This is a genomic window from Hominisplanchenecus murintestinalis (assembly GCF_943193015.1).
GTDB classification, from domain to species: domain Bacteria; phylum Bacillota; class Clostridia; order Lachnospirales; family Lachnospiraceae; genus Hominisplanchenecus_A; species Hominisplanchenecus_A murintestinalis.
In genome coordinates this window covers 1-44150 of the sequence record NZ_CALPCM010000024.1, presented here as the reverse complement: position 1 = coordinate 44150, position 44150 = coordinate 1, and the positions used below count along the sequence as shown (strand labels likewise).

Below are 44150 nucleotides of genomic sequence, written 5' to 3'. Positions count from 1 at the left end.
CTTGTCTTCATGAACTTTCAAGGTTGTTTCACTGTTCAATTATCAATGTCCTCTGCTGTCTTGTTTGTTTCGTCCCCTACAGCTTCCTTAGTCTACCAAACCTTTCCGAATATGTCAAGCACTTTTTTTAACTTTTTTATCTTTTTTTATTCATGCAAAAAAGCACAGACCGAAATTCATTGAAAGATTCCCCAGCCTATTCTAAAATCACTGCGCTTCCAGTCGAACAGGCTTTCATATTCTTCTTCGGTAAGTACATTTTCCAGTTGCTGTTTCTGCTTATCAGGAACTACTGCATGAATAGAATCAATAAAGCAGAGATTAGGAAAAAGTACACACCACCAATTCTTCCCTTCGGCCTTTCCGATACACACCCGCAGCGCCTGATAACGTCCTGCCGGAAACGTACAATCCCCGTAGGACTTTCTGGGAAAGTAGCATTCCGTAAGTTCCGTATGGATAGAGTCTTCCCCCCCTGCTTTTTTTAACGCTTGTTCTGCAGTATATTCTATGTCCTCCACATGTTCTTCTATCCTGCGCTTTGTTTCCTCGATATCCTCCGCGCCGTCCAGCAGCGTTTTCATATATTCTACCACTTCATCCCTGACCATTAATTTCCTCGCCTGGTCTTCTTCACTGTCACTGTTTGCAATGACGTGGAAGCGCAGGATTTCTCCGGCAATTCCCTGTTGCACATCAGATGCCCTTCCTTTGAGAACGGCACATGCTCCCAAGATACCTGCAAGCGTCACTACGACGCACATGAACACTATTTGCTTTCTATATAGCCACAAAAGTTCTTGCAGCATTTCTTTTTTCCCTTTCATATCCCCTCTCCTCACTCTTCTTTGATAACCAGAGTGTTTCCAGGAAATAACTTCCTATTCATGATTGTTTTGGTTTTTCCCAAAGATTTCCTCTATTCCTTAAATCCTGTTTTCCTGGGAATCGGCACATTTGATGCAGATGCCGCTTCCTGTGTAAGTTCTATACTGCCTCCCGGCAGAATCTTCCCGTTTTCTGTATAAAGCGCCGGCAGTTTAATAGATGCTTCTCCATTATGCAGATAATTCAGCAAGTCCTTTAACGGCAGCTCCAGCGCTCCGTCCCCAGGCTGATTTTTTGCTAAATCTTCCAGATAAATCCCCGTATCCTCTTCCTTTTTCTTCGCTGTTTCCAGCGTTTCTTCATCTCCTACATATATTAGAATATTCCGCGCAAAAACAGGGTTATTTTCCAAGTAACTCAGGATTTCACGAAGCATTTGCCCGTTTTCTGCCGTTTCCCTCGAAAGAATCACGGCCTTTACATGCCCATAGTCAATATATTTACTGTCCTGCGCCTGACGTTCTTCCTCCTGCGCTTTTATATTTCCCGTCTCCGCCGTCAGCACGGTAGGAAAACGCCTATCCTCCAGCTCTCGCCTGCCGCATCCCCCCAGAAGCGCACACAGCCCCAGCACAATTACTACTCTCTTCATCCCCTCCTCCTTCCTGCACATTCCACAATTGCTAAAGTCAAGGTAAATATCACCAGAATAGGAACACACACATATCCATTTACTACGGTAAACACCCGAAAAGCCGTATCATAAGTGCCGCACCACAAAGCAAACAAGTACACTAGAAACCCTATCCCGATGTTTCTCCCACCACCTCTGTTTTTCCCTTTTCCCATCAATCCTTCCGACAGAAATTTGAGATAATACATCCCTGCACCCACAGCGGGAAAAAGCGTTGCCAGCATCAGACCGGTAAAAACTACATCCCATCGCTGAAAGAAACTTCCCGGAATCACCGCGCTGCTCATTAGCGTAATCGCCGGCCAGGGCAGCGCCCGCATCCCTGACTCTCCAAAGGAACCGATAGATGCCAGACAAAGCGCCAGCACCGACACCCCTGTTACGATTGCAGCCCTCACCAGCGTCCTGCCCGTATTTTCCCTTTTGTTTAAAGAGGAACCCAGAAATAGAAAAATCCCTGTCCCTCCGAATGCAATAAATGTTTGCAAACCATGTTTTGCTGTCTGCATGGAAAACTCTGCTCTCCCAGTCCCCAGATACCCGGATTCCGTAGAAAATGCCGCGCATACCAGCAGAAAAAGAAGGGGATAGAGCAATGCGGAAAAAAGCACCTCGCTGACTCTCGCCCGTACCTCCAGACCACCGGAAATAATATACACCCCTCCCAGGACTACCGCCGCCATCAGCACACTCTGAGACATCTCCGGCAAAACAAACACCTGCGCAACCACGCCAAACAAACGCACTAAAAGAACGCTGTTCATCAGTGCATAGCAGAAATAGAAAAGCATAAGTACTTTCGCGCATCCGCCTCCCAGCCTCTCCGCCGTATATGCATACATCCCCTGTTCCATATGGCGCGCTGTCCAGCCAACCACCCAGGCATAAGCCACAGCCAGGCTCACACCGGCTATCAGGCTCAAAATAAAACTCCTTCCGCTTTCATTTTCAGCAAAGCCGGGCAGGAGAAGCGCCGCCTTTGCCAGCCAGTCCATCACCACCATACGTCCAAACTGGCGTTGGGAAATTTTCTGATTTTCAGAAATCATTCCGCTATTCTCCTTTCATCCGCATTCTTCGCCGATTTTGCCTGCGTGCAAACAACGGACGCTTCCACATTCTGGAAAGCGGCGCCCGCAGGATACTGTCGCGTGCCTCCCCTTCCGGGTTGGCGTCTTTTCCCGCAAATGGCATTAAATATGAAACCCCAAAACTTTTTAGTCCCGCCAGATGTATCAGCACCAGAAGCCATCCAAACATGATTCCCAGGATTCCAAATCCCGCACACAATACAAGCATCAGGTATTTCAGCAGCCGCAATGCTTCAGACAATTCCTCATTTGGAACTGCAAAAGACCCCAGAGCCGTTAGCGCCACAACAACAACTACCACAGGACTTACAATATTCGCGCTCACCGCTGCCTGTCCTATAATTAATCCCCCCACAATGCCAATCGTATTTCCTATGGGTCCCGGCATCCGAAGCCCCGCCTCCCGCAGCAATTCAAAAGACAACTCCAAAAGCAACACTTCCACCAGCGCCGGGAAGGGCACCCCCTCCCTGGCCTCCGCCAGTGAGAAAATCAGATTGGTAGGCAATAGCTGAGTATGGAAATTCACTGCCGCCAGATAAAGCCCTGGCAGCGACACTGCCAGGAATGCCCCCATGTACCGAATAATTCTCAGGAATGACACAATTGCAAAATGCCGATAATAATCATCACTTGTCTGAAACAGAGAATTACAGGTAGCCGGCAGCACCAATGCTTCCGGAGAATTATCACACACCAGCACGACACGTCCTTCCAGCACTGCCATCGCCGCTCTGTCCGGCCGCTCCGTAGCCTGATACTGGGGAAACGGAGAATATTTTAAGTCTGCCGTCAGATGCTCTATCACTCCTCCGTCCAGAACACCGTCAATTTCGAAGTCCTCCAGCCGCTTTTCTAAATTTTCCAGGATAGGCGGATAAACCAGCCCGTCTACATACACCATAGCACACATGGTATTGGAATACTTCCCAAGAGGCGTCTCCTTCACTTTTAACGCTGTATCTCGAACGCGTTTTCGAATCAGCGCCGTATTGACCTTCACCGACTCAGAAAAAGCTTCCTTGCTGCCCCGTAATACTTTTTCCGAATCCGCCTTCATCACACCTGTTCCGGGATATCCTTTACTGCCTATCTTAATTGCTTTGTCAAAATAATCTACAAATAGTACCACATTGCCCGCCAGCATTGCCGCCATAGCTTCGTCCATAGAAACCAGCTCTTTTGTATCTGATACTCCCAGGCTGTTTTCTTCGATCGCCTTCTGTATACCGCTTTCATCCATTTCCCACATGTGATTTAGCATTTTTCCGATCACCGAATCTTCCAGCATCATATTGCCGGCCGCTACTTCAATGTAAATTAAAAAGCAGCTTATCTCCTTATTCTTCCCGAGTTTCATAGGACGAAAAAGAATGTCGTCACATCCTTCTATCATTTCCCGTACTCTCTTTTCATTCTGCTTTAAATCTGTCGATATGTCGCCCATGTCTTACCGCCTTTGCCTTTATTCCCGCAGACTGCCATCCAAACTCCGGACTGCTTCCATTTATGCTAACTTCTGACTTTCATGACCTCTGCATAGGTCAATACAAAAAAGGATAAGATTTCTCTTATCCCTCTTTTCCTAACATGTACAGTTTTTCCGATTCTATTCTTTTTCTTTCAGGCTGTTAATAATTGACTCCTTCTGGTTTTCGATATGGCTGCGTATAGCTTCCCCTGCCTGCTCCGCATCCCGGCTGGCCAGTGCGCTGCAGATAGCTTCATGCTCTCCTAAGAGTACCGGATGCATCTCCCTGTCTTTTAAATATTCCATCCGGTAACGGTACATCTGCTCACGGAGGTTATTCAATATCTGCATCAATCTGCGGTTATCCGTGGCCTTATAGATAATCTCATGAAAATCCATATCTGCCTGCCCGCTAGCCAAAATGTCGTCACCGGACAGCGCTATTTTAAACGCCGCATTTGACCTGCGCAGCTCTTTTAGCTGTTCCTCTGTAATTTTCTCACACGCATCCCGAACTGCCAGTTCCTCTAAGGCAGCGCGCACCTGCAGTACGTCCTCTAAATCCTTAATCGTAATCTCAGCCACCTCCGCACCTTTCCTGGGAATCATCAGCACCAGACCTTCCAGTTCCAGTTTACGGATAGCCTCACGTACCGGGGTACGGCTCACCCCCAGCCGCTGTGCCAGCTGGATTTCCATCAGACGCTCTCCCGGTTTCAGTTCCCCTCGCAGAATTGCCTGGCGCAGAGTATTAAACACCACGTCCCGAAGCGGAAGATATTCGTTCATATCAATCTGAAAATCACCTGTCATTCGCGTCCCCTCCATGATTCATAATACGTGTCAGGTACACCTGCTTCGCCAGAGAGCCGCGGCGCATCTTTTCATAAGCATACCTTGCCTTTTCTTCATCTTCAAATAGTCCAAACACCGTCGGCCCGCTGCCGCTCATCATTGCCCCCAGGGCGCCGTACGCCATCATCTTTTCCTTTATCTTCCCAATCACGGGATATGCAGGAATCGTAACGGTTTCCAGAACATTTCCCATAAGTTCTGCCGCCCGGCGCAAATCCCTTTCCCGGATAGCCGCAATCTGCCCGTCGATATCCGGATGGCTCACCAGCTCGTCCGCTCTAAGATTCGTATACACCATCTTTGTAGAAACATGAATACCTGGCTTTGCAATCAGCACATGGCATTTCGGCATCGCCGGAAGACGTGTCAGCTTCTCTCCGATTCCTTCTGCCAGCGCCGTCCCACGCAAGATGCAGTAAGGAACGTCAGCCCCCAGCTTTACGCTCCTCTCCATCAGCTCCTGCTTCGTAAGTCCCAGCTGAAATATGCGGTTCAGCCCTACCAATACTGCCGCCGCGTCCGAACTGCCGCCCGCCATGCCTGCTGCTATGGGAATCACCTTCCTCAAACGGATAGATACGCCTTTAGGAATCCCAAATTCTTCTATCAAAAGACGTGCTGCCCTGTATGCCAGGTTATTCTCATCCACTGGAAGATACTGTAGGTTCGTTTTCAGACGAATTCCCGGTTTATCCATCTTATGGATATCAATCTGATCATACAGCTTCACTGTCTGCATAATCATCCGCACTTCGTGATATCCGTCCTCTCTTTTTCTCACCACATCCAGACCCAGGTTAATCTTTGCCAAAGCTTTCATCCTGATTTCCTTCATCGATGTTCTCCTTTGCACTTTGTATACAAAATCTTCTTTTCGCTATTGTACCATTTCTTTCCCGAAAGTCAAGTCCCCGCAGACATTCTTAGAGCCTCGCCGGAACAAAAAAAATAAGCGCACCACTATTCTAATGATACGCTTATTTCTACATTATACGATATGAGTCTTCAACCCCAAAATAGTTTTCGCCTATCTTTGTGCGATTGCCGCCTGTGCTGCCGCCAATTTTGCAATTGGAACGCGGAACGGTGAACAGGATACATAGTCCAGCCCAAGCTTATGACAAAACTCTACGGACGTAGGATCGCCGCCGTGCTCGCCACAGATTCCTACATGGAGGTTCGGATTTGCCGACTTGCCAAGCTTCAGCGCCAGTTCCATCAGTTTACCCACGCCTGTCTGATCCAGCCTTGCGAACGGATCATTTTCAAAAATCTTGGTATCATAGTAAGCATTCAGGAACTTCCCGGCGTCATCACGGGAGAATCCAAAGGTCATCTGCGTCAAATCGTTTGTACCGAAACAGAAGAAGTCTGCCTCCGCCCCTATCTCGTCTGCCGTCAGGGCAGCTCTTGGAATTTCTATCATCGTTCCCACTTCATATTTCAGCTTACTGTTTGCCGCTGCGATTTCCCTGTCTGCGATTTCCACTACCAGATTCTTGATAAATTTCAGTTCCTTTGCATCTCCTACCAGCGGAATCATGATTTCCGGGCATACTCTCCAATCAGGATGTACAGCCTTTACATTGATAGCCGCACGGATCACTGCCAGTGTCTGCATCTTCGCGATTTCAGGATACGTCACTGCCAGACGGCATCCGCGGTGTCCAAGCATCGGGTTCATCTCTTTCAGGGCGTCAATGAGTTCTTTGATTCGTTCTACCGTCTTGCCTGTTGTCTCAGCCAGTTTCCTAATATCTTCTTCCTCTGTCGGAACGAACTCATGGAGAGGCGGATCCAGGAACCGAATCGTTACAGGATTCCCCTCTAACGCTTCATAAAGCGCCTCAAAATCTTTCTGCTGTTCCGGCAGAATCTTCTCCAGGGCTTTTTCTCTCTCTTCCACTGTTTCCGCACAAATCATCTCACGGAATGCATCAATCCGATTCCCCTCAAAAAACATATGCTCTGTACGGCAGAGTCCGATACCTTCTGCCCCCAGGGACCGTGCTTTCTTCGCATCTGCCGGGGTATCTGCATTGGTACGCACCTTCATGGTTCTGTATTTGTCTGCCCATCCCATAATTCTGCTAAACTCGCCTGCTATCGTGGCATCAACAGTCGGAATCTGTCCGTCATAAATATTTCCGGTGGAACCATCCAGGGAAATAAAATCTCCTTCACTATACTCTTTCCCTGCAAGGGTAAACTTCTTATTCGCCTCATCCATCGTAATATCACCGCATCCGGATACGCAGCATGTTCCCATGCCGCGGGCTACTACAGCCGCATGGCTGGTCATGCCGCCGCGGACGGTCAGGATACCCTGCGCATTCTTCATTCCCTCAATATCTTCCGGGGATGTCTCCAGACGTACCAGAACCACTTTCTCTCCTCTTGCCGCCCATGCTTTTGCATCCTCTGCTGAAAATACAATTTTACCACATGCAGCTCCCGGAGAAGCTCCCAGCGCCCTTGCCACCGGCTCAGCTGCTTTCAATGCCTCCGCGTCAAACTGCGGATGGAGCAGCGTATCCAGATTCCTCGGATCAATCATGGCAACTGCCTTATCTTCCGTAATCATACCCTCATCTACCAAATCACAGGCGATTTTCAGCGCTGCCTGGGCAGTTCTCTTTCCGTTCCGTGTCTGCAGCATATACAGATGCCTGTCCTCAATCGTAAACTCCATATCCTGCATATCGCGGTAGTGATCTTCCAGTTTATTACAGATATCTACAAACTGGTCATATACCTCCGGCATAACCTCTTTGAGCTGGTCAATCTTCTGCGGCGTACGGACTCCGGCAACCACGTCCTCACCCTGTGCGTTCATCAGGAATTCTCCCATCAGATGCTTCTCCCCTGTAGCAGGGTCGCGCGTGAAGGCAACTCCCGTACCGGAAGTTTCTCCCATATTTCCAAATGCCATCATCTGTACATTCACGGCCGTTCCCCATGAATATGGGATATCGTTATCACGGCGGTATATATTTGCCCGAGGGTTATCCCATGAGCGGAACACTGCCTTAATCGCTTCCATGAGCTGTTCCTTGGGATCTGCCGGGAAATCCCTGCCGATTTTCTCTTTGTATTCAGCCTTAAACTGGTCTGCCAGCTCCTTCAAATCTTCCGCAGACAAATCGACATCCTGAATTACGCCCTTCTCTTTTTTCATCTTATCAATTAATTCTTCAAAATATTTCTTTCCGACTTCCATAACTACATCGGAGAACATCTGAATGAATCTTCTATAACAATCCCATGCCCAGCGCGGATTACCGGACTTCGCTGACAATACTTCAACAACTTCTTCATTCAAACCAAGATTCAGAATCGTGTCCATCATGCCCGGCATCGACGCCCTTGCACCGGAACGAACAGAAACAAGAAGAGGATTCTCTTTGTCTCCGAATTTCTTTCCCGTAATTTCTTCCATTTTGAAAATGGCTGTCATAATCTGATCCATAATTTCATCATTAATCATTCTGCCGTCTTCATAATACTGCGTACATGCTTCCGTTGTAATCGTGAAGCCCTGTGGTACAGGCAGCCCCAGGCTGGTCATCTCCGCAAGATTCGCACCCTTGCCTCCGAGGAGATTCCTCATCCCCGCATTGCCTTCTGTAAACATATAAACCCATTTTGCCATGTTGCACATTCCTCCTACAATCGTTCTCATACCATGCCGCAAAGCGCCAGCTCCAAAGGAGCATGTCTACCCTGTTTAGTATATATACAATTGTAACATATTTCCTGTTTCAGTCAAGAAAATCCTTCCATTATTGTAACTTTTTTAGCCAAACCTTTTTGTTTTCTTGTGAAATATTTATCAAAATATGTCGGTTATGCGCATATCATTTGTTATTTTATCACAATCCCCCCTCAAATATTTCCTTATCTTGCAGGCATCTGAAAATCTACAAGCGCTTTGTTCAAATAGTCATTAAAAGGTTTCATGATTCGGAAAGTCTCCGCTGCCTTTACAAGAAATGTTTCTGTATCATTCAATTCCTCATCCTTTAACGGATATTCCAGATACCAGCTCTTAAATTTCAGGTATTCAGCCTGCGGGTGTTCTTTCCCATACCCCGCCGGGACATTCTTTAACGCCGTCCCCTGTACAGTAAAATATTTTTCAAACTCCGGCTCATGGATTATCGTTTCCCATTCTTCACCATTCCGGACAATAAAATCCCGCACCATCGTTGTCGCCTCTTTGAACATATCCGCAAACAGGCCGCCGCCTAAAAAAGACTGATTGCCGGGTTTTATCATAAGATAATATCCAACAGGTACAGGAAGTTTCCCTTTCGAAGAAATATGGGCGCGGAACGCAGGATTGTAAGGCGATTTATCGTGGCTGAAACGGGTATCCCTTACAATCTTAAAGGTAAGGTCTTTCGGATTGTTATGTAAAATGCTGCTGTCAAATTTTCCTATTTCCATCATCAAAGCCTGTAATACCTCTTCAAACTCAGCATTTGCCTTTTTGTAATCTTCTTTATTTGCATGATACCATTCACGGTTATTATTCATGCTTAGTTCTGATAAGTAATCCATAATTATTTTTATGTTCATGATCTGTCGTCTCCTTTACGAATTTTGTATGATAGAAAACTGCACGGAATCTAAAAATTCCTGTATCAAACGTTTCGTGCGTTCAGGAGATTGGTAAGGCTTACAGAACGAAAAATCCTGTGATAAGTCATCAATATCTTCCATAGCGCTCTTTACATCAAGCATCGTCTGCATGGGAATTTCCGTGGCTGCCGCGTAATCCAGCTGCTGCGGATTTATCCGATGATTTTGTATCGCGTAATTCACTCTCTCTTTACATTTACATCTTCCGGCGCCATATTCTCCGCAATACTGCCCAAGAAAGTCTGCCATTTTTTTGCGTATTCGGGAAAGCCTTTGACGATACGCTTCGGGAGTCATTCCTAAAATATCCCCCGCGATGCGGCTGTCGACCTTAAACATCGTACCTAATATAAAAATACATCTGCTTTCCGTATCAAGACATTGCAGCATCACATTGGTACAAGACATTTTCAGCAGAATGTCCTGTGTGGCGTCCTCCGCATCCGCAAATGTGCCAAGCATCCGCAGGGATAAATTGAATACCATGTCCTGCACACCCGCAACAAGAGTTTCAAGAGCCTTTTTATCCCCTGCTGTGGCTTTGTCAACGAAAGCCTGCAATTCTTCATTTGTTTTTTTGTTCATAGATTTTACCTCCTACTAAATTAGACAATGGCCTCCCGCCCGTGTGACAGAAAAGAGGTATTTTTTTATCATTTTTTAAGCCGCTCCCGCAGCACTCAGCATCTGCTGCCAGGAACGGCCTCTTTTCGTAAATGCTTTCCTGTATGGGTATTTTTGCCCTCAGAGCTTCCTTATCTTGCTTTGTCTGTATCTCTATTTCCATCTAAGTCATCCGCGATATCATCTACGCCCTCGCGTATGCCGTCGCCGATATCATCTACACCCTCACGGATATCATCGCCCGCGCTATTTTCCTTATTCGGCGCTGTCCCCGCATCATTCTGTCCGTCTGAACCCGTTCCTGCGCCTGTGCCTACCGTATCTTCCCCGGTTTCATTCGTCAGCGTTTCCCCGGTTGTACCTGTGGTATTATCCGTAGCTCCATTCGTTTCTGTTGCGGATGTATTCCCAGTAGCGTTTCCGTTTTCTGTAGTGTTTGTAGTATTATCATTACTGTTTGTCCTGCAGGCCGTCAGCCCCAGTGCACAGAGCGCCAGCGTCATGACTAGCATCATTTTCTTCAACTGTTTCATAAGAATTCTCCTTTGCAAAAAATTATTTGTCCTTCCTAATTATCCCCCGATTTTCGGAATTTATTCACCAGACTTTATCCGTTTCCTGAAAATCCTCCGTGCGAGCTGCTTTCCATTAAACGGAATCAAAGGATACAGATAACTTTTCCCGGATATTGTTCGGTTACAGCTGATAGCCAGCAAGGTAAGAAGGATTCCCGCCGCGAAACCATACAAATTAAATGCTGCTGTTAAAACCAACAGTATAATCCGCATAAATTTCAAAGCATACCCCAGCTCATAGCTGGCCTGGGTATAGTTTGCCACCGCCACAAATGCCATATAGAGCATTGTCTCAGAATTAAACCACCCTGATTTCACCGCAAACTCTCCCATCACAATCGCCGCAATAACACTCAAAGGTGTTGTCAGCATATTCGGAGTATTGATAGCCGCGAGCTTCAGCCCGTCAATTCCCAATTCCAGAATCAACAGCTGAAACAGCAACGGGATATGAATGTCCCCTTCCACTTTAATAAAATCAAATGCCGGGGGTATCCACTCAGGGTTCTGCATAAGAAGAATCCAGCCCGGCGTCAGGAGCAGCGTCAGAATTGCGATAAAAAGCCTGTTAAGACGCAGATATGTGCCTGTAATCGGCGGAAAGTAAAAATCATCTGCCTCTTCTACAATATCAAAAATAGAAACCGGAAGAATAATTGCCGCAGGAGAATTATCTACCAATATAGCAATCTTCCCTTCCAGCACGCTGGCTGCTGTCGCGTCCGGGCGCTCGGTATACTTTACTTTCGGAAATGGATTAAACCATTTCCTTCGATAAAGGCACTCTACCAGACTTTCCTGGTTCATAGTCAGAGCCTCCACCTGCAGATTCTGTATACGGTTCCTGATTTCCTCCAGAAATGCCCGGTCTACACGGTCTTCCATATAGCATAGCACAATATCTGTTTTTGAGCAGCTCCCCGCCTGCTGCATCTCCATAACAAGATGTGGATCACGGATACGCCTGCGTATCAGAGCGGTATTAAATACTACCGTCTCTACAAATCCGTCTTTCGAACCGCGCAGCACTTTATCTTTTTCCGGCTCCGCCACACTGCGCATCGGATACGTCCGGCAGTCAATGGCAAAGCACTTGTCATATCCATCAATAAACAGGCACAATACACCGGAAAGGATATTGGCTTCTATTTCCTCACGTCCATCCAGAAGCTCTACCTCTACATATGGCATAGCGTCCCTGGACAGCCCTGCACTATCCTCCGGCAAATCTTCTGGTGTAATAGAATAAAAGAATTCTATCAGCTTTTCCATTAGCTCGTCTTTTACAAACCCGTCAATAAAATAGAAACATGCTTTATGATCCGCCACCATCGTCATTCTGCATATAATATCAAAGCTCTTCTGAATATTAAGCTTTTCCTGGAAATATGCCATATTATCCGCCAGGCATGTCATGATTTTCTGTTCCATCACATTGTCCTCTTTCTGACGCACTTACTGCATCATCTTGGTAGATTTGGAAGCTTGCTTTTAAGCTTCTTCTTTTCACAGATACTTATGGTAAAGTCTTTCCTTATTTTTCTTTTTTATACGCTGTACTATATTTTTCCATTTTTATGTTTCATTTCGTTGCATCTAAGGATATTACTAAATAATATTGTTATACTGATAAAGGTTTACATTTTGATAAATTCTTTTCAAAAGTGCGATAATACAAGCATTTATACTATTTTAAAACACATAGGAGGAAGGAGTTATGAAAAACATAGAGCTCGGACAACGTCTTAAAGATTTACGCGAATACCATCATTATACTCAGGAATATATCAGTTCTAAACTAAATATTGAACGTCCTTCCTACTCAAATTATGAATGCGGCAAACGCACACCGCCTTTGGATCTGATTATTCGGCTCTGCAATTTTTACCAGGTTTCTCTGGATGATTTGCTGTGCAACCCCAAGTTCTCTCCCTGTGCCGCCACTATGGAAGGCATCCCGCCTTCCTCCGGCGAGGACGAAGAAGCGCTGCTCCATTATTACCGTCTGCTTCCCGACGATTCTAAACGCGAAATTCTTCAGTATCTGCAATTCAAATTTCAACAAGCTAAAAAACAATAAAACCCCGGCAAGCTTTTATCACTTGCCGGGGCTGCTTTTACTTCATTTTTATCTTCTTCGTCGTATATGCACTATAAATCTTACGGCTGTCCGACTTCTTATAGCTCCTTAAGCGGAATGTGTATGTCTTGCCCTTCTTCATTCCTTTTTTTGTCATAGACACGACATTCTTTTTCTTAGACGCGATACGCTTAAATTTTCCCTTACTGCCTACTCTCATAGAAATCTCAAAACCGTCCGCCTTTGCTTTCTTGTTCCAGATAAGCTTTACCTTGGACTTTCCCGTCTTTTTCACTTTCAGTTTTGTTTTTACCGGGGAAGTCGCTGTCTTTAAAATGCTGCTGTCTGCACCTGCAATCCTGCTGCCATAATGAGACTTGTATGCCTTCACGCGGAACTGATACTCTGTAGCGCTCTTCAATCCCTTTACCTGATAAGATGTACCGCCCACAAGGCTTACATCCTTCCACGCCTTCGTATTTGTATCATACATGGAAACAATATAGCCATTTGCCTGGGCAACGGAATTCCATGACAGGCTGATAGATGTATTTGCATTCTTCGCCGCTTTCAGGCCGCCTGGGACGCCCGGTGCTGTTGGCTGCGGTACCGGAACAGGCTTTGGTTTGTTATTTCCACCGGGATTTTCTTCTGAAGCAAGCTTCTTCTCCCATACTGCCGTCAGAGTCACATCCGCAGAATCTATTTGATAGGATTCTCCCGGCGCATAAATCTTGCTGCCATCCTTCCATCCCTTGAAGACGTAACCCTCCCTCTCCTTTTCCGGCAAAACAATGGTACTTCCCGATGCATAATACGCGTTCTCTGTCTGGCTTCCTTCACTAATAAAAGAAACTTTTACAGCTTTTTCCCATACTGCGGTTAAGGTCACATCTGTTGTACCCATTTCATAATACGTACCTGCTGCGTAGGTCTTTGTCCCATCACTCCAGCCGCTCAGAATATATCCTTCTTTCTGATAAGTATCCTGCGGCAGAACAATCATCCTCCTATCTGCACAGTATATGCTTTTCGTTTCCGCATCATTTTTAAGATAAATTTCATGTACTTTTTCTCCTGCATTTGAGATAATCTCATAGAGAGTCGGACGTGTTCCTTCCGGCCAGGTTATCGTAAAGGACAAGATATCCTCATCACCTTTTCGGTAAAAAACAGTGTTTCCCCGGTCAAGTCTCCCGATAGTTTCCGTCCTGACGGTATTTCCATCATAAATTTCCGCTTCGACAAGCGCATTTGTAATATCTGCGCCATCCTGGAGGAACGTAACAGAAGTGAGCTTTGTATTCTCCGTCAGTTTATACTTTAAATAATCAGTTCCGTCAGAAAGCTTATCCGACATATATACAGTAGAAACATCCCCATCTATCATATTGTCTAACTTACCTGTAAGGGTTCCTTCGAATACCATGCTTCCTTTTTCTATCGCTTTGATATCAATATCCAGAATCTTTAAATATGCTTCTTTATATTTCGTAATCAGAATCTGTATATATCGAATGGCCTGTCCTTCCATATCCACTTTAATATTTCGATAAATCCCGCCTTCTGTTTCGATATCGCCTACAACATTATCCCCTTCTTCGTGGATTTCCGCAACACGCGTCCAATTATTCTTATCTGACGACACCTTCACTTCTGCATTATAAAGCTTCGGTCTGTCATCTCCGGTTATAATTGTAAATTCAGAAACCGGAATCTCCGCGCCCAAATCTACAATAATCGAATCGCCCGCCGTCTGATTTGAGTTCGTCCATGCATAAGTTGACAGTTTCCCATCGAAAAGATTCTCCCAGCTTCCTTCTTTCAGTCCCAAAGATGTCTCAACGGCAGGATTAAGCCCGGTACTTCCTTCCGCCGCAACAGAAAAATTATTCACCGTGAAACTCACTGCCTGCGACGCCCCATTGTACAAACGCACATATCGCGCCGCTGTACCGCCTGGGGAACTCGGCATATTCTCCCAGATAACCCCGTTTTCTGAGTACTGCAGTACCAGCCCTGCCGGACAGTCTACATTCACGCTCTTTAACTCAGAAAGTTCTTCAAACTTTATTCCCAGGTACTCTCCTGCTTTTAAAGAAACCGTACCATCTGCTGCCAAGCTGTAAGTTCCCTCCTGGTGAGACACTTCTCCTACTGTTGTATCCATATTCGTGCAGACGCCGAACTTTTCCTCTTCCTCATTGCCATTAATGATAATCTCACGAATTGTTGTCCAATGATCCGGCTTGCCCGGTCTCCCCACTGATTCGGCGCGCAAGCGAATATATCTCGCTTCAATCTCAACTTCTTCACTGATATGGCGCTGGAAATCATAGACTCCTCCTATCTGTGTCCAGCTTCCCTCACTCCCATCCTCTGAATATTCCAAAACAGCATGGTGGAAATAGTTATTCACCTGACTTGCATCACCCTCATCATTTGCTGCCTGGAAAATTTCGATACTATATACAGGTACAACTCTGCCCATATCAATTCCAACATAATCATCCACCTGATGCGCAGGCGTCAAAGTACATGAAGTCGCAAGATTCCCGTCAAAAATCTTTGCTGTCTCCGCAGTATCTCCCACTTCCTCTCCCGCTATCTTTCCATAAAAAGAAGTCACTACTGCTGAAGGATTTAAATGCGGCATCACCCACCGCTTTGCAACCGGCACAATCTTATTGATAAACGGAACCAGGCGTCTGCTCCCCGCCTGCGCCATCTTATCAGCGCCAGCATAAGCAGGATACGCAGCCTGTGTTGCCATTGCTTTTCCCGCGGCAGCCACTCCCTGCCAAGCGCCGTCCACATCTGTCTTTTCCATAGCAAAAACAGCCTGCATAGCCGCTTCACCTGCCGTTGCTACATCATAGAGCGAATTCAGCCACGGAGTTATCTCCTCCACTAAAATTTTATTCGTGCATTTACTGCGGAATGTTTCTACTGCCGTTTTTATCTTGGCAAACTCTTCTTTGATTCTCTGTGCCCCGGCATCTTCTGAAACCGGCTCGCCCTTCACAATCTTTGCTTCTACCGCTTCCAAATCTTCTTTCAGGTCTTCCGACTCCGGAAATCCTGATACCCTGGTGGAATCCGGACAGTTCGCCACATGCTTTCCAATCGTCAGATACGCATCATACACCTCCGGCTGAAGATACTTAAAACAATCCCGCCAGATTATATCTGCATTTTCCAGAAAGTTCGTATTGTTCCAAATCAGGCATGCCAGCTGGAATAACCCCACCTTATTCGCTTCCGTATAGCGACATGGATTCGACATCAGTCCATTTAGCCCCGTTACATTGTTCCGCGCATAGTGATTGATATTTCCAAGAAACAGCCCCGATTTCGCATGCTCATTTACCGGATAATTCAGCCAGAAAACCACGTCATGCCCGTCTGTTGCATTTCTCACATAGTCTACAGTTTCCTGCGTAATCGGAGAATTCACATCATCCCCTGTCCAAAACAAATCAATGGAATAATTCAAAGCCTTCAGTGATTCCAGCTCTTCCCCGCTGCCTGACCAGGCTTTGTTATACCCTTTCATACAATAAGTAAGATTTTCACAATCCTCTTTCGCTTTTATAAACTCATTGTCTATCCTATTCAACAGTATGACAATCTGTTCAAGATCCCCGCCGCCAATATCATCATTCAAAATAGCAAATTTCCGTACGCCTACGTCATACAGCTGCTGGAACTTCGCTTTCAAACGTTCTACCTTTGCATTGAAATTTGCTTCATATGCCGCCGTGCCAATTGTCCCTAAATCGCCGAAGAAATATGTAAGGTGAATAGACCATCCATATCTTACCTTCGTCTTTTCCCCTGCCTCCACCAGTTTGCGGATCTTATTAATTTCTAAATCCTCTTCCGACTGGCCTTCATCCGGGGTTGTGGGATAGAGGTCATCGCTCTTATGGTAATGATCGTCTTTTGACGCATAGATGTAGGAATTCATCTTCACGTCCCGCCCTGACCACATCATGCTTTCGCGCCCTTCATAATTCCATGCACCATAAAACCCTTCAATGAATCCCCTTGTCTTCATGGTCGCATAATCTTCAATCTGTACATTCAAAAAACGGCTTCCGGCAAAAGAAGAAAACATCATCTGCAGCGTAGCCAGACCATAATATACTGCATCCGTATCCTGCCCAAGAATCACAATCGTGCCGTCCTTTGCACTCAACAGGTAGGAATCTGTCTGTTCAAAAAGATCTGTTTTGGAAACCGCCACATTAGAACCCACCCAGGTATCCACGGCGCCGCCGCTTCCTTTGATACCCAGAAGAATCTTCTGACCGCTTCCAACTGTACCGCTCTCTGTTTTCGTTCTTCCGTAATCCCCCAGGATTTCCTCCAGAAACGCATTCGTATACTCGTCAATGCCGCTCTCGCTTACCACCTGTACATTTGCTCCCAGCACAAACTCTCCGCCCGGATATACCGTGCTCTGCGGTATTGGATAAATCGCATACTTATCCTGCGTAGATGCATACCCTCCCTTTAATGCCGTCTCGGCATTTTCCGGCTTTTCAAACGCAGTTGCCGGAAAAACGCTTGTGCCCATCAGCACAACCGCTAAAAGAAAGCTGAAAAAATTTTTTGCCACCCTCATAAATGAACCTCCTTTAGTTTACCTGCACAATGTTTTTGTTGTGACTTTCTATTTATTCTAACATTTTTACGTAAGTTTTGCCACTACCAAATTTCATTCATTGTAAAATCGCCCAAATTTTTCTCCTAAATCCTCCTTTTCCCGAGGAAACATGAATATGAAACCATTAAAAAGCAAAATCAGCATCACACTTGACCCGGATATTATCGTGGATTTAAAAGACCTGGCAGAAGAGGACGACCGTTCCCTTTCTCAGTACATCAATTTGATTTTTGTTTAAACTATATTCACGTTTTTTTCACATCAATGCCACATGACTTTCATATTTTCACAATATAGTAATAGCTGTAAAAGCTGATAAAATTTTTATCTTTTTCTTTTTCATAACTTTCAGGGCGCACAAAAAGCATCTGCAGTTTGTGTCGCCCTCTCCTTCTTTTCAGGCATCGGAAGCGCTGCTCCGGATGCCTTTTATTCTTCTTAGGATTGGATAAGCCCCTGCCTCCCCTCCTGGTCTATGTAATAGTTCTCTTTGTAAATCAGGCTTGATACAGGAACAAGACCAAAGCCTTTTTTCTGCAGCCCCAGAATCAGCTGCTCTAATGCCTGCACGGTATACTTTCCGCCGCTGCGGCACAGTATAATTGAACCATTCCCCAGTTCTTTGTTATCTAGTACTGTTTCAAGTATGGAGCGCGTCCCATAATTCTTCCAATCCAAACTGTCTACATTTCCCTGAACAGCATAATACCCACACTCCTTTGCACACGAAAGCACACGATTATCATAATTTCCATAAGGGGAGCGGAACAGAAACATATCATATCCCGTCAAAGCCTTCACTTCCGCATGAAGTTCCAACATCTCTTTTTGGCACTCTTCTTCTGTAAGCCCTTTCATATTTTCATGATTCTGCGTATGATTTCCCAAATCATGCCCTCCTGCAAGAATCCGCTTCACATCTTCCGGGTATCTCTTTACCCACTCCCCGGTAATGAAAAATGTCGCTTTTATCTGATATTTTGCTAAAATATTCAAAATCTCTTGTATATCTCCGTTCCCCCCGACCGTGTCAAACGTTAGTGACACCTGCTTTTTGTCCGTTATAACGCTGCAGACGGGCTGCGCCTTTCCCCCGAATGTACTGCTCACTGGTGCCGTTCCGCCTCCGAATCTCCAGATACCTACTGCAAACAGCAGAACACATAAAGTAAGAACACCAAGCCCCCGATAGTTGTATTCAAGTCTTTCTTCCATAGAAATACTCCCGAATGATGCTTACTATCAATATATGCCTGGTGTTCTCTCTGATATGTTATAGATTCCTGTTATTCCAGTTCAAATGCCCCCGTATAAAGCTGATAATATTTCCCTTTCTCCTCAATCAGCTTGTCATGACTTCCCCGCTCAATGATATGTCCCTGCTCCAGAACCATAATAACATCCGAATTCCGTACAGTAGAAAGCCTGTGGGCAATAACAAATACCGTCCTGCCCTTCATCAACGCATCCATGCCTCTCTGCACAATCGCTTCAGTCCTGGTATCAATAGACGAAGTCGCCTCATCCAAAATCATCACCGGCGGATCTGCCACCGCTGCGCGTGCAATCGCAATCAGCTGGCGCTGTCCCTGGGAAAGATTGGATCCGTTACTTGAAATTCCGGTATTATACCCTTCCGGAAGTCTGGTGATAAAATCATGTGCCCCCGCAAGTTTTGCTGCTTCCATACACTCTTCATCCGTAGCGTCCAGCTTTCCGTAACGTATATTATCCATGACCGTTCCCGAGAAAAGATTCGTATCCTGAAGTACAATTCCAAGAGAACGGCGGAGGTCCGACTTTCGGATTTTATTGATGTTAATGCCGTCATAACGAATTTTCCCGTCCGCAATATCATAAAAGCGGTTAATCAGATTTGTGATTGTGGTTTTTCCTGCCCCGGTAGAGCCTACAAAAGCCACCTTCTGCCCCGGCTCCGCATACAGGGTAATATTATGCAGTACTGTTTTTTCCGGCTCATATCCAAAATCCACGTCAAACATTTTCACTTCACCGGAAAGCTTCGTATATGTCACGCTTCCGTCGGCACTGTGCGGATGTTTCCACGCCCACATCCCGGTACGCTCCTCACACTCTGTCAGCTCCCCATTTTCTTCACGGGCGTTGACCAGCGTGACATAGCCCTCGTCCGCCTCATGTGCCTCGTCGATCAGTGCAAAAATACGCTGCGCCCCTGCCAGTCCCATAATTACCGCATTCAGCTGGTTCGACACTTGGCCGATGTTTCCTGCAAACTGTTTGGTCATATTCAGGAACGGTACGACAATGCTAATACTAAGAGCCAGTCCTGATATGCTCACATTCGGCACTCCTGCCAATAAAAGCAGCCCGCCCGTCAGCGCTACGGCTACGTACAGCACATTTCCAATATTTCCGAGAATCGGCATCAGCATGTTTGCATAACGGTTTGCCCGTTCTGCATCCCGAAACAGCCCGTCATTTATTTTGTCAAAATCCGCCTTGCTCTCTTCTTCATGGCAGAATACCTTGATTACCTTCTGCCCGTTCATCATCTCTTCCACAAATCCTTCCGTCCTGCCCAGAGCCGCCTGCTGACGGATAAAATATTTTGCGGAATTCCCCCCCACTTTTTTCGTCACTGTTACCATGAATACTACCCCCACGACAACAACCAGCGCCATCCAGAGGCTGTAGTAAACCATAAGCCCAAAAACGGTCATGACCATGATAAGCGAAATCATAAGCTGCGGAAAGCTCTGGGAAATCATCTGCCGCAGGGTATCAATATCATTTGTATAATAGCTCATAATGTCCCCATGATTGTGGGTATCAAAATATTTTATCGGAAAATCCTGCATCCCATTAAACATTTTCTCCCTCAGCTTTTTCAAAGTCCCCTGGGAAACAACCGCCATCATTTGAGTAAAAGCGACCCCAGCCGCCAGGGAAACTGCATAAAGCGTTACCAAAATTCCTACAAATTTCCCAATTTCCCCGGAAACTGCCGCCCAGTCGCCGCTCTGCCAGCTCTGCTCTACCAGAGCAATGATATTCTGCATAAATATAGCAGGTATAGAACTCACCACCGCATTCAGCAGCACACACACAACCACCAAAGGCATCAGTACCGGATAAAATTCAAACAGCATCTTAATCACTCGTTTGAGCGTTCCCTGTTTCTTACTCTTCATCCGCTTCACCCCCTTTATTCTGAGATGTATATACTTCCCGGTAAATTGCGCTCTTTTTCAGCAGCTCTTCATGATTTCCCACTGCCTGGATTGTCCCGCCGTCCATGACGATAATCCTATCCGCATCCTGCACTGAAGCAATACGCTGTGCAATAATAAGCTTTGTGGTCTCAGGAATATACGTCTTAAACGCCTGGCGAATCAGCATATCTGTCTTTGTGTCCACTGCGCTGGTAGAATCATCCAGAATCAGTATCTTCGGTTTTTTAAGAAGAGCCCGCGCAATGCAAAGCCTCTGTTTCTGACCTCCGGATACGTTGGCGCCGCCCTGTTCAATATAGGTATCATATCCGTTTGGAAAGCGGGAAATAAACTCATCTGCCTGCGCCAGCTTACATGCTTCTATGAGCTCCTCGTCCGCAGCCTCCTGATTTCCCCATCTCAGATTTTCCTTGATTGTTCCTGAAAACAACACATTTTTCTGCAAAACTACCGCCACCTGGTTCCTCAGGGACTCCAGATCGTAGTCCCGCACGTCAAGTCCTCCCACCTTTACAGTGCCTTCGGTAGCGTCATACAGCCTGGAAATAAGCTGAATCAGAGATGATTTCGAAGAACCTGTGCCTCCGATAATGCCAATCGTCTCACCTGACCTGATATGCAGGTCAATATCCGCCAGCGCCATTTTCTGCGCTTTAGCCGAATATTTAAAGCTTACCCCGTCAAAATCAATGGAACCGTCCTTTACTTCACAGACCGGTTCTGCAGGATTTTTCATGCTGCTCTCCTCCCTCAGCACTTCCACGATACGCTGCGCCGACTCGTTTGCCATCGTAATCATCACAAATACCATAGAAAGCATCATTAAGCTGCTCAAAATCTGGAAGCTATATGTAAGCATCGCAGAAAACTGTCCCACATCCAGCGCCAGCCCTTTTGTTGTGATAATCGTATAAGAGCCAAAAAATAATACAAACACCATCACGGTATAAAGGCAGAACTGCATCAGCGGATTGTTAAACGCCAATATCCTCTCCGCTTTCGTAAACTGAACGCACACATCCCCTGCTGCTCCGCTGAACTTCTGCTTCTCATATTCTTCTCTCACATAAGATTTAACCACACGCATTCCTTTCACGTTTTCCTGAATCGAGCTATTCAGATTATCATACATCTTAAATCCCTTCCGGAACAGCGGCATAACCAGCCGCGCTATCGCAAAAAGCCCTGCCCCCAGCACCGGAACTACCAGCGCAAAGATTACCGCCATCTTGCCTCCCATGATAAACGCCATCACCAGAGAAAAAACCAGCATCAGCGGACATCGGATAGCGATACGCACAATCATCATATAAGCCTGCTGCACATTCGTAATGTCCGTAGTCAGCCGGGTTACCAGAGACGACGTCGAAAATTTGTCAATGTTCTCAAAAGAATAAGTCTGTATCTGATAATACATATCTTTCCTCAGATTTCTCGCAAATCCGCAGGAAGCGGTTGCCGCATAGGCGCCTGCTGCCGCGCCGCATGCCAGGGAAAGCCCCGCCATCACAATCAGAACAGCTCCGTAGCCTGCAATAACTCCCAGTCCGCACCCCGCCTTAATCTCATTGACAAGCTGCGCAATGATAAAGGGGATGATACACTCCAGCACGACTTCCAGTGAAACAAATACCGGAGCCTTAACTGATGCTGCCTTAAATTCTCGGATAGATTTCGAAAGTTCCTTCAACATTTTGTTTACCCCTCCTTTTTATAATAAAATTTCGTATCCTTTACGATTCCATCCCGCAGGAATCCGGAGAAAATTTCCTATGAGATGAAAAAGAGTAAACCCATAACCGGGTTTACACTATATAATAGGTAACGCTTGGTTTACCATAACATGTCAAATTTTAAAAGTCAAGTGCGGCTTCGCGAAATTCTGCATAATACCAAAAGGTTCCATTTAGACCACTTCGTTTATGAAAACCGGCCCACAAGTGCGGATATTTTCCCATGCCCCTACAGCCTCCTCTGAGATTCCGGGCGGCCGCTCCCCGAATGACAACGCTGTGAATTCACCTATAGAAAGGGTAAACTCTGGCGCTTTGCCATTACACTTTTCCAGATTTCCTCCCGTCCGGTCGCCATAGAATCTATAGATTCCTGTATTCTGCGGCAGCAGATCATCCGTCAGCCCGAAAACAAATTCGGCTGGTTTATCACATGCAAGGCACGGCGCAAACCGCTCCGGATTTACAATCCTTCCCATAATCATAGGTTTCCTCTCCTGAGCTTCCATCAAATCCTCTGAAAACCCATGAAACGATACCTGCCCGCCCTCCTTTAAATAATGCGCCAGAGCCGGCAGGACAAATGTCTCGCATCCCTCTTCCACTACAAGCTCGCGCACTTCTGCCCCCTCTTCAAACGCCGTAAAAAAATATCCCCTGATTCTGCCCCGGCTGCATAGCAGCGCCACATCGCCTCCCTGACACTTCTGTTCCTCCAACAGTGTTTCAAAATACTCCTCTGTATGGAAAGCAAATGTCCTGTAATTCCGCTTTAAATAGGCATTTGAAAATTCTGCCAGGGACGGAATATCCTGTTTCCCGGCTTTCCGGCATTCCAGGCACGGCTGCCCCAAAAAATCTTTGACATAAATCTCTCCCCGGTTCTGACGATAAATAAACACAAAGTCAAAAGGCCGATAAAGCTTTTCATCTGCCGGCATCAGAAATGCAAAAGGTTCCCCTATACGCCGCATATCCTCCAGCGCCGTTTCCATCAGGCGGCGCATCATCCCCTGTCTGCGGTACTTCTCATCTGTAGCTACCGCCACGATATATTCCCCAAAAACGTCTCTTGTCCCCAGGCGCATCAGATACGGATTCAAGTGCAGCATAGACAGCGCCTCCCCATCCTTCCCCTCCGCCACATATATCCTGTTTTCCCTGACTTTATACCGATAGTAATACTCCACAAATTCCGTACTGTCCTCTTGAAATACCCTCTGATACAGGCTTTTTGTTTTTTCATTTTCTGCCGCGTCCAGCAGCCTTACCTCATACTCCATACTCTGCTCCAAGCTCCAGGCAAACTGCCTGTACCTTCCTTTCTTCTAGCATTGCCCTTCATCTTTTCTGCCGCATCCCCCCCGGCAGTTCCCGCATCCGCCTGCCATCCTGTCGTCTGCCACTTTGTCTAACAGGGAAACCAGAGCGCAGACAGCCTGCGCAGAAATTCCTTCCCCCACTCCTGTAAATCCCAGCCCTTCCTCCGTCGTGGCTTTGATATTCACTCTGTCTGGCTCAATCTGCAGCGCTGCTGCCACATTATGTTCCATCCCTTCTATATAAGGACGAAGTTTAGGACGCTGGGCAATGATTGTCGCATCAATATTTTCAACCACATAATTCTTTTCTTCCAAAAGCTCCCCTACATGACGCAGCAGCCCTATGCTGGAAACTCCTTCATACGCCGGGTCTGTATCCGGGAAATGCTTTCCGATATCTCCCAGGGCTGCCGCCCCCAGAAGTGCGTCCATAATCGCATGTACCGCTACATCCGCATCTGAATGTCCCAACAGCCCCCTCTCATAAGGAATTTCTACCCCCCCAAGAACCAGCTTTCTTCCCTCCACTAACTTGTGTACATCATATCCCATTCCTACGCGCATACTTTCCTCCTTCTTTGACATCTTAAAATCATACTATTAATATACCACGATTTTCCCATTTTAAAAAGGATAGGCAGAACACAAAAAAAACGCCGCAAAATGTTTTACCAACATCCTGCGGCGGTCTTGTATGTTCTTATTCTTACTCGGCTGCTTCTGTTGTTGCTGCTTCTGTTGTTGCTGCCTCTGTCGGCGCTTCTGTAGCAGCTGCCTCTGTTGCTGCCTCTGTTGCTGCCTCTGTGCCCGGTGCATTTGTTTCTGCTGCATCTTTTCCACATCCTGTCACCAGCGCTCCTGCTAATACTGCCATTGCCATAAATCCCATTACTTTTTTCATCATAATATTTATCCTCCTCTTAAAACTGAGATACCCGATGTCCTTCGTATCTCTTTCTTAATTACTTACGCGGATTATCTTAGCACATGAAACATGGCTTTTTCTTCCTTTTTCATTAATAAATTCTGAATGTTTTCTGACGATGTTCATATTTTATTAAGATTTTTTATGTTCTATTTCTCCGAAGCCTTTACTGTTAAAAATACAAAAAATCTCAAAATGCTGAATATTCAACACTTTGAGATTTCTCCAGTAGCGGAAGGGAGACTTGAACTCTCGACACTACGGGTATGAACCGTATGCTCTAGCCAGCTGAGCTATTCCGCCATATATTTTATTGAAATGGGGCCTATAGGGCTCGAACCTATGACCCTCTGCTTGTAAGGCAGATGCTCTCCCAGCTGAGCTAAGACCCCATTCTGTACAGCCTGTCTTGCGACTGCTTCGCTATTATACTATGGTTTTCCGGTAAAAGTCAACCCCTTTTTTTATTTTTTTCATTCTTATTTTTTCATTGACTATTCGCACTGATATGGATATAATACAACTTGTGAAAGAAATATTCTTTATTCTGGAGAGTTATCGAAGTGGTCATAACGAGCTGCACTCGAAATGCAGTTGTCCTTTACTGGGCACGTGGGTTCGAATCCCACACTCTCCGTAAAACCCCACAGGCAGTTTACCGCCTGTGGGGTTTTCCATTTCCGCGGGCAATGAGCTAAGCGCCGCGCTTGCAGCAGGGTATTTAACTACGCATACATCATTCCCGCGAGTTTTTGCAGTGCGTTATCACGGACAATACATTCCCCATGCTCCTGTATAAATGCCCGCTGGTTCGGGCTGACAGCTTCCACATTTGTAAACTCGGAAAGCTTCACGGTACACCAGGTAAGCTGTTTATCATCTTTCCTCTCCGGCTGCATAATCAAAAAATAACTGCCCTCAAACTTATACAGCTCATTTTTCAACTCTATCTCCCTGGCAAGAAGCCTCGACGCATCAAGCACCTCATCCAGACTCCCAAACTCTCCTATCAGATATGGCGTTTCAGGAATGTATTCCTTCTTTGTTATGGAAAAGGTAATTTTCTCTTCATCTAATTCTTTCAGGCGGCAGTTCAATATATACCCGTCCACCTGAAAGCTCAAATCCTGCTCTGCCAGGCGGATGGCCTCCCGGAACATCTCTTTCACTTTGGGAGTCCCCGTCACAAAATCAGAAAGGCTTATCTGGTTCTGAATCAAATCTTCTTTATACAGCGACCACAGTATCTGGTTATCATTTATTTTTTCAAGTTTCATTGCCATCCCCCCTTCTTCGCCGCATCCTTCTATCTGTTCTACAATGACTATAACGTATTTCTGCTTAATTTTCAACACCCAGTTTCTGCCGAAATATCCTATATTTATATTTTATCCGAATCTGCTGAAAAATGGAACCACATTTTCATTGCAACGATAACTTTTATCAGATATACTGTTAGCATAACTTTGCAAAATTACACGGCGGCAGAGCCGCGCATACGATGTGGGGGGATTTCAGATGGACGAAACGGCACGCATGAAAAAATTAATACAAGCCCACCGGCAAAAAAAACGAAAGCGGAATATTATGATTTTCTGTCTGCTATGCGGCGCTCTTCTTACGGCAGGTACTGCGCTTTATCTGACCCGCGCTTCCTGGCTGCCATCTTCTGCACCTGAAGAAGCCGCCGCAGTTCCACAAGCGCTGGAAACGGATGTCTCATCGCCGCAGGCAGCGTCGGCTGCCCGGCTCAGAAATCTAAACACCCAGATTACCATCAGCCTGGTCGGAGACTGCACGCTGGGGACAGATGAAGCTTTTGCCTACGACACCAGCCTGAACGCCTACCAGCTCTACCGTGGCAGCGACTATTTTCTACAGAATGTCAAAACCATTTTTGCAGAAGATGACCTTACTATCATCAACATGGAAGGACCTCTCACAGAATCCACGGAAAGAAACGGTGAAAAATTTGCCTTCAAAGGAGCCCCCGGGTTCGTAGATATCCTCTCCGGCTCCTCTGTGGAAGCTGCCAATCTGGCAAACAATCACAGCCATGACTACGGAGAGCAGGGATTTGAAGATACAAAACGCATCCTGTCAGACGCTGGAATTACTGCTTTCGGTTACGATGAAACCGCCCTTATCACAATCAAAGGTATCAAAATCGGGCTTGTGGGCATTTACGAACTGCACGACCATCTGGAGCGCGCCCGGCAGCTCAAAGATAACATCGCAAAGGTAAAGCAGGAAGGCGCCGACTTAATTATTACAATTTTTCACTGGGGAAATGAACGGGAAACTATACCAGACTCCAATCAGATGGCACTTGGGCATATCGCTATTGACTACGGCGCTGATTTAGTTGCAGGCCATCACCCGCACGTACTTCAGGGCATAGAGGAATACCGTGGAAAATATATTGTCTACAGCCTGGGAAACTTCTGCTTTGGGGGAAATAGCGCCCCCGACGATATGGACACTATGATTTTCCAGCAGACCTTCACCATCCAAAGCGGCGAAGTCCTGACAGACGAAAATATCACCCTCATCCCTTGCAGCATCTCTTCCGAAACCGGGTTTAACAATTATCAGCCTACACCCGTCGAAGGCAGTGAAGCGGAGCGGATTCTTCAGAAAATAGATGAGCGAAGCGCTCAGATAAATGCCGAATGACCAGGTTCGGCATTTTCTTATAGATTTAAAAACAGGGATGCCGCCGCATCCCTGTTTTTTCTAACTAATTCAATAAAACCAATGTGCTCCTATCTTCGTCCCTTTGCCTGCACTCGTATTGAAATACAATGCTCCCGGAACAGGATTTTCACCGTTCAACGCCGCCTGTGCCGCTTCGTAGCAGTCGCTGGGCGCGCCGCCTGCCAGTATCTGGTCAAGCCATCCGCTTCCTGCGGGCGAGAACTGTCCGCTCTGGTAAATAACCTCACGGATGCTTCCCGGATAGGAACCGCTGGCTATACGGTTCATGACTACTGCCCCTACCGCTACTTTTCCTTCCCGTGACTGATTTCCGGCCTCACAGTAAATCAACGCCGCCAGCAGGGAGACGTCATCCGCGCTTGCTGTAGTAACCGTTTCTTCAGATGCAGCCGCCTCTGTCCCTGCATCTGCTGTAGGAACATTTGAACCGCTCGTCTGTGTACCGGAAACTGCATCTCCCGACACATCCGCTGTACCCGATGTTTCTGTATAAGAATCATCCGCATCGCCATACGATTCTGACGAACCGCTGTCCTCACTGCTGTATGTTCCTGCTGTACCGTTATTTGACGCATCATATGTCTCTGGTGCGCTGCTATCTGTACTGTCCGAATCCCCTGTCCATGCCGCGCTTCCTTCCGCATATTCCGGCTGCCAGCTTGCTGCCGTATAAGTTCCGTCGCTCTCCCCGTATGCCGTATCCAGCGGAATCGCTTTTTCTAAAATCGTAGTTTTCTGTACGTCCTCTGCCGGAACATACGCTACCGTCGCATCATCCATCTGGACTGCGTACCACGCGCCTTCCTGATTCAGCAGCGTATACTCGCTTCCGCCTTTTGCTTTATTCAAGATAGCAGAACAACAGTCCGGGCTGGCAAACATATTCACATTATCCCAGGATATCTCTACTCCCGGCGTCCCATACACGCCTGCAATCTTTTTTGCTTCATCCCCATAGGCCAGAAACTCATCCTTTATGTAACCTTCCACGCCGCCAGAGATGATATGTGTCCATTCTGTCCCTCTCTCAATCACCTCTGCCGTAGCCGCTTTCGGAAGATACCCTACCACCGCGCTCTCCGTAGAGGCATTTGCCCTGATATTCACCTGGGTGTCAACATTTGCCACCGCAGTAAAGCTCCATTTCGCATCGTCTATTCCTGTGTTCGGCGCAGCGAAAACTGCGGCAGATGAAAACATCGAAAGCGCCGCTACTGACATAGCGCAACCGAGAACAGGTTTCATTTTACCTTTCATCCAAACCTCCTCGTAACCGATTCCTGAGAAAAAAATTTCGCATCTGTTACTTTTTTCTTCTCATTTGTTACATATTTGTTAAGTTTGTTACGGTTGCATTATATATTAATTACGTCAGCTTGTCAAGCAGAAATAATACGGCGCTTCATTTTATCTGGCTTCCATAAAAAATGTCCTTCCCAAATTTTTCTATATAGCGCAGATTCTGAACCTCTTTTAAATTTCTGCATCGATAAAATGCCCTTTCCTGAATAGTCTTACAGGACTTTGGCAGAATAACTTTTTTTACTTTGCTGTATGCAAAGGCCCGGTTATAAATAACCTGCACCCCTTTCGGCACACGATAAGTCCCTTTAATCGATGGAACTGCATATAAAATCCGCCCGTCTTTTGAAAGAAGGGAACCCTTTTTTGATTGAAAACGGGCGTTCCGCCTATCTACAACAATTTCTTTTAGATTTGTAAAATTCGTAAACGTCCCCTGTTCAACCTGCCTCACAGTTTTAGGAATAATTACCCTCACAGTTTTTGTATTTTTCCTGCATTTATAAGCATCTGTAGCCGGGGATGCATCCAGGGTATCCGGATAACAATTTCCGCTGATTTCCGTTACCGTATAGCTCTTACTGCCAATCATGACGCTTTCAGGTACTCTGATAATCTTTGCAGAGTTTTTCAGCTTTGCGCCCACACTTCTTCTTTTTCCTGAAGACTCCTGAATATAATACTCAATCCCATTCTCGGATTTATCGGGAGCTTTAAACTTCGCCTGTCCCTGAATGGGAAGCATTAGAAAAAACATTGTGCAGAATACCGATACGCAGTATATAACTTGTTTAAAATATTTCATCATATTTCTCCTCTTGGCTTATTATTTTAATTATAGCATTTTTTCTTTGTTTCAATAACCAGCAATCAAAGATATACAAATGAAATTCTTCTTTGTACTTTTCTATTATTTCCTCCTTGGTTGCTGAACAAAGAGGTTCATATTTATCTGTCATAAATGTATAAAATCGTTTTTTATACTATTACTGACCTTTTTATTCACTATATGCTGAAAAACCGCTTTATAAATTTTCTGACGCTCTATCCCTTTATTATATTCTGCTTCTCCATATAGATGAACTCCATGCTTATAAATTTCAGGAAAATCACTCTTAAATTCCAAAACAGCATTCCTTAACTCTTCATCAGTAAATTTAATCCCCAAACCTTCAGCCTGCGTAAGAACCACTTGTTCATCAATTAAATCATTTAATATTTCCCTATATGAGTACTCCCCTGCTGCCTGCTCATAGAATCTCTATATTATAGGCATATATATTTTCCCCATTTACTATTGCAACAACATCTTTACCTCCATATCTTATATCGCCCACATGAAACACAAGCCAAACTCCCCCTATACCAATCAGGATAAATATAGAAGCTCTCAAAATCCTATTACTATATTCTTTCATAATTTATATCTCTTTATATTTTTAATACCATTCCCTACGAAAACACCACCAATCCCCATGAACACCACACACTTTATTTAAATATCCAAAACCCGATGCCTTCATAACGCAAGCTTTATTGCAATGATCTAAATTATACGTATGTCCTATCTCATGCTGAACAGTTTCAACTTCTGATTTATACGTAGATGGAAATATCAAAACTCTTGGTCCACCTTCAATTTTTCCTTTATATGCAATTCCAGCAGTATCCTTTGGTTTTCTCCCTGATAATCCTACAATCATATCAATTCCATTCCCTACTTTATAATGACTAATAAAATCATCAAGTAACTTTTCGGGGTTTGTTGTGGATGCTGAAGTGAATGCAACTCCTTCTTTTACGACAAATTTTATACCTATAAAATCATACAAATATGTTGTAGCCTCCTTTACAGTCCTTTTAGCTCTTATTTCCCAGTCACTACTGTGCGCTTTTCTATACTGTGCATCGCACATGGTTTTTACATTCACTATTATAGAAGTTGCCCTCAGCCCCTGCGAAACATCTATATTGTCTTCTGGTTCTTCATCCAATACTATATTATCATATATGCTTCTTACAAATTCATCTTCAGATGTAAACTGCTTTCTCCCAATTGAGGGCATTGTCCTGGAAGATACGGAAATTGTTTTATCACAAAGATTCCCTGCAATAACTGTCATCAATGTCAAAGCAACCATACCCCATTTTTTTCATATTCCTTCATCCCTTTTCATTTATTTTTATATATGATTATTTATTTAATTTACAGTATACATATATATAAATATAAAGTCAATGATTTACATCTATTTTTTCAAAAACGTAAAAAAGCGCCGGCTTATACCTCTGTCGGCGCAATAGCAATGTAATGAAAATCTAAAAAACAAACTTTACTCAGATACTTAAATTCTCCTCTTCAATCTCAAACACACATCTCTCATATGCATTAATCACCTGTGTCGTCCCATACTTATCATATCTCTTCTGCCGGATTCCATAATTCATATGCATATGCCCGTGGATAAAAAATTTCGGCTTATACTTGTCCATCAGCGTTTTGAATATGCGGAATCCCTGATGCGGAAGGTCGCGTCCGTCATTGAGCTGATATGCCGGGGCATGGGTGAGAAGGATGTCAAAGCCCCCCTTGCGGAGCAGGGAAAAACGCAGCTTCCGTACCCGGCGCGCCATTTCCCTGTCAGTATACTGATGTTTCCCCGGACGGTAGCGCATCGAACCGCCAAGCCCCAAAATCCTGACCCCATTGTACACAAAAATCTTGTCCTCAATGCAGGTGCATCCCTCCGGCGGGTCTTGCTCGTACTTATCATCGTGATTTCCGTGAACATAAAGTACCGGAACTGTAGCGAGCGTAACGAGGAAAGACAGATATTTCGGATTTAAATCTCCAGCCGAAAGTATTAAGTCAATTCCCTCCAGCTTTCCTTCCTCATAATAATCCCACAAATATTTTGATTCTTCATCCGCAACTGCCAATATCTTCATCGGATACTACCTTCCACCAATCCCTGAAGCGAAACCACTGCTTTGGCCTTTTCCACCAGGGCATCTTTCTGTGGAATTGAACCTATAACATTTTCCGCAAGCCAGTCCATTGTTATGATTTCCTCCGGACTCAATGCCTTCCCGGCGTCTTTCTGCACGATGCCCTGCTGAGAATAGAGTATCCCGGAAAACGGGTTAAACTCACCGGAACAAATCGTTTTTTTCAAAAGTTCTATCAGGCGCGCCGTACCGATCGGAAGATGCTGGGAACAGATGACATCCACGATTCCCGCCGACATGCCCCACCAGTAATTCAGCCCTTTTGTTTCATTAGATGCATCATCATACTTCCATGATCCATCCATAATATTCCATATCATCTTTTCGTAAAATTTTCCCCAGTGCCATACCGGCATCGCCAGGCTCCACGGGCCATTTTCCCCCATCCGGTACAGCCCAAACTGACGGTTCGCACTGTCTGGTGCAATCATATCGCGCCCTGATATATAACGGATACCCTTTTGGGCAAAACTCTGCTCCACATCATGATTTTTCAGCGTAGACCATTCCAGGTAAATCTTCGCCCGGGGATTTACCATTTTTGCACCTAACGCAAACGCATTGATGCTTGCCGCCATTCCGAAAATCGGATAATTTGCTATATATCCTATTTTTCCGTTCTCAGACAACGCCCCTGCAATGGCTCCCATCAAAAATTTGGGTTCATACATACGTCCGTAATATGTCCGGATATGCCTATGTGACGTATTTAAAGAACAGTTCAGGATTTTCACCTCCGGATGCTCTATTGCCGCTTTAAGGCTTGCCTTTAAAAATATCGGTGACGTGGTAAAAATCAGATTGCTGCCATTCTGAACCGCGGCTTCCAAAAGCTCTTCCGCATTTTCCTCTGAGCCGTTGTCATAACACGCTGTGCTGACCTGGTCCGAAAACATTTGCTGCAAATGCAGCCTGCCCAGCTCATGAGCATATGTCCATGCCGAAGTTTCCGCCGTTTCTTCATGGATAAACGCCACCTTCTGCTTCGGCACGCTAATCGGAAACAAGCGCTCAAAAATATTTTTTTTAATATCTTTCTCATCCGCAGGATCCATCTGAAGTTCGAGGGATTGTTCCGTGCGCAGCAGCTTGAATTCATCCCAGGATTTGGCAAGCTTTTCTTTCAGTTCGGCCGCCGTCATATTCTTTATCACTTCATAGCCATACAAACCGATAAAAGACAAAAATGCATCTCCAGGCAGAACTTCAAGCTTCTTTCCTCCGCGCGCCTCAAATTCTGCACTAAATCGGGTGTAAGCAGAACTAAAATCGAGCTTATCATCATCGCTCCATTCCTCGTCCGGCCGCTTTCCCAACAGATACTGTAGCTTTGCAAAACTTCCCGGCTGTGAAAACCAGATGTAATTTACTCCTGACAAATGGTAAAAATCCATAAATTCATAGTAAATCCGTGTTTCCTTATCCTCTGAATGAGGCGGAATAATACGGGTTACTGTTCCAAGCACCGAAACTGCACCCACAAATTTCAGAACACTGACACGCTTATTTCCTTCCTCAATATAAAAACGGTTCATAAATTCATAAGCCTTCACAGGCTCCCGGATTCCTTCATCCAGATGCGCCTGATACAGCGCCATCCATTTTGCAGCAAACTCTGTATCTGCTTTCAGCAGCGGATAAAATCCCTTGCTGAACGCGGCGCTCCGCGCAGCGCTTTTCGTGCCCACAATCTGTTCCGCCGGAATCTGAACAAGCCCCAGGGGAATTCCCCCTGAGGCAGTTATATTTCTTTCCTTTAAAATGTCGTCCAGGACAGCTGGGGATCCCCCTTCTTTCTTCCCCATCCGATATGCTTTTTCATAATCCACAAGTGCTTCCGATGCTGCCGCCATTTTCCTACCTCCCTGCCGCCATATATTACCTCTATTATATCAAATCAGCGCTTTCTTTTCCATGACATTTCCCTGAAATATTCTCTAAAGCCCACGCTTCTTCAATACACGGCGCTCCAGATTTGAAAAGACAGCTTTGTCTACAAGCACCCCTACCAAAATGATGACCAGCATTACCCCGGTCACCTGATTAATATCCGCCAGGTCACGCCCGGACATCAGCGTATAGCCCAGTCCTACGTATGCAGACATAACCTCTCCAGACATCAGAGCTCTCCACGCAAAAGACCAGGACTGTTTCAGCCCTGCCAGGACTCCCGGAAGCGCCGCCGGCCAGATGACGCTCAAATAAAGCTGGCGCTTTCCGGCTCCCATCGTCTGCGCTGCCTTAATATAAATGGGAGGAACCGTCCGAATAGCATTTTCTATCGCCAAAGACACACTAAACGTAGAACCGATAACAATTACGAACAAAATAGACGCTTCGCCAAGCCCGAACCACAGAATAGCAAAAGGAACCCAGCATACGCTCGGCAGGGACTGGACGCCATTCAGGAAAGGTTTCAGGTTACGGTTAAAATAATCTGAAGATGAAATTAAAATCCCCAGCAGCGTACCCACAACAAGGGAAATAACAAATCCCAAAACCACACGGCGCAGGCTGTATGCCGTCGCTTTCCAAAGCGTCCCGTTTCCCAGCATTTTCCCCAGGCTTTCCACTACGCCCAGAGGTGAAGGCATCGCATAGGATTTCCACCATCCCAACACACCGGTGCCCAAAGTGTAGATAATCTGCCAGGCAAGAAGCAGCAGCATGGCAAACAATATGCTGCTAAGCCATTTTTTCATGGTCATATTCTTCTTTTGCAAATTTCTCCACCTCCCTCTCTACACAGCTCAAAATATTATGGCGTACTTCTAAGAATTCTACAGCATCATTGCGTCTAGGCCTCGGCAGCCCTACCTGAAAAATTTCTTTAATGCAGCCCGGGTTATCAGACAGCACTACGATACGATCTGCCAAAAACACTGCTTCCTCCACACTATGGGTCACAAAAATCACTGTTTTCCCCGTCTCTTCCCAGATGCGTTCCAAATCCGTCCTGAGCTTATTTGTTGTCTGCTTATCCAAAGCCGAAAACGGCTCATCCATCAAAAGTACCGGCCCATCCAGGCAGAGAGAACGCGCCAGAGCCGTCCGCTGACGCATACCGCCGGAAATCTCATGCACGCTATATTCCCGAAATTCCCAAAGCTGCACCATTTTCAGATAATGCTCTGCCCTACGGTTCTGCTCCTCTTTCGGAACCCCCATCATTTTCATGCCAAATTTCACATTTTCCATCACATTTAACCACGGGAACAGCGCATGTTCCTGGAACATCACCACTCTGTCTGCCCCCGGAGCCGTAATCTTCTTCTCATCCAGGAAAATCTCTCCATCCGTCGGAAAGTCCAGCCCTGCAATAATATTCAGCAGCGTCGATTTCCCGCAGCCCGAAGGCCCTACGACACAGATGAATTCTCCCTGTTCAACCGAAAGCGAAATATCTTTTAATGTTTCCTTCATGGAACCCTCAAATGTCCGGCTCACATTTTTAATCTCCAAAGCCATTTCAAATCTCCCCTCTACTCCCCAATATCCGCCGCTATCTGCTCGGAAAGCGCAGTATTTATAAAGCCGTCTTCGGGAAGTGCACTGATAAATCCCTGCTCATAAGAAGTATCCGCAAACTTGTACAGCGCTTCTTGATTTAACGACGTAGTGACGTTCGTCCTGGAAAATGCCCCAAGTACCGTCTCTTTCTCATAAGCATGCCCCGTCAACGCTTCAAGCTCTGAAATCATCGCATCCGCAGAACTTTCCAAATTATTATTAATCTCGTTTGTTACTTCTTGGTGCGCTTTGAGAAACTCTTCCACTACTTCCGGATGCTCTTCCATATATTCATTTCTCACTACCACTACTGCTACCGGATAATCGCCGTTCAGATAAATATCCTGATAATCCAGAAGCAGATCCACATTATCCGAAGCGGTCAGAATTGTCCCCCAAGGCTCCGGAACCAGTGCGGCGTCAACTGTCCCCTGGTCAAACATATTCTGGAGATTTGCGTTTTCCACTGCGACCACCTCTACGGTTCCCCCTGCGGAAACAGGTGCAAGCTGATTTTCTGAAAGAAGATTCAGAAGGCATAGATGCTGCGTATTCCCAATCTGCGGAATCGCCACGGTCTTTCCCGCTAAATCCGAAACTGATTCGATATCTGAAGTAGAGCCTTTCACCAGCACCGCACCCGCGTCTGCAGCGTTGGCAATTACCGTCACATCCCCCTCCGATTTCACATTTCCATTAATCGCCGGAACCGGCCCAATATATCCGATATCTACCTCGCCTGCAAAAATCGCTTCTACTTCAGAAGAACCTGCCGTAAATGTATTCCATGTCACTTCATACTCATCCCCAAGCTTCTTCTCCAGGATATTTTGGTTCTTCATAACCAGAGCCTGTGCATGAGTAATATTAGGAAAACATGCCATCCTAAGTTGTGTTCCGTCCCCTTTCCCAGAACCGCATCCCGCCAGCATAACAGCTGCACCCAGCACCAAGAAAACGTTTGCTCTATGTTTTTTCATAAATATTCCTCCGTTTTTCCTTGTGTTTTGATTCGCCTTTCTCTATAATGTATATCATATATACAAAATTATTCACATTCAAGGAGATTTTAAGCAAACGTTTTCTCACAAAGCATGATTTTTTAAACGCAACAGCATCAAACACCAATGCAAATCCAAGGAGGGTTTTTATGTCTCTAAAAAAAATTGCCGAAATGACCGGAGTATCTGTCTCTACCGTCTCCCGCGTGCTGAACAACAAAGAGTACAACTGCGCCTCCCCTGAACTGAAAAACCGAATCTGGGAAGCGGCAGAAAAAATCCACTATGTGCCAAACGAAAATGCCCGCAGCCTTCAGCGCGGAAACCGCAGGCTGCTTCCAGCCCCCAGACGCAGGCTGGCTATTATTCTCGGCCGTTTTGATTCTTTAAAAAAAGACCCCTTTTTTTCTGAACTTTTCCGCAGCGTAGAACAGGAAATTTTTGCAAATGAATGCATCATCTCAGCCTTTCTCACCGCTGCTGAACTGTATAGAAAAGAGCTTCCCTCCGCAGACGGTTTCATAATCTTCGGGCGAAGCTCTGAGAGCCTGCTGAAACATATCCAGAAAATCACCAAAAACATCATCGCTATTGACCGCAACCCTACTGCTTTCGAGATTGACGAGGTCGTATGCGACGGCAAAGAAGCCGCCGTCCTTGCCATGGAATACTTAATCGGCAAAGGGCACGAAAAAATAGGCTACATCGGGGACTGCTCCTACGAAGCCCGTTATGTAGGGTACTGCGACTCCCTCATCCGGCATAAGCTTCCCCTGGACTACTCTGCCATCCGCCCCACAGACCAGACCAGCCGCAGCGGTCACGAAGCAATGAAAAAGCTGCTGGCGCAAGGCGGCCTTTCCGCCGTGCTCTGTGCAAACGACGCCACTGCCCTGGGCGCTATGCAGGCATTCCAAGACTTCCCCGCGCCTCCCATAGACCTGATTTCCATCGACAATATCCAGGCAGCCGAAGAAGTTTCCCCTCTTCTCACCACTGTCAACATCCCTAAAGAAGATATGGGAAAAATGGCGGTAAAAATCCTGCTCGACCGCATAGACCGCGGACATACCGAAACTATGCGGATTGTGTTTCCGCCAAGGCTTGTGAGGAGGGAAAGCTGTTAATAACCAGGGGGAGAGTAAAAAACTCTCCCCCCTTGCATTCCCTTACACAAACCGATTTTCTTTCTCATCGTAATGATAATCTATCGCCTCCATCTGCCGCACCAGCTGTTCCCGGTTCATGCCCCGGCAGGTGCAGAGCATCTCCAGCGAATCATAATGATCCCGCAGCAGTGTATTTACATAGCTCAAGAGTATCATAGGGTCTTTTGGTATCATCTTTTCCCTCCTATTTTCTCACAGCCGCCGGCCTTCCGTTCAGAATGTCAATGAGAACCGTATCATCCGCACGGACTTCTCCTGAGAGTATCAGCCGCGCCGCGAGCGTCTCCACATGTTTCTGTAGAAAACGTTTCAGCGGCCTTGCCCCGTAAGCCGGGTCATAACCTCCTTCTATCATATATGCTTTTGCAGTCTCCGTCAACTCTAAGGAAATCTCCTGGGCAGCCAGACGTTTATTCAAATCTTTCATCATCAGATCCACGATGATTCCAATGTTCGCTTTTGTGAGCGGTTTGAACATAATTGTCTCATCCAGGCGGTTCAGGAATTCAGGCCGGAAATGATTTCTCAAATCTTCCATCACCAGCTTTTCCGCCCCCTCGTCAATTTCCCCATCTTCGCCGATTCCTTCAAGAAGATAGGCGGAACCGATATTGGAAGTCATAATCAAGATCGTATTCTTAAAGTCCACCGTCCTTCCCTGGGAATCCGTGATGCGTCCGTCATCCAAAACCTGGAGCAGCACATTGAATACGTCAGGGTGGGCTTTCTCAATCTCATCAAACAACACGACAGAATAAGGCTTCCTGCGGACTGCTTCTGTAAGCTGTCCGCCCTCCTCATATCCCACGTATCCCGGAGGCGCCCCAATCAGCCTGGACACAGAATATTTCTCCATATACTCGCTCATATCAATACGCACCATATTCTGTTCATCGTCAAACAGGCTCGCCGCCAGCGCTTTGGCAAGCTCAGTCTTTCCAACTCCGGTCGGTCCCAGGAATAGGAAAGAACCGATAGGCTTTGTCGGGTCTTTAATACCCGCTTTCGAGCGGAGGATGGCTTCTGTCACTTTCGTCACCCCGTCGTCCTGGCCGACAACCCGTCTGTGCAGTTCATCGTCAAGGTGCAGGATTTTACTCCTCTCACCTTCTGTCAGCTTCGCTACCGGAATTCCCGTCCATCTCGAAATAATCCTGGCAATCTCCTCGTCTGTGACGCTCTCATGAACAAGAGATAAATCCTGGCTTTTTACTTTTTCTTCCTCTATGGCAAGCTGCTGCTGCAGTTTTGGCAGCTCCCCATACTGGAGCTCCGCCGCCCGGTTCAAATCATAATTCCGCTGAGCCTTTTCAATCTCTTTATTCATATTTTCAATCTGCTCACGCAGCTTCGAGAGATTTTCCACGGAATGTTTTTCATTGTCCCACTGTGCTTTTCTGGCGTTAAACACATCCCTCTGTTCTGCCAGCTCCCGCTGCAACGCCTCCAGCCTGTCCTGGCTGAGTTTATCTGTCTCTTTTTTCAGAGCCGCCTCTTCAATTTCCATCTGCATAATACGTCTCTGCAGTTCATCCAGCTCTGTAGGCATGGAATCCAGCTCCGTCTTAATCAGCGCGCACGCCTCATCCACCAGGTCAATCGCTTTATCCGGCAGGAAACGGTCGGAAATATAGCGGTGCGACAGCGTTGCCGCCGCTACCAGCGCGCCGTCCGTAATTTTCACGCCATGATAAACCTCATACCGTTCTTTCAGCCCTCTGAGAATGGAAATCGTGTCTTCCACAGACGGTTCATCCACCATGACCGGCTGGAAACGCCTCTCCAGGGCGGCGTCTTTCTCAATATACTGACGGTATTCGTCCAGAGTAGTCGCACCGATACAGTGCAGCTCTCCCCGCGCCAGCATAGGCTTTAGCATATTTCCGGCATCCATCGCGCCTTCCGTTTTTCCCGCCCCTACAATCAAGTGCAGTTCATCAATAAATAAAATGATTTCACCTTCACTTTTTCTGACTTCCTCCAGGACTGCCTTCAGACGTTCTTCAAATTCTCCCCGGTACTTCGCGCCGGCCACCAGAGCGCCCATGTCCAAAGCAAAAATCTTCTTATTTTTCAGTCCTTCCGGTACATCCCCGCGAACAATACGCTGCGCAAGCCCTTCCACGGCAGCAGTTTTTCCCACTCCCGGTTCTCCAATCAGTACCGGATTGTTTTTTGTCTTTCTTGATAAAATACGGATAACATTCCGGATTTCCGAATCACGCCCGATAACCGGATCCAGTTTCTGGTTTCTCGCCTTTTCTACCAAATCCTGCCCATACTTATTCAGCGTATCGTAGGTTGCCTCTGGATTATCGCTGGTAACCCTCTGGTTTCCCCGCACCGTCGAGAGCGCCTGCAAAAAACGTTCCCTCGTAATGCCATACTCCTTAAAAATCTCTTTCATTCCCTGGTTCGGATAGCGCAGCAAAGACAAAAACAGGTGCTCCACCGACACATACTCGTCTCCCATAGCTTTCGCCTCATCCTCAGCGCTCACCAGTACCTTATTCAGATATTGCCCGATATAAACCTGCCCGCCGGAAACCTTTGTACGCTTATTCAACGCCTTATCCAGTGTACCTGCAAAATGTTCCGTCTGAATCTCCATCTTTTCCAACAGTTTTACAATCAGGCTGTCTTCCTGGTTCATCAGGCTGTACAGAAGATGCTCTTGCTCAATTTCCTGATTTCCATACTCATATGCTACTTTCTCCAGCTCATTCACTGCCTGTAATGATTTTTGGGTAAATTTGTTGATATTCATAAATAGCCTCCTCTCTGAGTGAGCCTTGCTTATTTTTATTTGTTCTATAACTACTATAACATACTTTTTTTAAAATGCAAGCCTTTTTTTCATTCTTACAAAAATCTAAAAAACTACTGACTGCGCATATAAAACGCTCAATCAGTAGTTTTCTGCTTTTTCTATGGAAATAATCATAAGAAATACTGCAAAATCTGCCTTCGAAAATTCACGCGGCACTACGGCATAGGCAGCATAACTTCTTTCCCAAAATATTTTTTATCAAACATTGCATGATAAATACGGTTCAATGCCATCCATATCCCGCCGGCGGCCTCTTGAAGCGGAAAATGCATAATCCTATACTCTACCCCAAACAGACAGGAACAGAATTCTGTAAGGATTAACCCATTTTTCTCATAAAACCGGATGCGGCGCCTTCGCTCTTCCCTCTCTGCCTCTGACTTTGCAAAATCGGGATTTTCTACTTCTACTATCATGCGGCAGATATCTTTCTGTCTCAGCTCTTCTTTTAAAAGCCTAAGAAAACGGCTTCCGATGCCTCTGCCTCTGGCTTCCCGAGACACTGCATAATAATCCAGCAAAACACTGGCGCCCTGAACCACAAAAAATGCATATGCCGTAATACGCTCTTCTTCACAGAATCCATATGCAAAATAGATTCCCCCGCTCAGCATCTCCTCTATCCGTTTCCAGGGCTTCAGCTCCGCAGGCGGAAAATCCTCCTGCATCCTCTCATCATAGAGCCTCCGCATTTCTTCCCTGCTTAATTCTTTCAGCATGGTATCTTCAGCCCAAAACATCCGCCAGAATTTCTTCCCGCCTGTCCGCAATACCGGTCTCCCTGATTTTTTTCCTCAAAGGCAGGATACATGCCGGAGATACCGACAGCTCGTCAATGCCCATAGCAAGAAATGCTTCTGTAAGCTCCATATCTGCTCCCAGCTCACCGCAAATTCCAATCCAAATACCGTTCTTATGTGCATTATCTGCCGCCATCTTAATAAGACGCAGCAACGCCTTATGATGCGGATGATAGAACTTCTCCAGGTTTGCATTCTGCCTGTCCACGGCTGTTGTATACTGGGTCAGATCGTTCGTGCCTACACTGAAGAAATCCACCTCTTTCGCCAGGTCATCACTGATGACAGCCGCCGCAGGAGTCTCAATCATAATACCAAGCTGTGTCTCTTTATTGTACGGAATTCCCTCGTCATCCAGCTCCTTTTTCACTTCCTCAACGATTTCCTTAATCTCCAACACTTCCTCCAGAGCGATAATCATCGGGAACATAATTGCAATATTTCCAAACGCTGATGCACGGAACAGCGCACGAAGCTGAGTCTTGAAAATATCCTTCTGAGTCAGGCAGATACGGATTGCCCGGTAACCCATTGCCGGATTTTCTTCTTTCGGAAGATTAAAATAATCAATCTGTTTGTCCGCGCCGATGTCTAAAGTACGAATGATAACCTGTTTGCCCGCCATTGTCTCTGCCACATATTTATAAACCTTGAACTGCTCTTCCTCTGTCGGAAAATCATCATTTTCAAGATAGAGAAACTCGCTTCTGAACAGCCCGATGCCCGCCGCGTCATTCTGCAGGACAGCTCCGATATCTGAAGCGTTTCCGATATTGGCGTACAATTTTACTTTCTGTCCGTCAAGACTGATATTTTCCTCGCCTTTAAGCTTCTGCAGCAGCTCCTGTTTTTCCTGGTACTCTGCCTGTTTTTCCCGGTATTCTTTCAGAGTCTCCTCATCCGGTTCAATGAACAGCTTTCCTGTTGCGCCGTCCACGATGCCCATCTTTCCTTCATATTCTTCTGTGAGTCCTTCACCAAGGCCGATGATTGCCGGAATATTCATAGTGCGGGCCAAAATTGCCGTATGGGAATTCGTGGAACCTCCCTGCGTCACAAAAGACAGCACCATATCTTTGTCGAGCTGTACCGTCTCGCTGGGCGCCAAATCATCCGAAGCCAAAATGACAGGCGTATCTGTCACCAGCCCCCCTTCCTGGCTTCCTGACAGAATCGATACCACACGCTCGGAAATGTCCTTTACGTCTGCCGCACGTTCCCGCATATATTCATCATCCATAGATGCAAACATCTGGGAAAAATTGTCCCCTGTGGTTCCCACGGCAAATTCCGCATTAATTTCCTGCGTGGTAATCATATTTGTAATCGCTTCCACATAGTCCAGATCGTCCAGCATCATCTGATGAACCTGGAAAATCATAGCGTTTCCTTCACCTACCTCCTGGACTGCCTTGTTATACAGTTCATCAAGCTGTTCAATAGCCTTCGCTTTCGCTTCCTCAAACCGTGCAATCTCAGCCGCCGGGTTGTCTATCTTCCGGCGCTGAATCTGACCGCCTGTCCTCTTATAAAAAGAAATTTTTCCTATAGCGACACCGCCAAAAACACCTTTTCCCTGTAATGTAATCATACTGTTCCTTTTCTCCTTTCCACCATCCCAATTTAATCACTTTTCTACCGTTACAAAAAGAGTTATACACATTTTACCATATTAAAAAAGAATTTGCCACCGTTGGAAGAATTTTTTCTCCCCTGTTTTTCTATAAAAACAAGGCATTCCATGATTTTGCTTTTATCATAGAATGCCTCTGTATTTTACCTTTTATTATTTATTCTTCCGTCCCGCTTTCTGTCTCTGAGGCCCCCTCCGTTCCGGATTCTCCTTCCGGTGCATCCGGATCTGTTACAACTGCGCTGGATGTCACCACTTCGAGCGCTTTATCCAACAGAAGATTTGTCTCTACGAGCTTTTCGCCATACTGCTGCTCCAGCCCTTCCACACCCTCTAAGCCCATCTGCTCCGCATATGCTGCCGCCCTTTCCTGGTACTCTTCATCCGTGAGCGTCAGCCCTTCTGTCTCTGCGATAGCTTTGAGAAGCATTTCCTGACGCAGGCTCTGCTTTGCCATCTCCTCCATCTGTGTATTAAACTCTTCCTCTGTCGTCTGAAGATTCTGCTCAATAAAATCAGACAAGCTCATCTCCGACTGCTGCGCATACTGCTCATAATAATCCACATACTGCTGTTTCGTGAAAGCCACCAGCTCCGCCGGATAGTCATTAATTTTAGAATTATTATAAACCTGCGTCATCAAATCATTTGTTTTCTCGGAATCCCTGGTTGATGCTTTCCCCTCTTTCAGCGTCTGCTCTACGCTTGCACGGTACTCATCTACTGTCTTATACTCCGACTCGGAAATCTCCGCCGCCAGTTCGTCAGTGAGCTCCGGCGTACGTTTAATCGAGTTGATGGTTACATGGAATACTACATCCTGGCCTGCCATCTCTGCGTTCTGATAACCCTCCGGAAACGTAAGGTTCAAATCCACAGTCTCTCCTACGCTCTTTCCAATCAAACCGTCCTCAAATCCCTCAATAAAGCTTCCTGAACCAATCACCAAATCAAAGCCTTTATCTGTTCCGCCCTGAAAAGCTTCTCCGTCCTTGATTCCTTCATAGTCAATATTTGCAGTATCTCCTTTTTCTACAGTCCCCTCAGTCAGTGTTTCCACCTTTTCTTTCTGGGTAAGCCTGCTGGAAATTTCAGCGTCAATCTCCTCGTCTGTCACAGCCGTGGAAGCCAGGGTCACGTTCAGATTCTTGTATTCTCCCAGCGTCACATAATCCAACGCCTTATAATCCGGCCTCTCTGCCGCTGCACTCTGCGTCTCGCTGCTGCTCTCGCTCTGTGCTTCACTTCCGTTCTCAGTCGCCGCCGGCGTTCCTGATTCTGTAGCCGCCTTGTTTCCATCTGAACAGCCTGCCGCTGCCAGGGCAAGTCCTAAAACTGCCGCCATTACTAATCTTTTTTTCATAATATACAATCCTCGTATAATAAGTTTGTAAGCAAGAAAAACAGCTTACAGGCTTATTCTTTTTTTGTTAGACAGAAGGGTAATTC

General features: G+C 46.1%; 39 protein-coding genes and 3 tRNA genes. 5 read left to right on the top strand and 37 right to left on the bottom strand.

What is annotated here, in order from left to right:
- Window positions 1–176: 176 nt before the first annotated feature.
- From spoIIR to NFR99_RS09545, 12 genes are all read right to left on the bottom strand, one after another.
- Window positions 177–827, bottom strand: coding sequence for a stage II sporulation protein R (gene spoIIR / locus NFR99_RS09600; RefSeq protein ID WP_120485357.1), 651 nt, complete (start codon window positions 825–827; stop codon window positions 177–179).
- 92 nt (window positions 828–919) lie between these two features.
- Window positions 920–1480, bottom strand: coding sequence for a Ger(x)C family spore germination protein (locus NFR99_RS09595; RefSeq protein WP_251353488.1), 561 nt, complete (start codon window positions 1478–1480; stop codon window positions 920–922).
- Window positions 1477–2571 carry a GerAB/ArcD/ProY family transporter gene (locus NFR99_RS09590; protein WP_251353487.1) on the bottom strand — a complete coding sequence of 365 codons (1095 nt, stop codon included), beginning with the start codon at window positions 2569–2571 and terminating at the stop codon, window positions 1477–1479. The genes NFR99_RS09595 and NFR99_RS09590 overlap by 4 nt, the downstream gene beginning before the upstream one ends.
- A gap of 4 nt (window positions 2572–2575) precedes the next feature.
- Window positions 2576–4060: a spore germination protein gene (locus tag NFR99_RS09585; protein ID WP_251353486.1), complete on the bottom strand. Its 1485-nt coding sequence runs from the start codon at window positions 4058–4060 to the stop codon at window positions 2576–2578.
- 162 nt (window positions 4061–4222) lie between these two features.
- Window positions 4223–4897 (bottom strand): GntR family transcriptional regulator, encoded by a 675-nt coding sequence (locus tag NFR99_RS09580; RefSeq protein ID WP_120485353.1) that lies wholly within the window; start codon window positions 4895–4897, stop codon window positions 4223–4225.
- Window positions 4887–5774, bottom strand: a complete 888-nt coding sequence (ispE, locus tag NFR99_RS09575) for a 4-(cytidine 5'-diphospho)-2-C-methyl-D-erythritol kinase (RefSeq protein WP_120485352.1) — start codon at window positions 5772–5774, stop codon at window positions 4887–4889. Before ispE ends, NFR99_RS09580 begins: the two co-directional genes overlap by 11 nt.
- A gap of 192 nt (window positions 5775–5966) precedes the next feature.
- On the bottom strand, window positions 5967–8591 hold the full coding sequence (gene ppdK, locus NFR99_RS09570) for a pyruvate, phosphate dikinase (RefSeq protein WP_251353485.1): 2625 nt from the start codon (window positions 8589–8591) through the stop codon (window positions 5967–5969).
- Between the two features lie 245 nt (window positions 8592–8836).
- Window positions 8837–9520: a DUF2461 domain-containing protein gene (locus NFR99_RS09565; protein ID WP_251353484.1), complete on the bottom strand. Its 684-nt coding sequence runs from the start codon at window positions 9518–9520 to the stop codon at window positions 8837–8839.
- Window positions 9521–9535: 15 nt separating this feature from the next.
- Window positions 9536–10168: an RNA polymerase sigma factor gene (locus NFR99_RS09560; RefSeq protein WP_135975383.1), complete on the bottom strand. Its 633-nt coding sequence runs from the start codon at window positions 10166–10168 to the stop codon at window positions 9536–9538.
- Complete coding sequence (locus NFR99_RS09555) at window positions 10149–10370, bottom strand: hypothetical protein (protein ID WP_120485340.1); 222 nt, start codon at window positions 10368–10370, stop codon at window positions 10149–10151. The genes NFR99_RS09560 and NFR99_RS09555 overlap by 20 nt, the downstream gene beginning before the upstream one ends.
- Window positions 10339–10740, bottom strand: a complete 402-nt coding sequence (locus NFR99_RS09550; RefSeq protein ID WP_120485339.1) for a hypothetical protein — start codon at window positions 10738–10740, stop codon at window positions 10339–10341. Before NFR99_RS09550 ends, NFR99_RS09555 begins: the two co-directional genes overlap by 32 nt.
- Before the next feature lie 60 nt (window positions 10741–10800).
- Window positions 10801–12213 (bottom strand): spore germination protein, encoded by a 1413-nt coding sequence (locus NFR99_RS09545; RefSeq protein ID WP_243126784.1) that lies wholly within the window; start codon window positions 12211–12213, stop codon window positions 10801–10803.
- 286 nt (window positions 12214–12499) lie between these two features.
- Between NFR99_RS09545 and NFR99_RS09540 the strand changes: the two genes are divergently transcribed.
- Complete coding sequence (locus tag NFR99_RS09540) at window positions 12500–12862, top strand: helix-turn-helix domain-containing protein (protein ID WP_120485338.1); 363 nt, start codon at window positions 12500–12502, stop codon at window positions 12860–12862.
- Between the two features lie 37 nt (window positions 12863–12899).
- Here the strand turns inward: NFR99_RS09540 and NFR99_RS09535 are convergent, their stop codons facing one another.
- The gene (locus tag NFR99_RS09535) at window positions 12900–17492 is read right to left on the bottom strand and encodes a beta-N-acetylglucosaminidase domain-containing protein (protein ID WP_251353483.1); all 4593 of its coding nucleotides are present in this window, start codon (window positions 17490–17492) and stop codon (window positions 12900–12902) included.
- 157 nt (window positions 17493–17649) lie between these two features.
- On the opposite strand from NFR99_RS09535, the gene NFR99_RS09530 reads away from it, so the two are divergent.
- Window positions 17650–17772: a toxin-antitoxin system protein gene (locus tag NFR99_RS09530; protein ID WP_120485336.1), complete on the top strand. Its 123-nt coding sequence runs from the start codon at window positions 17650–17652 to the stop codon at window positions 17770–17772.
- Window positions 17773–17972: 200 nt separating this feature from the next.
- On the opposite strand, the gene NFR99_RS09525 is transcribed toward NFR99_RS09530, so the two are convergent.
- The 8 genes from NFR99_RS09525 to NFR99_RS09490 all read right to left on the bottom strand — a co-directional run bounded on the left by NFR99_RS09525 (window position 17973) and on the right by NFR99_RS09490 (window position 25121).
- Window positions 17973–18749, bottom strand: a complete 777-nt coding sequence (locus NFR99_RS09525; RefSeq protein ID WP_120485335.1) for a polysaccharide deacetylase family protein — start codon at window positions 18747–18749, stop codon at window positions 17973–17975.
- 71 nt (window positions 18750–18820) lie between these two features.
- The gene (locus NFR99_RS09520; protein WP_120485334.1) at window positions 18821–20707 is read right to left on the bottom strand and encodes an ABC transporter ATP-binding protein; all 1887 of its coding nucleotides are present in this window, start codon (window positions 20705–20707) and stop codon (window positions 18821–18823) included.
- Window positions 20697–22442, bottom strand: coding sequence for an ABC transporter ATP-binding protein (locus NFR99_RS09515; protein WP_120485333.1), 1746 nt, complete (start codon window positions 22440–22442; stop codon window positions 20697–20699). The genes NFR99_RS09520 and NFR99_RS09515 overlap by 11 nt, the downstream gene beginning before the upstream one ends.
- 213 nt (window positions 22443–22655) lie before the next feature.
- Window positions 22656–23765 carry a GNAT family N-acetyltransferase gene (locus NFR99_RS09510; protein WP_120485332.1) on the bottom strand — a complete coding sequence of 370 codons (1110 nt, stop codon included), beginning with the start codon at window positions 23763–23765 and terminating at the stop codon, window positions 22656–22658.
- Between the two features lie 45 nt (window positions 23766–23810).
- Window positions 23811–24368 carry a 2-C-methyl-D-erythritol 2,4-cyclodiphosphate synthase gene (gene ispF / locus NFR99_RS09505; RefSeq protein ID WP_120485331.1) on the bottom strand — a complete coding sequence of 186 codons (558 nt, stop codon included), beginning with the start codon at window positions 24366–24368 and terminating at the stop codon, window positions 23811–23813.
- Between the two features lie 142 nt (window positions 24369–24510).
- Window positions 24511–24708: a hypothetical protein gene (locus tag NFR99_RS09500; protein WP_135975390.1), complete on the bottom strand. Its 198-nt coding sequence runs from the start codon at window positions 24706–24708 to the stop codon at window positions 24511–24513.
- A gap of 250 nt (window positions 24709–24958) precedes the next feature.
- Window positions 24959–25032, bottom strand: a tRNA-Met gene (locus NFR99_RS09495).
- A gap of 16 nt (window positions 25033–25048) precedes the next feature.
- A tRNA-Val gene (locus NFR99_RS09490) sits at window positions 25049–25121 on the bottom strand.
- 157 nt (window positions 25122–25278) lie between these two features.
- On the opposite strand from NFR99_RS09490, the gene NFR99_RS09485 reads away from it, so the two are divergent.
- Window positions 25279–25366 (top strand) — tRNA-Ser (locus tag NFR99_RS09485).
- 88 nt (window positions 25367–25454) lie between these two features.
- Here the strand turns inward: NFR99_RS09485 and NFR99_RS09480 are convergent.
- Window positions 25455–26084, bottom strand: coding sequence for an adaptor protein MecA (locus NFR99_RS09480; RefSeq protein ID WP_135975392.1), 630 nt, complete (start codon window positions 26082–26084; stop codon window positions 25455–25457).
- Window positions 26085–26247: 163 nt separating this feature from the next.
- Between NFR99_RS09480 and NFR99_RS09475 the strand changes: the two genes are divergently transcribed.
- Entirely contained in the window at window positions 26248–27405 is a 1158-nt protein-coding gene (locus NFR99_RS09475) for a CapA family protein (RefSeq protein ID WP_243126782.1), read from the top strand.
- Window positions 27406–27474: 69 nt separating this feature from the next.
- Here the strand turns inward: NFR99_RS09475 and NFR99_RS09470 are convergent, their stop codons facing one another.
- The 10 genes from NFR99_RS09470 to NFR99_RS09425 all read right to left on the bottom strand — a co-directional run bounded on the left by NFR99_RS09470 (window position 27475) and on the right by NFR99_RS09425 (window position 36248).
- Entirely contained in the window at window positions 27475–28704 is a 1230-nt protein-coding gene (locus NFR99_RS09470) for a cell wall hydrolase (protein WP_251353482.1), read from the bottom strand.
- Between the two features lie 145 nt (window positions 28705–28849).
- Window positions 28850–29557, bottom strand: a complete 708-nt coding sequence (locus tag NFR99_RS09465) for a leucine-rich repeat protein (protein WP_251353481.1) — start codon at window positions 29555–29557, stop codon at window positions 28850–28852.
- Window positions 29558–29704: 147 nt separating this feature from the next.
- Window positions 29705–29917, bottom strand: a complete 213-nt coding sequence (locus tag NFR99_RS09460; RefSeq protein ID WP_135975396.1) for a hypothetical protein — start codon at window positions 29915–29917, stop codon at window positions 29705–29707.
- 82 nt (window positions 29918–29999) lie between these two features.
- On the bottom strand, window positions 30000–30167 hold the full coding sequence (locus NFR99_RS09455; RefSeq protein ID WP_168354744.1) for a hypothetical protein: 168 nt from the start codon (window positions 30165–30167) through the stop codon (window positions 30000–30002).
- 21 nt (window positions 30168–30188) lie between these two features.
- On the bottom strand, window positions 30189–30872 hold the full coding sequence (locus tag NFR99_RS09450; protein ID WP_251353490.1) for a M12 family metallo-peptidase: 684 nt from the start codon (window positions 30870–30872) through the stop codon (window positions 30189–30191).
- Between the two features lie 214 nt (window positions 30873–31086).
- The gene (locus NFR99_RS09445) at window positions 31087–31698 is read right to left on the bottom strand and encodes a metallophosphoesterase family protein (protein ID WP_120484680.1); all 612 of its coding nucleotides are present in this window, start codon (window positions 31696–31698) and stop codon (window positions 31087–31089) included.
- A complete protein-coding gene (locus NFR99_RS09440) occupies window positions 31695–33611 on the bottom strand; it encodes a BMP family ABC transporter substrate-binding protein (RefSeq protein WP_251353480.1) in 1917 nt (638 codons plus the stop codon). The genes NFR99_RS09445 and NFR99_RS09440 overlap by 4 nt, the downstream gene beginning before the upstream one ends.
- Before the next feature lie 84 nt (window positions 33612–33695).
- Window positions 33696–34460: an ABC transporter permease gene (locus NFR99_RS09435; RefSeq protein WP_330642181.1), complete on the bottom strand. Its 765-nt coding sequence runs from the start codon at window positions 34458–34460 to the stop codon at window positions 33696–33698.
- The gene (locus tag NFR99_RS09430) at window positions 34444–35226 is read right to left on the bottom strand and encodes an ABC transporter ATP-binding protein (RefSeq protein ID WP_251353479.1); all 783 of its coding nucleotides are present in this window, start codon (window positions 35224–35226) and stop codon (window positions 34444–34446) included. The genes NFR99_RS09435 and NFR99_RS09430 overlap by 17 nt, the downstream gene beginning before the upstream one ends.
- Before the next feature lie 14 nt (window positions 35227–35240).
- Window positions 35241–36248, bottom strand: a complete 1008-nt coding sequence (locus NFR99_RS09425) for an aliphatic sulfonate ABC transporter substrate-binding protein (RefSeq protein WP_251353478.1) — start codon at window positions 36246–36248, stop codon at window positions 35241–35243.
- Window positions 36249–36418: 170 nt separating this feature from the next.
- Between NFR99_RS09425 and NFR99_RS09420 the strand changes: the two genes are divergently transcribed.
- Entirely contained in the window at window positions 36419–37396 is a 978-nt protein-coding gene (locus NFR99_RS09420; protein WP_158604898.1) for a LacI family DNA-binding transcriptional regulator, read from the top strand.
- Between the two features lie 42 nt (window positions 37397–37438).
- On the opposite strand, the gene NFR99_RS09415 is transcribed toward NFR99_RS09420, so the two are convergent.
- The 5 genes from NFR99_RS09415 to tig form a co-directional block, all read right to left on the bottom strand.
- The gene (locus NFR99_RS09415; protein WP_135975404.1) at window positions 37439–37612 is read right to left on the bottom strand and encodes a DUF4250 domain-containing protein; all 174 of its coding nucleotides are present in this window, start codon (window positions 37610–37612) and stop codon (window positions 37439–37441) included.
- Between the two features lie 10 nt (window positions 37613–37622).
- Complete coding sequence (gene clpB / locus NFR99_RS09410; RefSeq protein WP_120484674.1) at window positions 37623–40205, bottom strand: ATP-dependent chaperone ClpB; 2583 nt, start codon at window positions 40203–40205, stop codon at window positions 37623–37625.
- A 218-nt stretch (window positions 40206–40423) separates the two neighbouring features.
- Window positions 40424–41008 carry a GNAT family N-acetyltransferase gene (locus NFR99_RS09405; RefSeq protein WP_120484673.1) on the bottom strand — a complete coding sequence of 195 codons (585 nt, stop codon included), beginning with the start codon at window positions 41006–41008 and terminating at the stop codon, window positions 40424–40426.
- A complete protein-coding gene (gene ptsP / locus NFR99_RS09400; protein ID WP_120484672.1) occupies window positions 40995–42659 on the bottom strand; it encodes a phosphoenolpyruvate--protein phosphotransferase in 1665 nt (554 codons plus the stop codon). Before ptsP ends, NFR99_RS09405 begins: the two co-directional genes overlap by 14 nt.
- A gap of 199 nt (window positions 42660–42858) precedes the next feature.
- Window positions 42859–44064: a trigger factor gene (gene tig, locus NFR99_RS09395; protein ID WP_120484671.1), complete on the bottom strand. Its 1206-nt coding sequence runs from the start codon at window positions 44062–44064 to the stop codon at window positions 42859–42861.
- Between the last annotated feature and the right edge of the window lie 86 nt (window positions 44065–44150).

Bases quoted from the DNA above. Each gene is read 5' to 3' on its own strand.
- NFR99_RS09470 (WP_251353482.1), bottom strand. From the start codon at position 28,704: ATGAAAGGTAAAATGAAACCTGTTCTCGGTTGCGCTATGTCAGTAGCG.
- NFR99_RS09465 (WP_251353481.1), bottom strand. From the start codon at position 29,557: ATGATGAAATATTTTAAACAAGTTATATACTGCGTATCGGTATTCTGC.
- tig (WP_120484671.1), bottom strand. From the start codon at position 44,064: ATGAAAAAAAGATTAGTAATGGCGGCAGTTTTAGGACTTGCCCTGGCA.
- NFR99_RS09515 (WP_120485333.1), bottom strand. From the start codon at position 22,442: ATGTTGAAGGAACTTTCGAAATCTATCCGAGAATTTAAGGCAGCATCA.
- NFR99_RS09435 (WP_330642181.1), bottom strand. From the start codon at position 34,460: ATGAAAAAATGGCTTAGCAGCATATTGTTTGCCATGCTGCTGCTTCTT.
- NFR99_RS09405 (WP_120484673.1), bottom strand. From the start codon at position 41,008: ATGTTTTGGGCTGAAGATACCATGCTGAAAGAATTAAGCAGGGAAGAA.
- clpB (WP_120484674.1), bottom strand. From the start codon at position 40,205: ATGAATATCAACAAATTTACCCAAAAATCATTACAGGCAGTGAATGAG.
- ispF (WP_120485331.1), bottom strand. From the start codon at position 24,368: ATGCGCGTAGGAATGGGATATGATGTACACAAGTTAGTGGAGGGAAGA.
- NFR99_RS09450 (WP_251353490.1), bottom strand. From the start codon at position 30,872: ATGACAGTTATTGCAGGGAATCTTTGTGATAAAACAATTTCCGTATCT.
- ispE (WP_120485352.1), bottom strand. From the start codon at position 5,774: ATGAAGGAAATCAGGATGAAAGCTTTGGCAAAGATTAACCTGGGTCTG.
- NFR99_RS09565 (WP_251353484.1), bottom strand. From the start codon at position 9,520: ATGAACATAAAAATAATTATGGATTACTTATCAGAACTAAGCATGAAT.
- NFR99_RS09425 (WP_251353478.1), bottom strand. From the start codon at position 36,248: ATGAAAAAACATAGAGCAAACGTTTTCTTGGTGCTGGGTGCAGCTGTT.
- NFR99_RS09590 (WP_251353487.1), bottom strand. From the start codon at position 2,571: ATGATTTCTGAAAATCAGAAAATTTCCCAACGCCAGTTTGGACGTATG.
- NFR99_RS09420 (WP_158604898.1), top strand. From the start codon at position 36,419: ATGTCTCTAAAAAAAATTGCCGAAATGACCGGAGTATCTGTCTCTACC.
- NFR99_RS09595 (WP_251353488.1), bottom strand. From the start codon at position 1,480: ATGAAGAGAGTAGTAATTGTGCTGGGGCTGTGTGCGCTTCTGGGGGGA.
- NFR99_RS09580 (WP_120485353.1), bottom strand. From the start codon at position 4,897: ATGACAGGTGATTTTCAGATTGATATGAACGAATATCTTCCGCTTCGG.
- NFR99_RS09535 (WP_251353483.1), bottom strand. From the start codon at position 17,492: ATGAGGGTGGCAAAAAATTTTTTCAGCTTTCTTTTAGCGGTTGTGCTG.
- NFR99_RS09585 (WP_251353486.1), bottom strand. From the start codon at position 4,060: ATGGGCGACATATCGACAGATTTAAAGCAGAATGAAAAGAGAGTACGG.
- NFR99_RS09555 (WP_120485340.1), bottom strand. From the start codon at position 10,370: ATGGAAATAGAGATACAGACAAAGCAAGATAAGGAAGCTCTGAGGGCA.
- ptsP (WP_120484672.1), bottom strand. From the start codon at position 42,659: ATGATTACATTACAGGGAAAAGGTGTTTTTGGCGGTGTCGCTATAGGA.
- NFR99_RS09530 (WP_120485336.1), top strand. From the start codon at position 17,650: ATGAAACCATTAAAAAGCAAAATCAGCATCACACTTGACCCGGATATT.
- NFR99_RS09550 (WP_120485339.1), bottom strand. From the start codon at position 10,740: ATGAAACAGTTGAAGAAAATGATGCTAGTCATGACGCTGGCGCTCTGT.
- NFR99_RS09500 (WP_135975390.1), bottom strand. From the start codon at position 24,708: ATGATGAAAAAAGTAATGGGATTTATGGCAATGGCAGTATTAGCAGGA.
- NFR99_RS09560 (WP_135975383.1), bottom strand. From the start codon at position 10,168: ATGAACAAAAAAACAAATGAAGAATTGCAGGCTTTCGTTGACAAAGCC.
- NFR99_RS09430 (WP_251353479.1), bottom strand. From the start codon at position 35,226: ATGGCTTTGGAGATTAAAAATGTGAGCCGGACATTTGAGGGTTCCATG.
- NFR99_RS09445 (WP_120484680.1), bottom strand. From the start codon at position 31,698: ATGAAGATATTGGCAGTTGCGGATGAAGAATCAAAATATTTGTGGGAT.
- ppdK (WP_251353485.1), bottom strand. From the start codon at position 8,591: ATGGCAAAATGGGTTTATATGTTTACAGAAGGCAATGCGGGGATGAGG.
- NFR99_RS09510 (WP_120485332.1), bottom strand. From the start codon at position 23,765: ATGGAGTATGAGGTAAGGCTGCTGGACGCGGCAGAAAATGAAAAAACA.
- NFR99_RS09475 (WP_243126782.1), top strand. From the start codon at position 26,248: ATGGACGAAACGGCACGCATGAAAAAATTAATACAAGCCCACCGGCAA.
- NFR99_RS09455 (WP_168354744.1), bottom strand. From the start codon at position 30,167: ATGAAAGAATATAGTAATAGGATTTTGAGAGCTTCTATATTTATCCTG.
- NFR99_RS09545 (WP_243126784.1), bottom strand. From the start codon at position 12,213: ATGGAACAGAAAATCATGACATGCCTGGCGGATAATATGGCATATTTC.
- NFR99_RS09525 (WP_120485335.1), bottom strand. From the start codon at position 18,749: ATGGAAGAAAGACTTGAATACAACTATCGGGGGCTTGGTGTTCTTACT.
- NFR99_RS09440 (WP_251353480.1), bottom strand. From the start codon at position 33,611: ATGGCGGCAGCATCGGAAGCACTTGTGGATTATGAAAAAGCATATCGG.
- spoIIR (WP_120485357.1), bottom strand. From the start codon at position 827: ATGAAAGGGAAAAAAGAAATGCTGCAAGAACTTTTGTGGCTATATAGA.
- NFR99_RS09520 (WP_120485334.1), bottom strand. From the start codon at position 20,707: ATGAAGAGTAAGAAACAGGGAACGCTCAAACGAGTGATTAAGATGCTG.
- NFR99_RS09540 (WP_120485338.1), top strand. From the start codon at position 12,500: ATGAAAAACATAGAGCTCGGACAACGTCTTAAAGATTTACGCGAATAC.
- NFR99_RS09415 (WP_135975404.1), bottom strand. From the start codon at position 37,612: ATGATACCAAAAGACCCTATGATACTCTTGAGCTATGTAAATACACTG.